Below are 57,671 nucleotides of genomic sequence, written 5' to 3'. Positions count from 1 at the left end.
GAGCTCAATGGACCGCTATCACCCCCCTTAGGCCGATTTAAGGGAGGAGTTCGGGGCTCCGATATGCGGACGGCCATGGGCAGGCGGCCCCTCCTCCGGTTATGGTCGCAGCGGCGCGACTGCCTTGACTTGAGCAAGGCCCGGAAAGCAAGGGGATGCAAGGTGGCGGACGCTGCTGGGACGGCGGGGCATGTGCTCATCGCCGCGGACAAGTTCAAGGGCTCACTCACGGCCGTGCAGGTCGCGGAGCGGGTGACGGCCGGGCTTCGCCGTGTCGCCCCGCAGGTGGAGGTCGAGGCCCTGCCGGTCGCCGACGGCGGCGACGGCACGGTGGCCGCGGCGGTCGCGGCCGGTTTCGAGCGCCGTGAGGTGCGGGTGACGGGGCCGCTCGGCGACGAGGTCACCGCGGCGTACGCGCTGCGGGACGGTACCGCGGTGGTGGAGATGGCGGAGGCGTCCGGCCTCCAGCTGCTGCCCGAGGGTGTCTTCGCACCGCTCACGTCCACGACGTACGGCTCCGGGGAACTGCTGCGGGCCGCGCTGGACGCGGGCGCGCGGACCATCGTCTTCGGTGTCGGGGGCAGTGCGACGACGGACGGCGGGGCCGGGATGCTGGCCGCGCTGGGCGCGGTCTTCCTGGACGCGGCAGGGGAGCCGGTGGCGCCGGGGGGCGGCCCGCTCGCCACGCTGGCCTCGGCGGATCTCTCCGGGCTCGACGAGCGCTTCGCCTCGGTCGACCTGGTCCTCGCCAGCGACGTGGACAATCCGCTGACGGGACCGAAGGGTGCTCCGGCGGTGTACGGCCCGCAGAAGGGGGCGTCCCCCGAGGACGTCGCCGAGCTGGACGCGGCGCTCGCGCACTTCGCGCAGGTGCTGGCCGAATCGGTGGGTTCCGCCGCCCTGAAGCACGCGGAGTCCCCGGGGGCGGGGGCGGCGGGCGGCATCGGCTTCGGGGCCCTGGTCGGGCTCGGCGCGAGCTTCCGCCCCGGGATCGAGGTCATGCTGGACGTCCTCGGCTTCGCGCCGGCGCTTGCGAGGGCTTCGCTGGTGATCACGGGGGAGGGGTCGCTGGACGAGCAGACCCTCCACGGGAAGGCTCCCGCGGGTGTCGCGGCGGCGGCTCGCGCGGCGGGTGTCGAGGTGGTGGCGGTCTGCGGCCGGCTGGCCCTTCCGGCCGAGGCCTTGGGCAAGGCGGGCATCCGGCGCGCCTACGCCCTCACTGACGTGGAGCCGGACGTCGCCCGTTGTATCGCCGAGGCGGGGCCCATTCTGGAGACGGTGGCGGAGGGGATCGCCCGCGATTTCCTGGGCTAGGGGGTTTTGCTGGGGCGCGGTGCGGCTTTTGCGCAGTTCCCCGCGCCCCTGAGGTGGTCCGTGCGGTGGTCGGGTACGGCTGGGGCCGGTGGGGGGTGCTCGCGCAGTTCCCCGCGCCCCTGATGGGGTCTGTGCGGTGGTCGGGTACGGCTGAGGCCGGTGGGGGGTGGCCGCGCAGTTCCCCGCGCCCCTGAGGTGGTCCGTGCGGTGGTCGGGTACGCCTGAGGCCGGTGGGGGTTAGCCGCGCGGTTCCCCGCGCCCCTGATGGGGTCTGTGCGGTGGTCGGGTACGCCTGGGGTCGGTGGGGGCTTGTCGCGCAGTTCCCCGCGCCCCTTACGGGGCCCGAGGTAGTTCGGCACACCTGGGGTCGGTGGGGGTTGGCCGCGCAGTTCCTCGCGCCCCTTGCGGGGCCCGAGGTGGTTCGGCACGCCCGGGGTCGGTGGGGGTTGGCCGCGCAGTTCCTCGCGCCCCTTAGGAGGGCCGGGGAGTTTCAGCCCGTCCGGCGTTTGAGGACGAGCTCGGCGGAGCCGGTGATTTTTGGCGCGCGCCCCCGGCCGGGCAGGGACACCGCTCTAGCCAGGCGCCAGCCGATACGCGTCGAGGGCCAGCGTCATCTCCATCAGGTCCCGTGGCCGTGCGAGCGATCGCGAGGTCAGTTGTTCCAGGCGCCGCAAGCGGTTGAAGACCGTGTTCCGGTGGCAGTAGAGCCGCCCCGCGGCCCGCCCCGCCGACCCCTCGCACAGCAGCCACGCGTCCAGCGTCTCGAGCAGCACCGCCCTGTCCGCCGGTTCCAGGGCCAGGACCTCCCCGAACACGTCCGACACAAGGCGCCCCGCCAGCTCCGGCTGACTCACCACGAGCGCCGTCGGCATCCGCTGGTCGAGCCGTACGATCCCGGTCGCGTCCGGCGGACACGTACGCAGCGCCAGCTCGGCGAGCCGCCGCGCATGGCCGAGTTCGGAGAGCCCCGCCACCACGGGGCTGATGCCGCCGGGCCCGGGGCACCGCCCGTCGAGCGCCGCGGTCAGCTCGTCCAGGCCCTCCTCCGCGCCGAGCGCCACCACCCCCACCTCCCGGTCCGTCCGCATCCGCCAGACGAAACGGAACCCGGCCCGCTGGATCTGCCGGTGGAACGCGGCCCGCCCGTCCCGCCGCTCGGCGCGCAGCACCACCACCGCGTACGGCCCGCGCTCCGGCAGATCGAGGCCCGCGGCCACCTGTGAGGCGAGGCCAGGTGCTGACTGCCCTTCCAGGAGGGCGTCCAGCAGCGCCTGCAGCTGCTCGTCGGTGCGCCGCCGCAGCTCCATCTCCGTGGCCCGGTAGGCGTCGGACGCGGCCGCCGCCTGCGCGTCGACCGCCGCCCACACCATCGTCGCCGACCGCATCAGGACGGCGAGCTTCTCCGGGTCCTGCCCCACGGAGCCTTCGAGCAGCGAGTCCCAGACCAGATAGCCCGCGTTGCGGTACGAGTGCACCACCAGGTCCAGCGGCAGCCCCTGCTGGGCCCGCCGCCTGCCCGCCTCCTCCGCGTACTCCAGATCGCGGCGCGGCGACGCGCGCGGCGCGGTGATCGTCTCGATGCCGATGCGCACCGCTTCCTCCGCCTCCCGCCACTGCTGGTCGTACGGCAGCACCCGCGCGTACACCGGGGAGTGCTCGAAGAGCTGCCGCAGATGTTCGTCCACCAGATCGGGGATGCGGGGCTTGAGCGCCACGCACGCCTCCTCGAGCACCTTCCAGTCGTGCCCCGTCCGAGGCCTGCGTCCGCTCATGGATTCCTACCCCCGTCACCGCTGCCCGCCGTGCCCTGGTGCTGGGGAGGATGCCACCGCCCGGCCACCCCTGGCAGGCCCCTGACACGGGGTGTTGTGCCCGTGCACAACCGGCGGCCGGTCCCGCTGGTCACCCGCAGCGATTCGGACACAGGTCGTGGACGGGCGGGCGCGGCGGTGCTGGGCTGAGCGCCACGCGGAGGGCCGAGCGGCACGGACGGCCGAGCGACACGAACAGGGCAGGCAGAGGACAGGGGGTCCCAGGTGGGTGGTTCCGGACTGGTCGTAGAGGACGCGTCGGTCGGATACGGACCGGTACGCGCACTGCGCCAGGTGTCGCTCGAAGTGCCGGACGGCGCCGTGGTCGCCGTGCTCGGCGGCAACGGCGCGGGCAAGTCGACGCTCCTGCGCGCCATTTCACGCACGCTCGCCTTTCACCGGGGAGCACTCACCACCGGCTCCATCCACTTCGGCGGACGGCGCATCGACCATCTGCACGCGGACCGGGTGGTCGCCGCCGGTGTGTCACAAGTGCCGGAAGGCAGAAGGGTGTTCGCCCGGATGACCGTCGCCGACAACCTCCGGTCGGGCGCGCTCGGGTCCACCGGAAGCCGGGCCGCGAAGGCCAGGGCCCTGGAGCGCGTCCACGAACTCTTCCCGGTGCTCGCCGAGCGCGCGGGCCAGCGGGCCGGGCTCCTGTCGGGCGGCGAGCAGCAGATGCTCGCGGTGGGCAGGGCGCTGATGGCCTCGCCGAAGCTGCTGCTCCTGGACGAACCCTCCCTGGGGCTCGCCCCGTTGATGGCGGCACGCATCGCCGACACCATCCAGGAGATCAACGGCCAGGGCACCGCGGTCCTCCTCGTCGAGCAGAACGCCGCGCTGGCCCTGCGCCTCGCCTCAAGCGCGTACGTCCTGGACGTGGGCGAAGTCGCGCTCGCGGGAGCGGCTGACGAGCTTGCCGCCTCCGACGAGGTGCGCCGCCGCTACCTCGGCGTCGTCGACGAGACCGCCGCGGCCGACGCGTCGCGCGGTGTCAGCGCGCTGCCGGTCCTCAACCGATGGGCGGGCCGACGATGACCGAGGACCACCCGGCAACGGACCCGACACCACCGGACGACGACGTACCCGCCCTGGAAGTGCGGGAGTTGACCGTCCGCTTCGCGGGACTCACCGCCCTCGACGCCGTGAGTTTCACCGTCAGGCCAGGCACGGTGCACGCCGTCATCGGCCCCAACGGCGCGGGGAAGTCCACCTGCTTCAACGTCCTGTCCGGCGTGTACCGCGCCACCGGCGGCAGCGTCCGCTTCGGTGAGCACGACCTGACGACGATGCCTCCGCACCGCATCGCCGACCTCGGCGTCGCGAGGATCTTCCAGAACCTCGCCCTGCCGCCGCGCGCGACCGTCGCCGACAGCCTGATGCTCGGCCGCCACCGGCTGACCCGCACCGGGTTCCTGGCCGCGGGCCTGCGCCTCCCGTCGGCGGCACGCGAGGAGCGAAGCCACCGCGAACGAGTGCGGGAGATCGCTGCGTTCGTCGGCATTGAACATCAACTGCACGCCCCGGCAGGCTCCTTGCCGTACGGGCAGCAGAAACTCGCCGAACTGGCACGGGCCTTGTGCATGGAGCCTCGACTGCTCCTGCTCGACGAGCCCGTCGCGGGCATGACCGCGGACGAGCGGCAACGCACGGCCGCCGTCATCGCGGGCGTCCGCGACAGCCTCGGAATCTCGATCGTCCTGGTGGAACACGACATGGGGGTGGTGATGCGGCTCGCGGACGCGGTGACCGTACTTGACTTCGGCCGGCGCATTGCGGACGGCGCCCCGGCGGCCGTACAGAACGACCCCGCGGTCGTGCGCGCCTACCTGGGGGAGGGGGCAACCTCGTGAACACCTTCGTCGAGCTTCTGCTCAACGGGCTCTCGATGGGGTCCGTGTACGCCCTCATCGCACTCGGCTTCGTCGTCATCTTCCGGGCCACCGAGGTCGTGAACTTCGCGCACGCCTCGCTGCTCCTGGCCGGCGGCTACTTCATCGCGTCCCTCCACGACGACATCGGCTTCTGGCCCGCGGTGCTGGTCGGCATCGCGGGGGCGGCCGTCGTCGGCGCCGCCATCGAGTTCCTCGTCATGCGGCGCTACCGCGGGTCGGATCACAGCGTCCTCGCCATCGTCACGATCGGCGTCGACATCCTGCTCACCACCGAACTCACCCGACGCCTCGGCACCGACGTGCTCGCCCTCGGCGACCCCTGGGGCGACTCGGTGCTCACCATCGGCTCGGTCTCCATCGCCCACACGCGCATCGCCGCGTTCGTCGCCGCCGCGCTCCTCATCACCACCTTCCTGCTCGCCTTCCGCTACACCTCCTGGGGTGTGGCGATGCGTGCCGCCGCCGAGAGCCCGGAGACCGCCGCCCTGATGGGCGTGCGCCTGGGGCGGGTCTCGCTCGGCGCGTGGGCGGTGGCGGGCGGCCTCGCCGCCGTGGCGGCGCTCTTCCTCACCGTCTTCCCGACGCCGGGGCTCGAACGGGCCACCTCCCTCGCGGCGCTGAAGGCGTTCCCCGCCGCGATCCTCGGCGGCCTCGACTCGACCACCGGCGCGCTCGTCGGCGGCCTGGTCGTCGGGGTCACCGAATCCCTCGCCACCGGGTACCAGAGCGAACTCACCTTCCTGGGGCGGGGTCTCGGCGACCTCGCGCCCTATCTCGTGATGACCGTCATCCTCCTCATCCGGCCCGCCGGACTCTTCGGCACGAAGGAGCTCGCCCGTGTCTGAAGTCCTGGCCCGTGGACGGGAGCTGCGCTCCCGAGGCCGTACGAGGCTGACCCGCCCCCGCATGTACCTGTGGATCGCGGGCGCCGTGATCCTGCTCGCACTGCCCTTCTACCTCGACCGCTTCTGGCTGCAGGCCGGTCTCTTCGCCATGGCCGCGGCGATCGGCGCGATCGGCCTGAACCTCCTCACCGGCGCGACCGGCCAGCTCTCCATGGGGCACGCCTTCTTCCTCGCGATCGGCGCGTACGGCTACTGCGTCTTCGCCGGGGACGGGGAGGACGGCCTGACCGGGCTGGGCCTGCCCACCTGGATCGCCGCCGCCCTGGCCGTCGTCGTCGCAGGGGTCGCGGGCGGGCTCTTCAGCCCCATCGCGGGACGTCTGCGCGGCGCCTACCTCGGCATCGCGACCCTCGCGCTGATCTTCATCGGACAGCATGTGCTCTTCAACGCGCATGACCTGACGGGCGGCTCCAACGGACGCGACGTGCCGCCCCTGAGCGTCTTCGGCATCACCTTCGACGACAGCGAGACCGTCGTGGCGGCCGTGCCGTTCGGGGCCTCGGAGAAGCTCTGGTACGCGGGCCTCGTCCTCCTCGTCGGCTGCGGGCTCTTCGCCCGCGGTGTGCTGCGCGGACGTCCCGGACGGGCCATGAACGCCATCCGCGACCACCGCATCGCCGCAGGCGTGATCGGGGTGCCGGTCGCCCGCTACCGCGCCGGCGTCTTCGTCCTCTCGTCGATGTACGCGGGCCTGGCGGGCGTCCTGCTCGCCCTGGTCTTCCAGCGCACCGTGCCGGACTACTTCGGCATGACGCTGTCCCTCGAATACCTCGCCATGATCGTCATCGGCGGCCTCGGCTCGGTCGCGGGCGCGGTGGCCGGTGCCGCCGTGGTGTCCCTGCTGCCGCAGCTCCTGACCCGGTACAGCGACGCGCTGCCCCTGGTCGCGGCCCCCGGCAGTGGCGGGATCACACCGGGCGAGGCATCCCGGTATCTGTACGGCGCCGCCGTCGTGGCGGTGGTGCTGTTCCTGCCCGGCGGCCTGGCCAGCATTGCCGCCCGGCGCTCCAGGCCGACGTCAGGCCACACTCCAGGGGAGGAACGATGAGTTCACGCAGGTTCAAGAGGGCCACCGCGACGGCGACGGCGGTCGCCGCACTGCTCGCGGTGGCGGGTTGCAGCTCCAAGGCGGGGGACGACGAAGGCGACAAGGAGGGTGCGGGCGGGGTCAAGTCCGGTGTCGGGGTCTCCGCCAAGACGATCGAACTCGGTGTGCTCACCGACATGACAGGCGTCTACGCGACCCTCGGCAAGAGCGTCACCCAGGCCCAGCAGCTCTACGTCAAGCAGACCAACGCCGACGGCGGCATCTGCGGCCGCAAGCTGAAGCTGACCGTCCGCGACCACGGCTACGACCCGCAGAAGGCGGTCGCCGCTTACACCGAGCTGGAGCCGGACGTCCTCGGCTTCGCCCAGTTCATCGGCTCCCCGTTCGTCGCCGCGGTCAAGCAGCGGATCGACAAGGACAAGGCGCTCGTGCTCCCGCAGGCCTGGTCGGCGAACCTCCTCGGCAACCCGTATGTGCGGGTCGTGGGCTCGACGTACGACCTGGAGACGATCAACGCGATCGACTTCCTGATGAAGGAGAAGGGCCTCAAGAAGGGCGACAAGCTCGGTCACGTCTACTTCGAGGGCGACTACGGCGAGAATGCCCTGGCGGGCTCGCAGTACATGGCGAAGAAGTCGGGCCTGACCGTCGTGGAGCAGAAGATCAAGGCGACCGACAACGACATGACGGCCCAGGTCGCGGCCCTGAAGAAGGCCGGGGTGAAGGCCGTGGTGATCAGTGCGGGTCCGCGGCAGGCGGCCTCGCTCGTGGGTGTCGCGGCGGCGGGCAAGTTCGACGTCCCGATCATCGGCAACAACTCGGCGTTCGCACCGCAGCTCCTGGGCACCCAGGCGGGCCCGGCCCTGGCGAAGAACTACTACGTGGCCTCACCGACCCTCCCGATCGGCGCGGACACCCCCGCGGCGAAGAAGCTCGTCAGTGACTACAAGGCGGCCTACCCCAAGGACTCCCTGGACAACGGCGTGACGGCCGGCTGGACCGCGGCGTCCATCTTCGGAGAGGCCCTCAAGAAGGCCTGCGAGAGCAAGGACCTCACCCGTGAGGGCGTCGACAAGGCTCTGCTGACCATCGACTCCTACGACACCGGCTTCGGCGTCACCCAGAACTTCAGCGACCCCAAGGCGCCCTCCTCGAAGGAGAGCGTGATCCTGCGCCCGGACAAGGGCGTGACGGGCGGCATGAAGGTGGCGAGGGAGCCGGGCGCGGCGACGGCGGCACAGAGCTACACGCCGGGAGGCTGAAATTTGAGCCTGTCCGGCGATTGAGGACGAGCCCGAAGGGCGACGAACGGCACGCGAAGGGGGCCCGAACCAAATGGTTCGGGCCCCCTTCGCACCGTTCAAGCGCCGCTACGGCAACTGCGCCGCCCGCGCCTCGCGCCGGTTGTCCCGGAAGTTGTTCACCCGGCGGGCCGTGGCGAACAGCGGGATGACCGCGCCGAGCACCAGCTGCAGCGCACAGCCGGTCTGCAGCAGCAGCTGCCCGCCCGGTGCCTCGAAGGCCCAGGCCGCGAGCAGCCCCATGGCCGCGACGATCCACGCGAGCATCGCCACCGCGAGGGGACCCCGCGGCTTGGGGTACTCGACCCGGCTGACCATGAGCCACGCCGTACCGATGATCGCCAGGAGCGTCGCCACGAAGGGCAGCTCCAGGAGCACGATCGAGACGACCGTGAGCGCGCCGAAGGGCGAGGGCATGCCCTGGAAGGTGCCGTCCTTCACGGTCACGCAGCTGAACCGCGCAAGCCGCAGCACCACCGCCAACAGCACGACGATCGCTCCGACCGCGGCCACTCTCTGGTGCGCGTCGTCGGCGACCATGCCGTAGACGAGCACGAAGTACGCGGGGGCCAGACCGAAGCTGATCAGGTCCGAGAGGTTGTCGAGCTCCGCGCCCATCGGCGAGGACCGCAGCTTGCGCGCCACGAGCCCGTCGAAGAGGTCGAAGACGGCCGCGCAGAGCATCAGGATCACGGCGGTGGCGGCGGAGTGCCGGGCCATGCCGCTTTCGTTGCTGCCCTGCAGGTGCGGGATGAGGATGCCGGTGGTGGTGAAGTACACCGCCATGAACCCGCACGTGGCGTTACCGAGGGTGAGGGTGTCCGCTATCGAGAGGCGGAGTGAGAGAGGCATCTCCTCGTCGGCCTCGTCCTCGGCCGCCTCGGGCACCCAGCCCGCTTGTGTCTCAGGATCAACCACGGTCAATTCGAGTCACCCCAGCCACGGTCTTCTGACCGACCTCGACGTCCGTCTCGACACCCTCGGGGAGGTAGATGTCGACGCGGGAGCCGAAGCGGATCAGGCCGATCCGTTCACCCTGCTCCACCTTCGTGCCCTGGGGCACGTAAGGAACGATGCGCCGCGCGACCGCGCCCGCGATCTGGATCATCTCGATGTCACCGAGCTCGGTGTCGAAGTGCCAGACAACGCGCTCGTTGTTCTCGCTCTCCTTGTTGAACGCCGGGACGAACCCGCCGGGGATGTGCTCCACGGACGTCACCGTGCCCGCGAGGGGCGCGCGGTTGACGTGGACGTTCAGCGGGCTCATGAAGATCGCGACACGGGTGCGTCCGTCCTTCCACGGCATGATGCTCTGCACCACACCGTCGGCCGGCGAGATGACCCGGCCCTGGGCGATGTCGCGCTCGGGGTCGCGGAAGAACCACAGCATGCCCGCCGCCAAGGCGGTGGCGGGCACGGCTACGGCCGCGGCGCCCTTGGAGCGACGCGCACGCACCAGGCTGAGTGCCGCGGTGGCGACAGTCGGCAGGAGCCACGGCGATGCTCCGCGCGCAAGGCGTACGCCAGCGAGGCTGTCGCGTGGTGCAGAGGTTTGGCTGTGGGGCATGGATGACCTTCGTAGCGGATGATGCCGCGCAGTGAACGGGGGACGGCGGCTTTTTCCGGATGGTATCGGTTGCGAGCCACAACTGGGCAAGCCAGGAAGCGGAGTCGACGGCCGAAGAGTGCTGACAGGGTGTGACCTTCTTCTCGAAGAAACCGCCCCAAAGCGGACATTCAGCCCTGGAATCGATACTCTTCGAGCAGTCGGCGTCCAATGATCATTTTCTGGATCTCGGCGGTACCTTCGCCGATCAGCAGCATGGGTGCCTCACGGTACAGACGCTCGATCTCGTACTCCTTCGAGAAGCCGTAACCGCCATGAATCCGGAACGCGTCCTCTACGACTTCTTTGCAGTATTCGGACGCGAGGTACTTCGCCATCCCTGCTTCGAGGTCGTTTCGCTCCCCGGAGTCCTTTTTGCGTGCTGCGTTCACCATCATCGCATGGGCGGCCTCGACCTTGGTAGCCATCTCGGCCAGCTTGAACTGGATCGCCTGATGCTGGGCGATCGCCTTGCCGAAAGTGTGACGTTGCTGGGCATAAGAGACGCCGAGCTCAAATGCACGCTGCGCGACACCGCAACCACGAGCCGCGACATTCACACGGCCCACTTCGACGCCGTCCATCATTTGGTAAAACCCTCGGCCGGTGGTCCCGCCGAGCACACGATTGGCTGGAATTCGCAGCCCATCCATGATGAGTTCGGTGGTGTCCACCCCCTTGTAACCCATTTTGTCGATCTTGCCCGGGATGGTGAGGCCGGGGCGGACCTCTCCGAAGCCGGGCTCCTTCTCGACGAGGAAGGTCGTCATCGACTTGTGGGGGGCCGTGCCCTCCGGGTGTCCTTCGTCACTCCGGCACAGAACGGCCACCAGCGTGGACGTGCCGCCGTTCGTGAGCCACATCTTCTGACCGTTGAGGACGTACTCGTCGCCGTCCTTGACGCCCTTGGACGTGATCGCGGACACATCGGAGCCGAGTGCGGGCTCCGACATGGAGAACGCGCCGCGCACCTCGCCGGCCGCCATGCGCGGCAGGAAGGTGTCCTTCTGCTCCTGCGTCCCGTGCTGCTTGAGCATGTAGGCGACGATGAAGTGGGTGTTGATGATGCCGGAGACCGACATCCAGCCACGCGCTATCTCCTCGACGCACAGGGCGTACGTGAGCAGCGACTCGCCCAGACCGCCGTACTCCTCGGGGATCATGAGCCCGAAGAGGCCCAACTCCTTGAGGCCGTCCACGATCTGCTGCGGGTACTCGTCACGGTGCTCGAGCTCCGTGGCGACCGGGATGATCTCCTTGTCGACGAAGTCCCGGACCGTGGACAGGATCTCCTGCTGGATGTCGGTGAGACCTGCGGTCTGCGCGAGTCGGCTCATGGCTACTTCTCCTGGCCCTTCTTGGGAATGTCCCGCAGCTCCGGGCGGCCGGGCTGCTCGCCGCCGCGCTCCTTGATGTACGTCTCGGTGGGGACCATCACCTTGCGGCGGAACACGCAGACCAGCGTGCCGTCCTGCTTGTAGCCCTTGGTCTCCACGTAGACGATCCCGCGGTCCGACTTGGACTTCGACGGCGTCTTGTCCAGGACCGTGGTCTCGCCGTAGATCGTGTCGCCGTGGAAGGTCGGCGCCACGTGCTTGAGCGACTCGACCTCCAGGTTGGCGATCGCCTTGCCCGAGACGTCCGGCACGGACATGCCCAGAAGCAGCGAGTAGATGTAGTTCCCGACGACGACGTTCTTGCCGAAGTCCGTCGTCTTCTCCGCATAGTTCGAGTCCATGTGGAGGGGGTGGTGGTTCATCGTCAGGAGGCAGAAGAGGTGGTCGTCGTACTCGGTGACCGTCTTTCCGGGCCAGTGCTTGTAGACGTCCCCGACGGTGAACTCTTCGTAGGTGCGGCCGAACTGCATCTCAGGCCTCCGGGATCTCGAACTTGGAGGTACGGGTCATGCCGGCCGCGCGCCCCTTGCCGGAGATGACGAGGGCCATCTTGCGGCTCGCCTCGTCGATCATCTCGTCGCCCAGCATCGCCGAGCCCTTCTTGCCGCCCGCCTCGGAGGTGCAGTAGTCGTACGCGTCCAGGATCAGCTCGGCGTGGTCGAAGTCCTCCTGGGAGGGCGAGAAGACCTCGTTGGCGGCGTCGACCTGGCCGGGGTGCAGGACCCACTTGCCGTCGAAGCCGAGCGCGGCGGCGCGGTTGGCGACCTCGCGGTAGCCGTCCACGTTCTTGATCTGGAGGTAGGGTCCGTCGATCGCCTGGAGGTTGTTGGCGCGGGCGGCCATCAGGATCTTCATCAGGATGAAGTGGTAGGCGTCCGCCGGGTAGCCGGGCGGCTGCTCGCCGACGACCAGGGACTTCATGTTGATCGACGCCATGAAGTCGGCCGGGCCGAAGATGATCGTCTCGACGCGCGGCGACGCCTGCGCGATCGCGTTGACGTTGTTCAGGCCCTGGGCGTTCTCGATCTGCGCCTCGATGCCGATCTTGCCGACCTCGAAGCCCATCGTCTTCTCGATCTGCGTCAGCAGGAAGTCCAGCGCCACGACCTGGTCCGCCGTCTGCACCTTCGGCAGCATGATGCAGTCGAGGTTCTGGCCCGCGCCCTCGACGACGGTGACGACGTCGCGGTACGTCCACTCGGTCGTCCAGTCGTTGACGCGCACGACGCGCGTCTTGCCCGTCCAGTCGCCCTCGTTCAGGAACTTCACGATGGTGTGCCGGGCCTCGGGCTTGGCCAGCGGCGCGCAGGCGTCCTCAAGGTCCAGGAAGACCTGGTCGGCGGGGAGGCCCTGGGCCTTCTCCAGGAAGCGCGGGTTCGAACCCGGTACCGCGAGACAGGAGCGACGGGGGCGAAGGCGGTTGATGGGCGCGGTCATGCGGGGACCTCCAGAGGGTCGAGCTTGTTCGCTTTCCGGATCTCGTCGACGATACGGCCGATGATCTCGGTGATGCCGAAGTCCTTGGGGGTGAACACGGCGGCCACACCCGCCGCCTTCAGGTCCTCGGCGTCGCTGTTGGGGATGATGCCGCCCGCGATGACGGGGATGTCGGGCGCGCCCGCCTCGCGCAGGCGCACCAGGACGTCCGGCACGAGCTGCGCGTGCGAGCCGGAGAGGATGGACAGGCCCACGGCGTGCACGTCCTCGGCGAGCGCGGCGTCCACGATCTGCTCGGGCGTGAGCCTGATGCCCTGGTAGACGACCTCGAAGCCGGCGTCACGCGCACGCACCGCGATCTGCTCGGCCCCGTTGGAGTGCCCGTCAAGGCCCGGCTTGCCGACCAGGAAGCGCAGCTTGCCGGTGCCGAGGTCGGCGGCGGTCTTGGCGACCTTGTCGCGGACGAGGGCCAGCGGCGTGCCGGCCTCCGCGGTGACGGCCACCGGAGCGCTGGAGACGCCCGTGGGCGCCCGGAACTCCCCGAAGACCTCCCGCAGGGCGAAGGACCACTCCCCGGTCGTCACACCGGCGCGTGCGCACTCCAGGGTGGCCTCCATGAGGTTGCCCGTGCCCGCTGCGACCTCCTTGAGCTTCTCCAGGGCCTTGCAGGGGCGCGGGTGGTTGAACGGCGGCTGGTAGCGGGTGTCGCGCCAGTGCTTGAGGGCGTTCACGACGCGGTTCTCGACCGCCGGGTCCACCGTCATGATCGCGGTGTCCAGGTCCGCGGTGAGCGGGTTGGGCTCGGTCGACTCGTAGGCGTTGACGCCGACGATCTTCTCCTCGCCCGACTCGATGCGTGCCCTGCGCTCGGCGTGCGAGGAGACCAGCTGCGACTTCAGGTAACCGGACTCGACGGCGGCCATCGCGCCGCCCATCTGCTCGATGCGGTCCATCTCGGCGAGCGACTCCTCGACGAGGGACTCCACCTTGGCCTCGATGACGTGGCTGCCCTCGAAGATGTCCTCGTACTCCAGGAGGTCGCTCTCCAGGGCGAGCACCTGCTGGATGCGCAGCGACCACTGCTGGTCCCACGGCCGCGGCAGGCCGAGGGCCTCGTTCCAGGCGGGCAGCTGCACGGCACGCGCGCGTGCGTCCTTGGAGAGCGTGACGGCCAGCATCTCCAGGACGATGCGCTGGACGTTGTTCTCGGGCTGCGCCTCGGTCAGACCGAGCGAGTTGACCTGCACGCCGTAGCGGAACCGGCGCTGCTTGGGGTTGGTGATGCCGTACCGCTCGCGGGTGATGCGGTCCCAGATGCGGCCGAACGCCCGCATCTTGCACATCTCCTCGACGAAACGGACGCCCGCGTTCACGAAGAAGGAGATACGGGCGACGACGTCACCGAACTTCTCCTCCGGCACCTGGCCGGAGTCGCGCACGGCGTCGAGCACGGCGACGGCGGTGGACATCGCGTACGCGATCTCCTGCACCGGAGTGGCCCCGGCCTCCTGCAGGTGGTAGCTGCAGATGTTGATCGGGTTCCACTTGGGGATGTGCGCCACCGTGTAGGTGATCATGTCGGTGGTCAGGCGGAGGGAGGGCCCCGGCGGGAAGACGTGCGTCCCGCGCGAGAGGTACTCCTTGACGATGTCGTTCTGCGTCGTCCCCTGGAGCTGCGTGATGTCCACGCCCTGCTCCTCCGCGACCACCTGATAGAGCGCCAGAAGCCACATGGCCGTGGCGTTGATCGTCATCGAGGTGTTCATCTGGTCCAGGGGGATGTCCTGGAACAGCCGCCGCATGTCGCCGACGTGCGAGACGGGGACGCCGACCCGGCCGACCTCACCGCGGGCGAGGATGTGGTCCGGGTCGTAGCCCGTCTGCGTGGGCAGGTCGAACGCGACCGAGAGGCCCGTCTGGCCCTTGGCGAGGTTGCGCCGGTACAGCTCGTTGGACGCCTCGGCCGTGGAGTGACCGGCATAGGTCCGCATGAGCCACGGCCGGTCCTTCTGACGCTCTGTCATGTGCGAACCCTCAGCCCTCAGACGTTCCGGAAGCGGTTGATCGCGTCGATGTGCTTGGCCCGCATCTCCGGGTCGCGCACGCCGAGGCCCTCCTGGGGCGCGAGGGCGAGGACGCCGACCTTGCCCTGGTGGAGGTTGCGGTGCACGTCGTAGGCGGCCTGTCCGGTGTCCTCGAGGGAGTAGACGCGGGAGAGGGTGGGGTGGATCTTGCCCTTGGCGATGAGGCGGTTGGCCTCCCAGGCCTCGCGGTAGTTCGCGAAGTGCGAGCCGATGATCCGCTTCAGGGACATCCACAGGTAGCGGTTGTCGTACTCGTGCATGTAGCCCGAGGTCGAGGCGCAGGTGGTGATCGTGCCGCCCTTGCGCGTGACGTAGACCGAGGCGCCGAAGGTCTCGCGGCCGGGGTGCTCGAAGACGATGTCGATGTCCTCGCCGCCGGTGAACTCGCGGATGCGCTTGCCGAAGCGCTTCCACTCCTTCGGGTCCTGGGTGCGCTCGTCCTTCCAGAACTTGTAGCCCTCGGCGTTGCGGTCGATGACCGCTTCGGCGCCCATGGCCTCGCAGATGGCGGCCTTCTCCGGGCTGGAGACGACACAGATCGGGTTGGCGCCGCCGGCCAGGGCGAACTGGGTGGCGTACGAGCCGAGCCCGCCGCTCGCGCCCCAGATCAGCACGTTGTCGCCCTGCTTCATGCCGGCGCCGTTGCGCGAGACCAGCTGGCGGTAGGCGGTGGAGTTCACCAGGCCGGGGGAAGCGGCCTCCTCCCAGCTCAGGTGGTCCGGCTTGGGCATGAGCTGGTTGGACTTGACCAGGGCGATCTCGGCGAGCCCGCCGAAGTTGGTCTCGAAGCCCCAGATGCGCTGCTCGGGGTCGAGCATCGTGTCGTTGTGGCCGTCCGAGGACTCCAGCTCGACGCTCAGGCAGTGCGCGACGACCTCGTCGCCCGGGTTCCAGGCGTTCACGCCGGGTCCGGTGCGCAGCACGACGCCCGCCAGGTCGGAGCCGATGATGTGGTACGGCAGGTCGTGGCGCTTGGTGAGCTCGCTCAGCCGGCCGTAGCGCTCCAGGAAGCTGAAGGTGGAGACCGGCTCGAAGATCGAGGTCCACACGGAGTTGTAGTTGACCGAGGAGGCCATGACGGCCACCAGGGCCTCGCCGGGGCCGAGTTCGGGGACCGGCACGTCGTCCAGGTGGATCGACTTGCGGGGGTCCTTGTCGCGGGACTCAAGGCCCGCGAACATCTCCGCCTCGTCCTTGTGCACGGTGATCGCGCGGTACGAGTCGGGGAGCGGAAGAGCGGCGAAGTCGGCGGGAGTGGAGTCCGGCGACTGGATCGCGTCCAGGATTTCCTTCACGGTGATGCCTCCGGCGAAGTGCGGGCCCCCTTTGAGGGGAGCACGCTCTTGAGGGTTACGTCGGGTGCTGCTGGTGCAGGTGGGGGTGTGCCGTCGGTTCGGCGAAGGTGATGCTCGGCAGCGCTTGGTGTGGCGCGGGAGGTTGCCTGTGACGCAGGCGTCCGGGCGCACGAGCCGTGGCTTGTGGGGACAGCCGGCGTACGAAGGTTCTCTGCACGCCGGCCGCCCGGACAACATCAACGTATGACACCGCGTGCCAGTCGGCAAGACACTGAGTGCCATCAATTTTTGATAGATGATCGATCAGTGCAGGTCAGAGGGTGTGACGGCATGACAGAAGGGGCGCTACCGGTGGGTAGCGCCCCTTCAAAAGGCGAGGGCAAAAGGGTGGAAACGGGGATCTAAGACTCCCGCAGAGCCTTCTCGATCGTCCGCATGATCTCGTCCAGCGGTGCGTCCGTCCGGGCCACGGTGACCAGCACATCGCCCCCGGTGCTCACCGAGGCCGCCGGAGCGGTGGTGCTGTCACGCCCCGCCCCGATGCCTGAACCGAAGGTCCTGCGGACGATGGCGAAGGCGTGGTCCAGCTGGGTCTCGACGTCGCCCTGGCCGCCCGCACGCAGCCAGCGGCGCAGGACGTGGTTGTGCGCCGTCACCACCGCCGACGCGGCCACCTCCGCCAGGAGCGGGTCGTCGTTCCCGTCGTGGTGGGCCTGCTCGTCGAAGTGGCCCAGGAGATAGCGCGTGAAGAGCCGCTCATAGCGGGCCACCGAGGCGATCTCCCGCTCGCGCAGCGTGGGCACCTCGCGCGTCAGGCGGTAGCGCTCGACCGACACGGCGGGCGACGCCGCGTACATCTTCATGACTTCCTTGATGCCCCGGCACACCGTGTCCAGCGGGTGCTCGTGCGGCGGCGCCGCGTTCAGGACCGCCTCCGCCCGGATCAACGTGTCGTCGTGGTCCGGGAAGATCGCCTCTTCCTTGGAGCGGAAGTGCCGGAAGAAGGTGCGGCGTGCGACACCGGCCTGCGCGGCGATCTCGTCGACCGTCGTCGCCTCGTACCCCTTGGACGCGAAGAGCTCCATCGCGGCGGCCGCCAGCTCCCGGCGCATCTTGAGCCGTTGGGCGGCGGCGCGGCTGCCCGCCGCGCTCTCCGGAGCGTCGGGCGTAGCGGGCGTACGTGAGGACTTGGCGGCCTTGGGCATGCCCCGAACGTACTGCATACGCGCAGCCGAGTGCTCCCGAGGGACGGGGCTGAGCGGCGGCGGGACGGGGCCGCCCGACGGTTCGAGCAGCCCGCCCCAGTCCGTGCGCGGTCTTCCGTCAGGCGTGCTCCCGTCCGCTTCCGGCCTACCGTCGGGCATATTCGCGGAAGCCGCGGCCGGTCTTGCGGCCGAGGCAGCCCGCGGCCACCAGGTGTTCGAGCAGGGGAGCGGGGGCCAGGCCCGGGTCGCGGAACTCGCGGTGCAGGACCTTCTCGATGGCGAGCGAGACATCCAGGCCGACGACGTCCAGGAGCTCGAAGGGGCCCATGGGGTAGCCGCCGCCGAGCTTCATCGCGGCGTCGATGTCGTCGAGCGTCGCGTAGTGCTCCTGGACCATCTTGACCGCGTTGTTGAGGTACGGGAACAGGAGCGCGTTCACGATGAAGCCGGCGCGGTCGCCGCAGTCCACCGGGTGCTTCTTGATCGTCGCGCAGACCTGGCGGACCGTCGCGTGCACGTCGTCGTCCGTCAGGACCGTGCGGACCACCTCGACCAGCTTCATCGCCGGGGCCGGGTTGAAGAAGTGCATGCCGATCACGTCACCGGGGCGCGAGGTGGCGCGGGCGCAGGCGACGACCGGCAGGGACGAGGTCGTGGTCGCCAGGATCGCGCCCGGCTTGCAGACCTTGTCGAACGCCGCGAACAGCTGCTGCTTGATCTCCAGGTCCTCGGCGACCGCCTCCAGGGCCAGATCGACGTCGGCGAACGCGTCGTACGTACCGGCAGGCGTGATGCGGTCCAGGGTCTTGGCGGCGGTCTCCGCCGTCATCCGCCCCTTGTCGACGGAGCGCGAAAGGGACTTGGCGATACGGGATTTGGCCTTCTCCGCCTTCTCCTCGCTGCGCGCGGCGAGCACCACGTCGTAACCGGCCTTGGCGAAGACCTCGGCGATCCCGGAGGCCATGGTGCCGGAGCCCGCGACACCGACCGAGCGGATGGTGCGCCCGCCGCCGTGGCGTCCGTCCTCCGGCGGGGTCAGCGCGTCCTGCACGACGACCGAACTGCCGGGCTCCTCATACGAGTAGAAGCCGCGCCCCGTCTTGCGTCCGGTCAGGCCCGCCTCGCTGAGCTGCTTGAGGATCGGGGCGGGCGCGTGCAGACGGTCCTGGGACTCCGAGTACATCGCGTCCAGGACCGTGCGGGCGGTGTCGACGCCGATCAGGTCGAGCAGCGCGAGGGGGCCCATGGGCAGCCCGCAGCCAAGACGCATCGCGGCGTCGATGTCCTCGCGGGACGCGTACTTCGCCTCGTACATCGCCGCGGCCTGGTTGAGGTAGCCGAACAGCAGGCCGTCGGCGACGAATCCCGGCCGGTCGCCGACCGCGACGGGCTCCTTGCCGAGTGCGTACGCCAGGTCGGTGACGGAGGCGACGGCCGCGGGCGCGGTCAGCACGGAAGACACGACCTCGACCAGCTTCATCGCCGGCGCCGGGTTGAAGAAGTGCAGGCCGAGCACGCGCTCGGGGCGCTGCGACTCGGCGGCGAGACGGGTCACGGACAGCGCGTTCGTGCCGGTCGCGATGATCGTCCCGGGGCGCACCACGCCGTCAAGCTCACGGATGATCTGCTGCTTGATCTCGTACGACTCCGGGGCGACCTCGATGACCAGGTCGGCGTCGGCCGCGGCCTGCAGGTCGGTGAAGGTGCGGACGCGGGCGAGCGCGTCACGCCGCTCGTCCTCGGTGAGGTGCTCACGGCGCACGGCCCGCGCGGTGGACGACTCGATGGCGGCGACGGCCTGGGCGCCCGCGGCCTCGCTGATGTCGATGCCGATGACCTCGCGTCCCGCGCGGGCCAGGACTTCGGCGATACCGGTGCCCATGGTGCCGAGACCGATCACGGCGACGGTGTTCAGGGGAGTGTCCATGCGTGGACTCCAGGAAGTGAGTGACGACTGAGGGGCGCACGGTGCGCGGCAACGGCGGCGCGGCGTACGGAGGGTGAGCTGCTGTGTCGTGACCGGGCGGCATAACGCACACGCCCGTGAGGAGTCGACCGGCTCTGTCCCGGAGCCATGCCGTACTGGGTGGAGCTGAGGTGCTCGAAGCACCGAACCGACAAACACTCGCTCGCACCGGCTGCGTCACCAGGCCGCTGCGAGGTTCAGTTACTGCTGACGGGGAGTGTGCCCCGCTCACATGAGATTAACCGGCGAGTAACGAGCGCGCCAGTCCCCAGGGTTTGTGATCTACATCGCGGATAGGCTCCCCGTCATGGACGTGGAGTTGCGCACGGTGACGGAACGCTTACGCCGCGAGGCAGGAGTCTCGGAGAGTTACGAGAGGCTGGTCGCGACCGGCGATGTGGAGGAACTGGCGGAGGTGCTCGCCGCGGCGGGTCAGCCACTGTGGGCACGGGAGCTCGCGGCGGTGCGGCTCGGCACCGCGGGGGACAACCGGGCCTTCGAGTCCCTCGTGCTGCTCCTCAACCACCGGGACCCCTCACGCTGCGCCGCCGCCGCGTACGCCCTGGCCAGGCTGGGCGATCCGCGTACGGCACGCGCGGCAGCCGCCCTGGCCACCAATGAGCTGCGTGTCGCCTACGCCCTGTACCCCGTGCGTCTGCTCACCGAGCTGCGCGCGCCCGAATCCGCGCCCGCCCTCATCACCACGCTGAAGCGCAGGCTCGCCCCGCACGACCCCTACGGGAAGATCGCACTGGCCTGCGTGGAGGGCCTCGGCGCACTGGGAGACCCCCGGGCACGCCCGGTCCTGACCCAGGCCTGCGGCTTCCCCCGCCTCGCCGCGGCAGCGTCCGCGGCCCTGGCCCGACTGCCGGACTAGGCCTGGCTCCTAGAGGACGGCGTACGCCTCGATCTCCATCAGGAACTGCGGCGAGACCAGTCCGGCGACCTGCACCGCGGAGGACGCCGGAAGGCGCGCCGGATCCATGTGGGCGTCCCGCGCGGCCCGGATCGCGGGCATGTACGCCATGTCCGTGACGTAGTACGTCAGCTTCACGACGTCCCGGAAGCTGCCGCCCGCGGCCACGAGGCAGTGCCACAGGTTGTCGAACACCTGCCGTGCCTGCGCCGCCGGGTCGTCCTCGCCGACCAGCTGCCCGTTCTTGTCCAGGGGCAGTTGACCGGCTATCGCCACGAAGCGTCCGGTCCCCATGACCACGTGGGTGTACTGGGCGGCGGGGAAGACGCCGTCGGGGGCGTTGATGTGGGTCAGTCGGCTCATGTGCCCATCGTGGACCATGGGTTCAGAGCAGCGTGAGCTGCGTGCCGCCGGGCGGGACGGGCGCGGGACCGGGCTCGGTGTCCGGGGTGCGGGGCGCGCGGAAGCGGCGGGGTGTGTCCGCGCGGGTGGGGCCTATGCCGAACTCCTCGGCCAGTTCGTGTACTTGGCGGGTGATGCGGCGCTGGTACCACTTGGGTGCGTAGGCGCCCTCCGCGTACAGCCGTTCGTAGCGCCGCACGAGATACGGGTGGTGCTGCTGCAGCCAGGCCATGAACCACTCGCGCGCCCCGGGCCGCAGATGCAGCACGAGCGGCGTCACGGACGTCGCCCCCGAGGCGGCGATGGCCCGCACGGTCGCCCGCAGTTGCTCGGAGCGGTCCCCGAGGAAGGGGATCACCGGCGCCATGAGCACCCCGCACCCGATGCCGTGATCGGTCAGCGTCCGCACGACGTCGAGGCGCCTCTCCGGGGCGGGCGTGCCCGGCTCCACTGTGCGCCACAGTTCCTGGTCGATGAAGCCCACCGAGACCGAGACGCCGACGTCCGTGACGTCGGCGGCCTGCCGCAGCAGGTCGAGGTCCCGCAGGATCAGCGTGCCCTTCGTGAGGATGGAGAAGGGGTTCGCGTGATCGCGCAGGGCGGCGATGATCCCGGGCATGAGCCCGTAACGCCCCTCCGCCCGCTGATAGCAGTCGACGTTCGTGCCCATCGCGATGTGCTCGCCGTGCCAGCGGGGCGAGGCGAGCCGGCGGCGGAGCAGGTCGGGGGCATTGACCTTGACCACGATCTGGCTGTCGAAGCCGAGCCCCGTGTCCAGGTCCAGATAGCTGTGCGTCTTGCGCGCGAAACAGTAGACGCACGCGTGCGTGCAGCCCCGGTACGGATTGACCGTCCACTCGAACGGCATGCGGGACGCCCCGGGCACCCGGTTCACGATCGTTCTGGCCCGGATCTCGTGGAAGGTGATCCCACGGAACTCAGGGGTGTCGAAGGTCCTCGTGGTGACCGCGTCCGCGCCGAACAGCGCGGCATCCGCGACACCCCGTGACGGCCCGTCGGCGAGGTTCTCCCAGCGCATGACGCCTCCTCGGTAGCACTGACCACAGAATAGAACACATGTTCCCTTGATCGTGTGAGGGGATACCTCGGCGACCCCGATTTGGGGGCCCGGTACGCAGGGTGGTTGGCTTCCGGGGATCACCCCTGAACAACCGAGTGCTGGAGGAAGTGCCATGGCGCAGGTCGAGGCGACCACGGAGCGGATCATCGCGGCGCAGCCGGAGGACGTCTTCGACGCGCTCGCCGACTACGAGGGCACGCGTCCGAAGATCCTGTCGGAGCACTTCAGCGAGTTCGAGGTGCGCGAGGGCGGCGACGGAGAGGGGACGCTCGTCCACTGGAAGCTGCAGGCCACCAGCAAGCGCATCCGGGACTGCCTCCTGGAGGTCAGCGAGCCGACCGACGGGGAGCTCGTCGAGAAGGACCGCAACTCCTCCATGGTCACCACCTGGCGGGTGACCCCGGCGGGGGAGGGCAAGGCGCGCGTGGTCGTCTCCACCGTGTGGAACGGCGCGGGCGGCATCGGCGGCTTCTTCGAGAAGACCTTCGCCCCCAAGGGGCTCGGGCGGATCTACGACGAGGTGCTCGGCAAGCTCGCCGCCGAGATCGAGAAGTAGTCCGAGAAGTAGGCCGAGAAGCGGAACGCTTCCTGACCGGACCTCAACTCCGGTAGCCCAACAGGGTTGTTGTCACGCTCACCGTTTCGAGTGGTTTTCTGCTCGGGTCAATTGTACGGCGTAGGGCTCCCACCGGCACATACGTGTGCCGGACCCCCGACAGGGGCGACTCGTCGCGCTTGCTCGCAGTTGTCGCGTAATGCGAGAAATGCGGCGCAGGCGCAGACGAGGGGAGCAGGACGTGGGCGGCACGACGCTGGTGAAGGGCGCCGAGCAGGGGGACTTGACGGTGGTGGCGGTGCCTGCGGGCATCGAGGAGCCGCCACCACCCCAAGGGCATGTGTCGGCGACGGCGGGACTCAGCCCCGGGCGTGTCCGGATGGTCTTCGTCGGACTCATGCTCGCGCTGCTGCTCGCCGCGCTCGAGCAGATGATCGTCGCCACCGCGCTCCCGAAGATCGTCGGTGAGCTGCACGGCCTGGACAAGATGTCCTGGGCGATCACGGCCTACCTGCTGACGTCCACGATCGGCCTGCCCATCTACGGCAAGCTCGGCGATCTCTTCGGACGCAAGGGCGTCTTCCAGTTCGCGATCGTCATTTTCATCATCGGCTCCGCGCTTGCCGGTTGGTCGCGCACGATGGACCAGCTCATCGCCTTCCGCGCCCTCCAGGGCGTCGGCGCGGGCGGCCTCATGATCGGCGTACAGGCGATCATCGCGGACATCGTCCCGCCCCGGGAACGCGGCCGCTACATGGGCCTGATCGGCGCCGCCTTCGGCCTCGCGTCGGTCGCCGGACCCCTGCTCGGCGGGTTCTTCACCGACCACGTCACCTGGCGCTGGTGCTTCTACTTCAACGTCCCCTTCGGGCTCGTCACCCTGCTCGTCGTCAGCTTCGGGCTCAAGCTCCCCAAGCGCGTGGTCAAGGCCCGACTCGACGTGCTGGGCGCCCTGTTGCTCGCCTCCGCCTCCACCTGCCTGGTGCTCCTGACCAGTTGGGGCGGCACCGAGTACGCGTGGGGCTCACGCGTCATCCTGGGCCTCGCGGCCGGAGCCGTCGCCTCGGTCGTGCTCTTCGTGGTCGCCGAACGCTTCGCCGCAGAACCGATCATCCCGCTGCGCCTGTTCCGCGACTCGGTCTTCAACATCACCGCTCTGGTGGGCATGGTCGTCGGCGTCGCCCTCTTCGGCGCGGCCAGCTATCTGCCGACGTTCCTGCAGATGGTCGACGGCGCGAGCGCCACCGAGTCCGGACTGCTCATGCTGCCGATGATGGGCGGCGTGGTCGGCGCCTCGATCCTCTCCGGCCAGCTCATCAGCCACACCGGGCGCTACAAGATCTACCCGGTCATCGGCGGCATCCTGTCCGTCATCGGCATGTGGCTGCTCTCCCGACTGGAGGCCGACACACCCCGGCTGCACTACAGCATCTGGATGGCCGTGCTCGGCGCGGGCGTCGGCCTCGTCATGCCGGTGCTCATCCTCGCGGTGCAGAACGCCGTACGCCCCTCCGACCTGGGCACCGCCACCAGCGCCAACAACTACTTCCGGCAGATCGGCGGCAGTGTCGGCGCCGCCATCTTCGGCACGCTCTTCGCCGACCGCCTCGCGGACTCCCTCGCCGACCGCATCCCGGCCGGGGCCGGCCTTCCGGACCCCGAGGCCATCACCCCGCAGCTCGTCCACGCGATGCCGGCCCCGCTGCGCGAGGGCTACATCCAGGCGTACGCCGACGCGATGCCCCGGATCTTCCTCTACCTGGTCCCGGTCCTCGTCCTCGGCATGCTGATCACCTTCTTCCTCAAGGAGACCCCCCTGTTGTCCAGCGCAGCGTCCCAGGACGCCCCCACCGCCGAAGCCACACCCGTCCCGCAGGCCCGTACCTCCTACGCCGCCGGTGTGCCCGTCTGCGGCACCGTGCAGCACCCGGACGGCACCGTCGTGCCCCGCGCCGCCCTGACCCTCATCGACGTCGGGGGCCGGCAGATCGGCCGCGGCGCGAGCGGTGACGACGGGCGGTACGCCCTCTCCACGCCGGGCTCGGGATCGTTCGTCCTGATCGCGGCCGCGGGCGGCCATCAGCCGCAGGCGGTCACCGTCACCGTCGGCGAGCGCCCAGTGGAGCTGGATGTGGTGCTAGGCGGCGCGGGTCGTCTGGCCGGCAGCGTGGTCACCGCCGACGGGACCCCGGTCAGGGACGCCGCGGTGACCCTCACCGACGTCCGCGGCGAGGTCGTGGCGACCACCCGCAGCGGGCGCGAAGGCGGCTATGTGATCACGGAGCTGGTGGCCGGCGAGTACACCCTGGCCGCCAGCGCACCCGCTTTCCGCCCGGCGGCCCTGCCCGTCAGCGTGCAGGCGTCCCGCGAGACGCGGCAGGACGTCGAGCTGGCCGGCGGCGCCGTCCTGCGCGGCACCGTGCGGGCCACCGGCGGCCGGCCCGTGGAGGACGCCCGCGTGACGCTGCTCGACGCGGCGGGCAACGTCGTGGACACCCTCACGACCGGTCAGGACGGCACCTTCCGGTTCATCGACCTGTCGTCCGGCGAGTACACGGTCATCGCCGCGGGCTACCCGCCGGTGGCGACCGTGCTCCAGGTCGCGGGCGGCGGACGTACGGAACGAGACCTCCAGCTGGGCCACGAGGATTAGGGCGGTTCGGCCGGATCTCCGGGGCGTCGCGGCGGGAGGAAGGGAAAATACCCGCCGGAGGCGCCCCCGTGGGGCCCAATTCCCTTATTGCACCGCATGGCAACCTGTGCCGGTCGTACGGTGGTTGGGGCGGCGCAGGCCTTCGCGGTGCCGCCGGAAGGAGCGTTGGCCATGGAATACGGCACCCCGGACGGGCCGGTGGCGCAGCATGCCGTGGCCGGCCGGATCCCACTCGCCGTGGTCGTCATCGACGGCGCGGGCCTCGTGTCGCACTGGAGCACCGGCGCGCGCAAGCTGTTCGGGTACACGAAAGAGGTGGCGGTCGGCAGCCCGGCGGGCGACCTGCTCCCGGTGGCGGGCGCGATCCCCGAAGGCCACGCGAACTACGGCGAGTACGACGGCCTGGGCCCCGACCTGGAGACCTCCCTCGACGGACGCATCTCGTACCCGGCCGCCGGACGCGCGCGCCTCTCCGTGCCCGGCGGCGAACGGAACCGGGTGGACGTCCTGTGGTGGGCGTACCCCCTCATCGGCCCCGGGCCGGAGCGGCTGCTCGTCCTCGCGGCGGACGCCGACCGGCTGGCCGACGAGGACGACCCCGAGCCGGGGCAGGTCGAGCGGATCGCGCCCGGCTTCGCCCTGCACACGGACTTCCCCGGAGCGGACGAGCTGGCCGACCGGCTGCCCGAGATCCTGCCCAGCATGAGCGTGGGCGAGAGCTCCCGCATCGTGGCGCAGATCCTCGAACTGGGCTATCCCGTCCTGGAGTTCAGCAAGCACGACCGCGTGCCCGTCACGCCCGACTGGGGCGTGCCGCGGCGTGCCGAACGCAAGGCGCGCAGGCTGCGCGCCCAGCAGGCCGCCGCCGACGGCAGCACGCCCGAGCCCGGCACCCGCGACGAGGGCGAGGACCTCGAGTACGCGGCGGTGCGCGAACACCTGGAGTTCCTGAACGAGGTCAGCGGCCGCATCGGCTCCTCGCTCGACCTCTCGCGCACCATCATCGAGGTCAGCCGCGCCGTCGTGCCCCGGTTCACCGACGTCGCGGGCACCTATCTGCGCGAACAGGTCGTCGCGGGCGAAGGCTTCCCCGAGGGGCCGCCCGACGAGACAACGATGTGGCACCGGGTCGCCGTGGAGCACACGGACGAGCCGGGCCGCTGGGACGACGTCGTGCCCGTCGGCGAATCCATGCCCTTCCCGTCGCACACCCCGTTCTTCCAGTGCATGACCTCCGGCGATCCGGTCCTCGTGCCGCGCATCACCGAGGAGATGGGCAACGCCATCGCCTCGCAGTTCGAGAAGCGCGACATCCGCCCGCTGATCAACCACCGCTCGATGCTCGTCGTACCGCTGAAGGCCCGCAACGTGGTGCTCGGGTTCATGATCCTGCTGCGCCACCAGGAGCGGCCCGTCTTCAACGACATGGACCGCGTCACCGGCGCCGAACTCGCCGCCCGCGCAGGCCTCGTGCTCGACAACGCCCGCATGTACACCTACCAGGAGAGCGTCGCCGACACCCTCCAGGACAGCATGCTGCCGCACATCGAGCCGCGCATGACCGGCTGCGACATCGCCACGCGCTACCTGCCGGGCACGCTCCTCGGCCGGGTCGGCGGCGACTGGTTCGACTCCGTGAAGCTGCCCGGCTCGCGCACCGCGCTCGTCGTCGGCGACGTGATGGGCCACGGCCTCAACTCGGCCGCGATGATGGGCCAGTTGCGTACGGCCGTCCAGACCATGGCCGCCCTGGACCTGCCGCCCGCCCAGCTCCTGCGCAACCTCGACGACCTGGCCCAGCGGCTCGGCGAGCACTACCTCGCGACCTGCCTGTACGCGGTCTACGACCCCATCGGCAGCGCGCTGCACCTCGCCAACGCGGGCCACATCCCGCCCGTGCTCGTGCGCGCCGAGGACGGCCGCAGCGAACTCCTCGAGCTGCCGACGGGAGCGCCCATCGGCGTGGGCGGCGTGCCCTTCGAGGCGGTCACCGTACGTGTGGCGCCCGGCGACCGGCTCCTGATGTGCACCGACGGCCTCGTCGAGGTCCGCGGCGAGGACATCGGCGTCGGCCTCGCCACGCTCACCGAGTCCGCGGCCCACCCGGCCGCCTCCATGGACGCCGCCTGCGACACCATCATCCGCGCGCTCAACACCCGCGGCGGACGCAAGGACGACGTGGCCCTCCTGATGGCACGCCTGAACGGCGTCGCGGACGAGGACGTCGCGACCTGGGGGCTCGCACTCGACCCGAGCGAGGTGAGCAGGGCCCGCGACCTGGTCCGCGAACAGCTGCGCGGCTGGTCCCGCGACGCCCTCGCCGAGACCGCCGAGCTCCTGGTCAGCGAGCTCGTCACCAACGCCGTACGGCACTCGCGGGGCGGCCGTGTCGAGCTCCGCTTGGTCCGCTCCGGGGCCACGCTGATCTGCGAGGTCGAGGACGACGACCACACCCTGCCCACGTTGCTGAACGCGGGCCCCGGCGACGAGTTCGGGCGCGGACTGCGGATCGTCAGCGTGCTCGCCAAGGAGTGGGGGACCAGCCGTACGGCATCCGGCAAGACCGTGTGGTTCGAGCTGGGGCCGCCGCGCAATTGATGGCGCCGGTGACTTGTCCGTACACCCCGGGCGCGATAGACCGATCTTGCCGTCGGCTTCGGCGGTCGTCGTCGCAATCCTGGGGAGCTGGGCATGAGCGTCACGAGTCGGTACAGGGAGGCGTGGGAGGGGTTCTGGAGAGACGCCCCCGTCGAGGAGGGGGCCGTCTTCTGGGACGCCGAACCCGTGCTCACCGTCGGCATCCACCTCGCCCTCTTCGAACCGCACCTGGTGGCCGCGGGACTGCCCCTACTGGACCTCGGCTGCGGCAACGGCACCCAGACGCGTTTCCTCGCCGACCGCTACACGCGCGTTCTGGGCGCCGACCTGTCCGCCGCCGCGCTGCGTCACGCACGGGCCGCCGACCCGGCGGGACAGGTGGAGTTCCGGCAGGTCGACGCCGCGGAGAAGGCGGAGGCGGAACAACTGCACGCGGAGATCGGCGACGCGAACATCTACATGCGCGGCGTGCTCCACCAGTGCGACCCTGACGACCGCCAGCCCCTCGTCGACGGCATCGCGACGCTGCTCGGCGAGCGCGGCAGAGCGTTCGTGGTGGAACTCGCCGAAGCCGCGGGCCCGATCCTGCGAGGCCTCGCCCAGAGCCCCGAGGGCCCGCCGCCGAAGCTGGCGCCGGTCTTCGCGCACGGGATCGCGCCGGGCGAGGTCGCGGACGCCGCGGTGCCGGAGTACGTCACCGCGGCGGGCCTTACGGTGCTCGCGAAGGGTGAACTCCCGCTGACCACCACCGAGTTCATCCCGGACGGGACGCGGATCGAGCTGCCGTCGCGGTGGTTGGTGGTGGGGCGGGCGGGGTGAACCTGTAAGCGGGGCGGGGAGTGTCAGAGGGGCGGGACGGGCAGCGCGGCGACCACCGGGTGATCGCGGTCGAGAGGCCCGAGCTGGGACGCACCGCCCGGGGAGCCGAGCTCGGCGAAGAACTCCAGGTCCGTCTTCCGGTAGTCCTGCCACTCGTCGGGAGTGTCGTCCTCGAAGAAGATGGCCTCGACCGGGCAGACGGGTTCGCAGGCACCGCAGTCGACGCATTCGTCGGGCTGGATGTACATCTTCCGCGCGCCCTCATAGATGCAGTCGACGGGACATTCGTCGACGCAGGCCTTGTCCTTGAGGTCGACGCAGGGCTGGGCGATGACGTACGTCATGAGGATCGCTCCACGGTCCAGGTGTCGTTGCCGGTGAGGAGGGTGGTGAGGTCGCCTTTGCCGTTGTGTTCGATGGCGGTGTCGAGCTGGTCGGCCATGAGGGTGTCGTAGACGGGGCGTTGGGTGTTGCGGAAGACGCCGATGGGGGTGTGGTGGAGGGTGTCGGGGTCGGCGAGGCGGGAGAGCGCGAAGGCTTGGGTGGGGGAGGTGGTGTGTGCGTCGTGGATGAGGATGTGTGACTCGGTCTCAGGTGTGACCGGGACTACTTTGAGGTCGCCGGTCGCGGGGTCGCGTATGACGCCTTTGGCGCGGTCGGCGCCGAAGCGGATGGGCTGCCCGTGTTCCAGGCGGATGACGGCTTCCTGGGCCTGTTGCTTGTCCTTGAGGATCTCGAAGGCGCCGTCGTTGAAGATGTTGCAGTTCTGGTAGATCTCCACCAGTGCGGTGCCGGGGTGTTCGGCGGCCTCGCGCAGTACGGAGGTGAGGTGTTTGCGGTCGGAGTCCACGGTCCGTGCCACGAAGCTGGCCTCCGCGCCGATGGCGAGGGAGACGGGGTTGAAGGGCGCGTCCAGGGAGCCCATCGGCGTCGACTTGGTGATCTTGCCGACTTCGGAGGTCGGGGAGTACTGGCCTTTGGTGAGGCCGTAGATCCGGTTGTTGAACAGCAGGATCTTCAGGTTGACGTTGCGGCGCAGGGCGTGGATGAGGTGGTTGCCGCCGATGGACAGGGCGTCGCCGTCCCCGGTGACCACCCAGACGCTCAGGTCCCGCCGCGAGGTGGCGAGTCCGGTGGCGATGGCGGGGGCGCGGCCGTGGATGGAGTGCATGCCGTAGGTGTTCATGTAGTACGGGAAGCGTGAGCTGCAGCCGATGCCGGAGACGAAGACGATGTTCTCCTTGGCCAGGCCGAGCTCGGGCATGAAGCCCTGCACGGCGGCCAGGACGGCGTAGTCACCGCAGCCGGGGCACCAGCGCACCTCCTGATCGGACTTGAAGTCCTTGGCGGTCTGGGGCTGGTCGGTCTTGGGGATGAGGGTGAGGGCCTCAGTGGGCATGGCGGGCGGCCTCCTTGAGGGCGGTGGCGAGCTGCTCGGCCTTGAACGGCATCCCGTTGACCTGCGTGTGGGAGACGACGTCGACCAGATGGGTCCCGCGGATCAGCAGGGCGAGCTGGCCCAGGTTCATCTCCGGGACGACGACCTTGTCGTAACGCTTGAGGACCTCGCCCAGGTTGTGCGGGAAGGGGTTGAGGTGGCGCAGGTGGGCCTGGGCGACGGGTGTTCCCGCGCGGCGCAGACGCCGGACGGCGGCGGTGATGGGCCCATAGGTCGAGCCCCAGCCAAGGACCAGCAGGCGCGCATCGCCGCCGGGGTCGTCGACTTCGAGGTCGGGCACCTGGATGCCGTCGATCTTGGCCTGGCGGGTGCGGACCATGAAGTCGTGGTTGGCCGGGTCGTAGGAGATGTTGCCGGTGCCGTCCTGCTTCTCGATGCCGCCGATGCGGTGCTCCAGACCGGGCGTGCCGGGGATCGCCCAAGGGCGCGCAAGAGTCTCCGGGTCGCGCTTGTAGGGCCAGAAGACCTCGGTGCCGTCCTCCAGGACGTGATTGGGGCCTTGTGGGAACTGCACCAGCATCTCGGGCAGTTCGTCGACCTGTGGCACCCGCCAGGGTTCCGACCCGTTGGCCAGGTAGCCGTCGCTCAGCAAGAACACGGGGGTGCGGTAGGTGACCGCGATGCGGGCCGCTTCAAGTGCCGCGTCGAAGCAGTCCGCCGGCGTCTTCGGTGCCACGATCGGCACCGGCGCCTCGCCGTTGCGCCCGTACATGGCCTGCAGCAGGTCGGCCTGCTCGGTCTTGGTCGGCAGTCCGGTCGAGGGGCCGCCGCGCTGGATGTCCACGATCAGCAGCGGCAGTTCCAGCGACACCGCCAGGCCGATCGTCTCCGACTTCAGCGCCACACCGGGGCCGGAGTTGGAGGTGACAGCCAGCGACCCGCCGAACGCGGCGCCCAATGCGGCGCCGATCGCGGCGATCTCGTCCTCGGCCTGGAAGGTCCGCACACCGAAGTTCTTGTGCCTGCTCAGCTCGTGCAGGATGTCCGAGGCCGGAGTGATCGGATACGAGCCCAGGAACAGGGGCAGCCCCGTCTGGCGTCCCGCCGCGATCAGCCCGTACGAGAGGGCGAGGTTGCCGGAGATGTTGCGGTAGGTGCCGGCCGGGAAGGCTTCGGCCGCCGGGGCGACCTCGTAGGAGACCGCGAAGTCCTCGGTCGTCTCGCCGAAGTTCCAACCCGCTCTGAATGCGGCGATGTTGGCCTCGGCGATGGCGGGCTTCTTGGCGAACTTGGCGCGCAGAAACTTCTCCGTGCCCTCGGTCGGCCGGTGGTACATCCACGACAGCAGACCCAGCGCGAACATGTTCTTGCACCGGTCCGCGTCCTTGCGGGACAGATCGTGCGACTTCAGCGCCTCGACCGTCAGCGTCGTCAGCGGGACCGGGTGCACCCGGTACGCGTCGAGCTCGTTCCCGTCGAGGGGGTTTGAGGCGAAGCCGACCTTCTGGAGCGCGCGCGGCGTGAACTCGTCGGTGTTGACGATGATCTCGGCCCCGCGGGGAACATCCGCAAGGTTCGCCTTCAGAGCGGCCGGGTTCATCGCGACCAGGACGTTCGGCGCGTCACCCGGCGTGAGGATGTCGTGGTCGGCGAAGTGGAGCTGGAAGCTGGACACTCCGAGCAGCGTGCCCGCGGGCGCGCGGATCTCGGCGGGAAAGTTCGGCAGCGTGGACAGGTCGTTGCCGAAGGATGCCGTCTCCGAGGTGAACAGATCCCCGGTGAGCTGCATGCCGTCGCCGGAGTCACCCGAGAAACGGATGATGACTCGATCGAGCCGCTCTGTCTGCTTCGTCACCGGCACAAGTCCTCTCTTGCTGGGGGCGGTTGGGCGGTCGAGCGGCTGTCCGACCGCCGCCCGGGCCGAGCCTAGAAGCGGCGTCAGAATATTTCAATAGGCGTTGAATTCATCCGGGGTGCCGGTGCCGGACGGCTGGACCGCTGAACTCACTATATGTAGACTTCATCGGCAGTTGAATTGATTCCGTGCGGGCTCGTGAGCGAGAGGGGCTGCCGCCGTGGGGGACGACAAGGGTGTGCCGAGCACGCGCGAGGCCATCATGCGGTCCGCCGCGGACCTCTTCGCCGAACAAGGTTTTCGCAGGGCCTCGTTGCGCTCCATAGCCGCGAACGCGGGCTGCGATCCCGCCCTGATCGGGCACTACTTCCCCTCCAAGGAGGATCTGTTCACCGCCGTGGTCGCGGAGACGGTCCGGCCGGCCGAGGTGCTCCGCGAAGCCGTCGGGCGGCGTGATCCGGACGCCGCGGAGTGGCTGCTCCGCAATGCCGTGGCCGACTGGGACGACCAGGTCCAGCGCACGCGCATTCTCGGCGTCCTGCGGTCCGCGCTCGACCTGTCCGCCGCCGAGTCGCGGCTGCGGCAGTCGCTCGTGCCCGAGGGTGTCGCCGAGGACGAGGACGGCGAGATGAGGCTGGCTCTGATCAGCAGCCTGTTCGTGGGTGTCGTGATGGCACGTCATCTGGAGCTGCTTCCGGCCGAGTTGGCCAAGGACGGCGGCTCCGACGAACTCGTGCGCACGCTCATGCCGGTCGTCGCCAGCTATCTCTCGGCCGGACGCTGAGCCGGCCCGGCCGTCGCAAGGGTCCGCGGCAACCGTAGGCGGCCCGACTCTTAAGCCTTTGCATTCATAAACGCAAAGGCTCGCTTCTGCATGCCCTGGACCGGGTGGTCCGCTCCTCGTGGACACAGTGCAACTCCCTGCCGCAACAGCGTGACTACCCCTCAAACCTGTCCGCCTGTACGGCAGTGGAGCGGAGTCCGGATGTCCGGAAGCGAGCCATCAGGGTTGCGTGAGGAAATTCAATGCTCGTAGACTTCATTGGACAGTGAATAATCCAGCAGGCCGCAGTCAGTGGGCCCGAGGAGGGAACATGGAAGCAATGAGTACCGATGTGAAGGCGGGGAAACCGCCGGGTACTTCGTCCGGATCAGGGCCCGCCGGACACTCCGCACGCTGGGTGGTCCTCGCGGTCACGCTCTCCGCGATCTTCATGCAGATGCTGGACACCACGATCACGATGGTCGCCCTGCCGTCGCTGCAGAGTGACCTGGGCGCCACCTTCGCCGAGATCCAACTGGTCGTCGCCGTCTATTCGTTGGCCTTCGCCTGTGCGTTGGTGACCGGTGGCAGGCTCGGCGACATCTACGGCCGACGGAAGATCTTCCTCATCGGCATGCTGGGCTTCACCGCCGCCTCCGTGCTGTGCGGCGCCGCCCCCACGTCGACGTTCCTGATCGGGTCCCGGGTGCTGCAGGGCCTGTTCTCGGGCCTGATGTTCCCCCAGGTCCTCTCGATCATCCAGGTCACCTTCTCGACGCGTGAGCGGCCCAAGGCCCTGGCCATGTACGGCGCTTCGATCGGTCTCGGCACCGTTCTCGGGCCCGTGCTCGGCGGCTGGCTGATCGACATGGACATCCTCGGCAGCGACTGGCGCGCGATCTTCTACGTCAACCTGCCCGTCGGCCTGGTGGCGCTCGCGCTCGGCATGGCCAAGATCCCCGAGTCCAAGGCGGAGGGCGCCCAGCGTCTCGACGTGGTGGGCGCGACGATCCTCTCCGCCGGACTCTTCAGCCTGATCCTGCCGCTGGTGATCGGCCGCGAGCACGACTGGCCGACCTGGAGCCTGGCACTGCTCGGTCTCAGCCCGCTGATCCTGATCGGATTCGCGCTCTACGAGGCCAAGTTGTCGAACCGGCCCGACAAGTCGCCGCTCATTCCGATGCGGCTCTTCAAGGAGCGGTCGTTCTCCGTCGGGCTGCTGATCAGCATCGTGTTCTTCGCCGGCATCCCGTCCTTCTTCATGACGTTCTTCATGAGCCTGCAGGTCGGGTTCGACTACACGCCGATCTCGGCGGGTCTGGTGAGCCTCGGCTTCGCCGTCCTCATCGCGGCCGGGTCGGCGCGCTCCACGGCCGTGGTCAAGAAGCTCGGCACCAAGACGCTCGCCCTCGGCACCGGTCTCCTGCTCGTCGGCATGACCGGGGTGATCGCGACCGTCCACTGGGCCGGATCGGACCTGCACGGCTACCAGCTGATCCCCTCGCTGATGGTGGCCGGCATGGGCGGCGGCTTCTTCCTCGCCCCGTGCACCGGCATCATCCTGGCCGGCATCCGCTCCCGCGAGGCGGGCTCGGCGTCCGGCATGCTCGCCACCGTGCAGCAGGTCGGCATCGCGATCGGCATCGCCGTCGCGGGCATCCTCTTCTACGGATTCCTGGGCAACAACGCCGATGACTCCAGCCGCTCCGCGGTGTCTGAGTTGCGGGGGGACCTCACGTCCGCGGGCGTCGTGGACGAGCAGCAGGACAAGGCGGTCGCGGGGTTCCAGACCTGCTTCCACGACCGCATGAACCAGAAGGACCTGACCGAGACGCCCGAGAGCTGCGCGGCCATCGAGAAGGAGATGGCGAACAACCCGGCCCCGCAGGAGGTCAAGGACAAGGTGCGGGCCGCGGTCCTGGAGAAGGCGGTGCCCGAGGCTCGCAAGACCAACTTCAGCGAGAGCTTCGAGCAGGTCGTCTACTGGCAGATCGGCTGCTTCGGCCTCTCCTGCCTGCTCGTCCTCGCCCTGCCGAGGATCCGCCCGGAGGACGTCACGGACGTGCCGGGAGGCGCGTGACACCGCCCTGAGGAACCGGATCCGGGTCCGGGGGCGCGGGGCCAGAACCCCGCGCCCCCGGATTGCCGAGTCCCCGTCTGCGAAAGGAAGCCGCGGTGGACACCGTCGTGCCGGTTCTTGCACTCGGCGTCGTCTCGGCCCTCGCCTACGCCGCCGCTGCCGTCGTGCAGCGGCGGGTGGCGGCGCGGGGCCCCGGTCGGCTCTTCCGTACGGGGGCCTGGTGGGCCTCCGTCCTGTTCAACCTGTCCGGCGCGGCGCTCCACGTGGGGGCGCTGCGCCACGGACCGCTCATCACCGTCCAGACCCTCGGCGTCCTCACGCTCGTCGCGGCGCCGCTCCTGTCCGCCGCCGTCGCGCGCACGAGGATGACCCCGGCCCAGTGGGCCGGAACGGCGCTGACGGTGACGGGGGTCGCCGGGCTGCTCGCCCTCACCGGATCGTCCGCCGCGAGCCGGACCCTGCGTACGCCGGAAGTGCTCGGCGTCATCGCCGCCACCGCCGTGGCCCTCGGCCTCGCGACAGCGGCCGCGGCCGTGGTCCGCGGTCCGGTCGGCAGGGGGCTCTGGTACGCGGCTGCCGCCGGGATCGCCTTCGCGACCGCTTCGGCCCTGGCGCAGACCGCCGTCCTGAAACTCTCCGGCGACGACACCGCCGGGCTGCCGCTCTGGGCGACCGTGGTCGTCGTGGCGGTCACCGCCGGCCTGGGGGCGGCCGGCCTGATGCTCAGTCAACTGGCGTTCAGGGACGCCCTTGACGCACCGCTGGCCACCGTCACGCTGGTCAACCCGGTCTTCGCCTCCCTCATCGGGACCGTCGTCCTGGGGGAGCGCGGGGTGTCAGGTCCCGCCGGGCTGCTGGCCGTGCTCGCCGCCGCGCTCGTGGCGGGCCGGGGCGTGCTCGTCCTGGCACGGTCCGAGGCGGCCGTGCAGACGCGGGAGGCGGCCGCCCGCACGGCGGAGGCCGCGATGACACCGACGGATCTAGCCCTGCGCCAGCTTGTCGAAGTGCACGTCGAGCGCGGGCACGAACCACGTGAGCAGATCCTCGAAGTCGACCGAGGCCAGCGGCTCCACCTTGAGGATGTAGCGCAGCATCGCGAGACCCGCGAGCTGCGCGGACACCAGTGAGGTGAACACCTCGGTGCGCTCGGTCACTTCGGGCACCATCCGCAGCACGAAGTTCCCCATGCTGGACTCGATGCGCTCCCTGAACGTCCTCGACGTCGACTCGTCCGCCAGGCCCGTCCGGTAGATGGCGACCATCGCGGGCCGCGTCGACTCGTCCTCCCAGAACGACAGGAACGTACGGGCGACCCACTCGGCACGGTCCTCGGGAGCGGGCTGCGCGCCGTCGTCCGTCAGGGCGTCGAAGAGCGAGGACACGCTCAGGCGGGAGTTGACCGCGGCGTGGAAGACGCCCTCCTTCGTGCTGAAGAAGTGGTGGACCAGGGCCGGATCGACGCCGGCCTCGCCCGCGATCGCACGGATCGTGGTGCCCGAGTAGCCCTTGGCCGCGAAGAGGTCGAGGGCGGCGGTGAGGATCTGCTCCTTGGTGCTGTTCTCCCCGGGGCGCCGGCCGCTGCGGGCCGACAGAGGGCGCCCTCCGCGCGTGGCGCTCCGGCGGCGCGAGGCGGCCCCCTGCGCGTAAGGGATCCCGTTTCCGGCGTTCATAGGGGGCCCTCCGTCATGCGTCCACGGCTCGCGGCGATCAAGTTCCCACCCCTTCACGCACGGCCTTCTTGTCGTTGAAAGCATCCCGGCACCCCGCCGGAGTGTCCAGAACGCGTCCACTTTCGGGCGGAGTCGTTGGCCAGAACGCACCAACGGGCCGCCCCGCGAAGGGACGGCCCGCCGACTGCTATTCGGTGACGCTGGGCTGGATCGTCGCCCCCTTGGTGAGCACCCTGCGTACCAGGTGCGGGGCCTTGCGCTTGGCCCACAGGAGAACCTTGACCCGCTTGAGCGGAGTGAAGTTGTAGTAGCGGTCGGAGGGGTCCCCGAAACCGAACAGCGGCGGGATGAATGACGCACTCCGCATCTGGCCGAAAATCTGCTCGGCCGCGGCGCCCGCGCTGACGCGCTCGTCGGCGACCTGGCGCAGCAGCCGGTACGTGTCGTCGAAGAGGACCCCGAAGCCCGGATAGGCGGGGAACCACATGCCGTTGCCCCGGTAGCCCTCGAGCTCCGCCCACTGGTCGGCGGCGCCGGGCCTGGCGAGCGCGTCGTTGCGGGCCCGCTTCAGGGAGAGCGCGGCGAACATGGAGTGCAGCAGCCAGACGCGGCAGAAGGCGTTCCACAGCCGGAAGTCCGTGGTGGCGGTGAGCGCCGTCTGCAGCAGGCGGTCGCTGTGCTCGGTCAGTGAGGCCTGGAAGGCCTCGAGGCCCCGGAAGCGCTCGACGGACCAGTCCCCGGCCTCTTGGGCGGCGAGGATGTGCACCGCCGCCTCGTGGACCAGCTCGGCGGTGAGCGTGACGTCGCGGGACAGCGTGAAGTCGCAGCGGACCGCCGAGCGGTCGAGGACGACGAATCCGTCGCCCGCGGTGGCCGAGGCGCCGTACTGCCACTGCTCGCCGCCGGACCACGGGCGCACGGTCGTGGCCTGCGCGAACTGCCATTCCAGGTCCGGGAACTGCCGTATCAGGTCCTTGAAGTCCGCCTCCGGCGACGCCGACCGCTGCGGCCACCGCTTGGCGTCCAGGCTCACCGACACACTGGTCAGGGCCTGCTCGCCGCCGCGCTCCTCGCCGAAGGGGATCAGCTGCAGCCAGCCGCCGGGGAAGATCACCTGCGTGGTGCCCCCGGTCCAGGGCGTGCCGCCGTCGCCGGGGTCCACCCGCCGCTCAAGGGGCCGTACGCCGCGCAGCTGGGCCGTCAGGACGCGCGAGGAGTGGCGCAGCGGACGCAGGGCGGTGCCCAGACGGCGCAGCATCGGGGCGTCGGGACCCGACATGTCGACGACGAAGGCGGCCCGTACGGAGCGCCCGTCGGCGAGCTCGACGGTGAAGTCGCCGGGGCCGCCGCGCACATCGGCCAGCGGCGCCCGGCTCGGCGGGACCTTGCTGCCGTACGACACGGCGAGCTGGTGCACCCAGGCGTCGACGTCGGGCCGGTACAGATGGGATTCGCCGTGCTCGCTCGGCACGTTGAACTGGAGCTTCTGGCGCGGGCGCACCGGCTGGCCGGGGCGCGCGTAGACGAAGCCGATGCTCTTCTTGACCCCGGACGTCCGGCGGATCTCCGGCGGCAGCTCCCCGAAGTGGCCGAGCGCGGAGAGCTCGGGGACGTCGAAGCGGCGTGCGAGCAGCTCGAAGACCTCCGCCGTGTACGGGACCGTGCTCTCGCCGGCGGGAGCGGTCGCGTCGTGCGGCGCGTCCACCAGGACGACGTCCACGCCGGCGCGGGCCAGGACGGCGGCCAGCATGCCGCCGCCCAGGTGCGCGCCGAGCACGGCGACCGTGTGCACCGGGCCCGGTTCGGGCGCGGAATCGTCGAACGGCTCGTCGGGGAGCGCCGACTCCGACGGCCCCACCGCGTCGGCGCCCTCGCACCACGCCGGGTCCGAGGGCAGCCCCCCGTCCGCCGGGAGCTGTGCCCCGGCGCGCGTTTCCTCGTGTCGGTCAGACATGTTCCCGTCCTCCTGGGTCGGCCGTCGTCAGCTCTTGTGGAACCGGGAGCGCAGGAATCCGCCGAGGGCACTGGCCAGAATGGGGCCGGTGTCGGCTGCGGCCGGGCCGCGTTTGGCCCAGAGCATGGTGCGGATCATGCGCGCCGGGTTGGGGTTGTAGAAGCGGTTCGCGGGGTCGTGCAGGCCGAAGGGGGGCGGGGCATAACTGTCGTCCTGGAGCAGGTCGAAGAGTTCACCGGTGGCGTGGTCGGGGGTCATCAGGCCCGCCTCGACGTCCCGGCAGGCCGACCAGGCGGCGTCGGTGATCTTGTTGAAGCCGACGCTCGCAGGGAACAGCGCCCCGGGGTGCGGCTGCGCCTCCAGCTCGCGCCAGACCATCGGGTCCCGGCCGCGCTGGAAGCGTACGAGCGCGTCCTGGGCGTTGAGGGTGCCGAGCACCGTGCCCAGGGCCCACATGCGAAACGTGGCGTTCCACATGCCGTAGTCCCGGAAGGACGTGAAGGAGGACGCCACCACGTCGTCATGGGCGCGGACCAGGCCCTGCTGCAGCGTCTCGATGTGGCTGAACCGCTCGGCGGAGAAGTCGTCGTCCTTCGCGGCCTCGATGAGCCGCCAGGCGAGGGAGTTCACGATGTCCGTCGTGTTGGTCAGGCCGCGCGAGTACAGGGCGTCCACGAAGCCCGCCGCGTGCGAGGTCAGGCAGAAGCGGTCGCCGACGACCTGGTGCGAGGAGTACTGGAGCCGGCCGGTGGACACCCAGGGGCGGGCCGCCCTGGCGTTCCTGAACTGCGGGGCGATGTCGGGGAAGCGGTCGAGGAACTGCGCGAACTCCACGTCGGGCGCCAGGTCGGTCTTGGGGTGGCGGCGCGGGTCCAGGGTCAGGCCGACGCTGCAGAGGCGGTTCGTGGCGCCGCGGTGGTTGTCGAAGGGGATGACCCAGACCCAGCCGCCGTCGAAGACGTGATGCAGGGTGCCTTGGTGCCAGGGGCTCGGGTTGTCGTGCTTGCGGCCCGCGGGGCTGGTGTCGAAGGGGGTCACGCCCACCATGTGCGTGAAGAGCGTCCGGGAGTGCGTGCGCTGCTGGGGCACCTCGTCCCGCAGCCCGAACTTCTTCGCGAGCGGCGAGTTGTGACCGCCCGCGTCCACCACGTACCTGGCCCGGATGTCGGGCCCGTCGGAGACGGCGAGGGTGGCGCCGGAGCCGTCGATGTCGACGTCCGTGACCCGCGTGTTCAGCCGCGGCACCGCGCCATAACGCACCGCCACGTTGAACATGTAGGCGTCGACGTCCTGGCGGAACATGTGCGACTCGGTGGAGAGCGCCACCGGGATCACGAACTGGTTGATCTCCCGCGGGTCCTGGGGCTCGCCCTCGCGGTGGTAGACGAAGCCGAAGTTCTTCTTCTGGCCGGAGTTCGAGGAGACCTTCGAGCGCATCGTGGAGAAGTGGCTCAGGTGCGCGATCTCCGGCACCTGATAGCGCGCGGCCAGGATGCGCAGCATCACCGAGGTGTACGGGATGGTCGACTCGCCGACGGCGAAGCGCGGGTGGGCCCCGGCGTCCACCAGGACGGTCTTGACCCCGTTGCGGGCGAGGATGGCGGCCAGGATCGACCCGGCGATACCGGCGCCCAGGATGGCGACGTCGTGGTCGGCCTTGCCGGGCGAGTCGGACACGGGCAGCGGTTGCATGATGCTCGTCCCTTCAGGGGCTGTGCGGGCTTCACGGGCTGTGCGGGCTTCGGACGGCGGGGGTTCGGGGTGCGCGTCGGTCATGCGGTGGCCGCCTGACGCGGCGCGGCCGGCAAGCCGGCGGCGGGGTACTTCTCCTCGATCAGCTCGTGCAGGAAGGAACCCCAGTCGATGCCGGGGCAGGCGAAGAAGTCGCGGCTGTTGATCTCCAGGCCGAGGTCGTCCCTGCAGCGGCTGATCAGCTCCATCACCATCAGGCTGTCCAGGCCCATGTCGGCGAGGCGGGTGTCCGCGGTCAGCGTGTCGAGCTCCATCCGCAAGATCCCGGAGAGCTGCACGCGTACGTACTCGTTGATCTCCGCGAGCCGCTCGTCGCGGGGCAGGCCGAGCAGCCGTGCCGTCAGCGATCCCGGCTCGGCCCCGGCGGAGGCGCCGGCGGCGGGCGCGGAACGGATGCCGCTCAGGATCGGCCGCTCGCGCCGCGCCTCCATCAGGTCGCGGAACAGCGCCCAGTCCGCCGAGCACACCGTGCGGTTGGCGACCCCGTCGGCCATCGCCTCGCCCAGCAGCTCAAGGGCGTGGGCGGGGTTGAGCTGGTGCAGGCCGATGGAGCGCAGGAAGGCCATCACGGAGTCGTCGGCGAGCCCGGACTGGGCGCCCCAGGGGCCCCAGCTGACGGTTGTCGCGTTCTGGCCCCGCAGTTTCCGGTAGTACGCGAAGGAGTCGAGGAAGGCGTTGGCCGCCGAGTACCCGGCCAGGTGCTGCGAGCCCCACACCGACGCGATGGAGGAGAAGGAGACGAACAGATCCAGGTTCTGGTCGATGGTGGCGTCGTGCAGCGCCCAGGTGCCCGCCGCCTTCGCGTGCATGACCCGGTCGTACGTCTCGGGGTCGCTCTCCCGCAGGAATTGCGGCTCGGAGAGCCCGGCCGCGTGCACCACGCCCCGCAACGGGCGTCCAGCGAGCCCCAGTTGATCCGTCAGTGAGCGCAGCGCCGTCTCGTCGGCGACGTCCAGGGCCACCACGCGTACGTCGGCGCCCAGGGCCTCGATGCGGCGGACCCCGCCGATCTTGGCCGCCGTCGCGTCGTCGAGCTCCGGGGCGTCCCAGGCCGAGCGGTCCGGCAGCCCGCCGCGCCCGACGAGGACGACGGTGCCCGCGCCGAGGCTCGCGAGCCATTCGCCGACCAGCAGGCCGAGGCTGCCGAGGCCGCCGGTGACGAGATAGCTGCCGAGGTCGCTCAGCTGCGGGACGGGCCGCTCGGCGGCGGACTCCGCGACGGGCGCCGGGACCAGGCGGGGCACGAGCAGCGCCCCCGCCCGGCGTGCCGTCAGATCCTCCGCGGTCTCCGTCGCGAGCAGGGCCGCGATCTGCCCGGCCTCGTCCGGTGAGCCCGCCGGGTCCAGGTCCAGGAGGCCGCCCCAGAGCTCGGGGTGCTCCAGGGCCGCCACCTTGCCGAGGCCCCACAACGGGCCCGCGGGCAGGCAGATCTCGGACTGGCCGGAACCCGTGAACTGGGCGCCCCGGGTCACCACCCACACCCGCGTGGCGGACTCCTCCGTCGCCAGCTGCTTCACGGCGGCGAGGAACACGTGCTCGGCCTGCTCGCGGGCCTGCCGGATCGCGGAGGAGTCGTATCCGGTCACCGGCAGGTCGAGACCGCTGAGGAGGACGAGATGGTCGTACGTCCCCTGCGACGGGAGCGCGGCACGGACCGCGTCCACGGACGCCTCCGCATGCGTCACCAGGGCGCCGCGCAGGGCGAGTTGGGTGGTGGTGGCCTCGACGATGCCGCTGCGCACGCTGTCCGCGCCGCCGCCCACCAGAAGCACGCGCTGTCCGCGCAGCTCCCGCTCGCCGGTCACCGTCGCCGGGTCCTCGGGCTGCCAGGTCTGCTCCCAGACGGTGTCCTCGCGCGGGCTGCGCGGCAGGTCGTCCAGGTCCGCCGAGGACGAGCGCAGATGGACGTGCCGCATCATGATCAGCGGACTGCCGTCGGCGCCCAGGATCTCCAGGCCGCCGCGGAGCTCGCCGTCCTGCGCCTCGGGGTCCGCGGGGTCGAGCCAGCCGTGGATGTAGCGGCGTACGCCGACGGGCTGTGCCTTGGGCGCCTTGGCGTCGGCGGCCTCCCCGACGCGCGCGGACTGCCGGAGCAGCCCGATCGTCAGGTCCAGGAGCGCACCCCTCGGCAGCTCCTCCGCGGCCGAGTTGACCTCGGCGAGCACCTCGCCGGGGCCCTGATACACCTCGTTCAGGACCGGTTCCGCCCAGACGGGGACGGTGACGTCGGCCGGGGCGACCGGCAGGCACCGCGCCCGCACCGCGGCCAGGTCACCGCCGCCGGGACGGGCGTCCGGCGTACGGCGGGCCAGGACGCCACGGGCGTGCAGCCGCCAGCTGCCGGACTCGACGGAGTCGCCGCCCTGCAGCGAGAAGCAGAGGAAGAGCGAGCGCCCCTCGTCGTCCTGCGGCAGGACGTAGACGCGCACCTGGCCGGGCCGGTGCTCGGCGTCGAGCAGCAGCGGCTCGCCCACCACGAAGCGTTCCACGACACGGGGCTGCGCGCCGGGCAGCTTCGCGGCGCCGGCCAGCGCCCAGTTGCAGAAACCGCCCGCCGAGACCGAGCGGCGGCCGTCCTGCCCCGTGTGGATGAACACGGAGGGCAGTGCGTCGAGTTCGGGGGAGAAGGTGGGCTGTCCCGAGAGCAGGTGCCCGTCGAAGAAGGCGCCTGGGGAGTCGTCCGGTGCGGCGGCGGGCGACCCGCCGCCCGTGCCCTCCTCCTTGAACCAGTACCGCTCCCGCTGCCAGGGATAGCTGGGCAGGGCGGAGCGGCGCGGCTCCTCGGCGCGGTGCACGGCGGCCCAGTCGACCGGCACTCCCCGGTGGTGCAGGGCGCCCAGGGCCTGGGCGACGATGTGGCCGTCCTCCCGGTCCCGGCGCAGGGACGGGATCCAGCAGACGCCGTCCTCCGGCAGGCTGCGGGCTCCGAGCCCCAACAGGACGGGCGCCGGACCGAGTTCGAGGAACGTACGGCAGCCCGTCTCGTGGAGCGCCGTGATGCCCTCGGCGAACCGGACCGGCGCCATGACGTGCTCGGACCAGTACTCGGGGCGCAGTTGCTCGGGGCCCCACTCCTTGCCTGTGACGTTCGAGATGATCGGGTACTTGGGCTGATGGAACGTCAGGGTCTCGGTGACGGCGCGGAACTCCTCCAGCATGGGCGCCATCAACGGCGAGTGGAAGGCGTGCGAGACCGCGAGCGGGCGGTGCTTGACGCCCTGCGCGGCGAGCAGCGCGACGACCTCGCCGACCTCCGCCACCGGGCCCGAAAGCACCACATCGGTGGGGCCGTTGACCGCCGCCACGGAGACATCGCCGGCCCGCCCCGCCTCGGCGATCGCGGCACGCACCGTCTCCTCGTCGCAGACCAGCGTCTCCATCACCCCGCCCGCGGGCAGCGCCTCCATCAGGCGGGCGCGGGCCGTGATGAGCCGGGCCGCGTCCTCCAGGGAGTGGACGCCCGCGACGCAGGCCGCGGTGATCTCGCCCAGGCTGTGCCCGATGAGCGCGCTCGGCCGCACACCCCACGACTCCCACATCCGGGCCAGGGCGTACTCGACGGCGAACAGGGCGGGCTGCGTGAAACCCGTCCGGTTGATCCGCTCGGCGTCCCCGCCGCTTCCCTCGAGGACCGAGCCGAGCGGCTCCGCCAGATGCGGGTCGAGCGCGGCCACGCACTCGGCGAGGGCCTCGGCGAACACCGGCTCGCCCGCCGCCAGTTCGGACGCCATCCCGGCGTACTGCGAACCCTGCCCGGTGAACAGCCAGCCCAGGCGGCGCGCCTTCGCACCGGTCGGCGCGTGCACCGTGACCTGCTCGGACCGCTCGCCCGCGGCGAACGCGGCAAGACCGGCCGCCAGTTGCTCACGGGTGCCGGAGACGCTGAGCCCGTGCTTCATGCGGGCCCGGCCGATGTGCGTGGTGTAGCAGATGTCCGCCAAAGCGCGCGGATCGGCGTCCCGCACCCTGGCCTCGTACGACGTCGCCATCGCCCGCAGTGCCGGGAGGCTGTTGGCGCTCAGCGTCAGCAGACCGGTGTCGCGGGTGGTGCCGCCGCGCGGCGCGGGCTTGGGCGCCTCGCCGATCACGGTGTGCGCGTTGGTGCCGCTCGCGCCGAAGCTGCTCACTCCGGCCAGGCGCGGTCCCTGCGGCCAGCGGGTCTCCTCGGTGGTGACCTTCAGGTGCAGGTCGGACCAGGGGACCTGCGGGTTGGGGTTGTTGAGGTGCAGGTGGCGGGGCAGCGTGTCGTGCTTCAGGGCAAGGACGACCTTGAGGATCCCGGCGGCGCCGGCGGCGGGCTCCAGGTGGCCGATGTTGGTCTTCACCGAGCCGACGAGCAACGGCCGGTCGGCCGGGCGGTCCGTACGCGTGATGGCGTCGAGGGCCTTCAGCTCGATCGGGTCGCCCAGCGGGGTCCCGGTGCCGTGCGCCTCGACATAACCGAGCTCGGCGGGGGCGGCCCCCGCGTCCTTCAGGGCGGAGCTGATGACGCTCTGCTGCGCCGACGGATTGGGCACGGTCAGGCCGCTGCTGCGCCCGTCGTGTTCGGTGGCGACACCGCGGACGACGGCCAGGATGCGGTCGCCCGCGGCCTCCGCCTCGCTCAGCCGCTTCAGCACGAACAGGGCGCCGCCCTCACCGCGCGCATAGCCGTTGGCCGACGCGTCGAAGGTCTTGCAGCGCCCGTCGGGAGACAGCGCGCGCAACTTGCTGACCAGCACGAAGCCGTACGGCGACAGCATCAGGTTCACCCCGCCGACCAGCGCCATGTCGCAGGCGCCGGACCGCAGCGAGAGGCACGCCTGCTCCAGGGCGACCAGGGAGGAGGAGCAGGCCGTGTCGATGACCATGCTGGGGCCCTGCAGCCCGAAGGTGTAGGAGATGCGGCCGGCGAGGAAGCTGGGTTCGCCGATCAGCTGGTAGGCGTCGACGTCCGCGATGGCGCCCTCCTGCTGGCGCATGCGCACGTAGTCGCTGGTGCTCGCGCCGAGGAAGACGCCGACCTGCTGGCCCTCCAGCTCGGTCGGCGGCAGGCAGGCGTCCTCCATGGCCTCCCAGGCCAGTTCGAGGACCAGGCGCTGCTGGGGGTCCATGCCCGCGGCCTCGCGGGGCGAGATGCCGAAGACGGTCGGGTCGAAGGTGTCCACGGGACCGTCGAGGAAGTTGCCCGCCAGGGTGTAGGCGGTGCCCGGGTGGTCCGGGTCGGGGTGGTAGAAACCGGCGACCGGATGCCGCTCCTCGGGGAACTCGGACGTCGCGTCACGGCCCTCGGCGAGGGACTCCCAGAACTCCTCGGGCGTGTCGCCGCCCGGCAGCCTGCAGGAGAGACCGATCACCGCGAGGGGCTGGGGCTGCTGGAGCTCCTGGACCCGGGCGCGGAGGCTGCGGATCGTGCCGAGCGACTCCTTCAGGCGTCCGCGCAGGACGTCCTGGCTCGGCTGGGCCGGCTTGTCCGCGGGCCGGTTCGGCTCCTGTGCGGAGCGGTTCGGCTTCTCTGCGGGGGTGTTCGTCATCAGTTCTCCTCGAACCCAAGGGCTGTGCCGGAGATCTCGGCCTCCAGCTGGCGAAGCAGTTCGTCGTCGTCGAGTTCGTCCATGCCGTCCGGGTCACCGGCTTCGCCGGGCCCGGCGCCGTCCGCGTCGGCGGCCTGCGTGGCCGCGTCCGGGGCGTCGGCGGGGTAGCCGAGGCGGTCGAGCAGATGGGCGGTGAGCGCGAGCGCGGTGGGGTGCTCGAAGGCGACCGTCGACGACAGGTCGGTCTTCAGCCCCCGTGAGAGCCGCAGCCGCAGTGTGAGGGACATGACCGAGTCCAGGCCGAGATCGAAGAAGCCCTGCTCGGCCTGGAGGTCGTCCTCCGGGAGCCCGAGGACCGCGGCGACCTGGGTGCAGACCCAGTCGAGCATCCGGTCGCGGCGCAGCGCCGGGTCGAGCTCACCGAGCCCGGCCACGAACTCCGTGCCGCCGTCCCGCTTTGCCGACCCGAGCACCGGGGCGAAGAGCCGCTGGTGCGGTGAGTCCGCGAGCGCGGCCCTGAAGAGTTCCCAGTCGACGTCGGCCACCGACACGTGCACGGCGCTCTCGCGGGCGAGCAGGCCGAGGGCGCCGACCAGATCCTCTTCCTGGAGGGGCGCGATCCCACTGCTCTTCAGCAGTAAAATCGTCCGTTCGTCGAGGAGTTCGCTGCCCGCGAGGGGCATGAGCTCCAGATGGGAAACGGGCAGGCCGCTCGCCCGGCGCCGGGCGGCGAGCGCCCGCAGGGCCCAGTCGGCCGGCGCGGCCGCGCCGGTGACGGCGCCGCCCCAGGTGCCGGGCACCGAGCCGAGCAGGACGAAGAGGCCGAGCGGATCCTTGGCCGTCAGCTCGTGCAGCAGCTCCGCGGTGGTGGAGCGCCGCAGTTCCGCGAGGACGGCGGCGTCCGTGGTCTCGTCCAGGAGCGTCGCGATGCCGGGGGAGTCCGCGCAGACGACTCCGGCGATACCGGCGTCGGCACGCAACTGGCCGACCAGCGCCGTGAGTTCGCCGCGGGTGGTGCCGGGGGTGCGGCGGATCTCCACGCCCTGGGCGCGCCAGGCCTCGATGCGGATCTCGTCCCAGGGCAGGGGCTCCGCCGACTCCGGTTCGGTGTCCGCGAGCGCGATGCGCCGGGCCCCCGCCCCGATCAGCCAGTCCACGACGGGCGCCGCGAGCTCGCGGCGCGCCCCGGTCACCAGGTGCCAGCGGTCGGCGGTGAGCGGCGCGTGGCCGGACGTCTCGGGCGGCCTGCACTGCGTCAACTCCCCCACCTGGAGCGAGGAGTGCTCGACGCGAAGGTGTTCGTCGCCCGGCGCGCAGAGCAGCCGGGCCACCAGCGTGCGCAGCTCCTCCGCGCTGCCGTGCGTGAGGTCCACGTGCCCGCCCCACGCGTCGGGGCGCATCATCGCCAGGGTCCGGCCGAGTCCCGCGTGCGCGCCCTGGGCGGCGACGGGGAACCCGGTGTGCCCCGCGGCGACGAGCGCGTGCCGGGTGACGAGCCACAGCCTCGGCGCGGTGCCTTCGAGGCCGGCCAGCGTGGCGGCGAGCGCGGTGGTGGCACGCCAGGTGTCCGGACGGGCGTCCAGGTCCTCCAGGGGCCAGAGGTCGCAGACGGCGGTGGTGCCCGCGTCGGCCTCCGCCCAGACATCCGTCCCGGTGAACAGCCGTCGCCACGCGTCCCGGTCGTTCGGGTCGAGGGATACGTCGGCGGGGCTCGCGTGGCCTTCGTGCGCGAGCTGCGACGACCGTACGCGGACCACCTCGGCTCCCGCGTCCCGCAGCCCCTTTGCCACCGCGCCCGCCAGGTGTTCGGTGTCGCCGCAGACCAGCCAGCGGGTGGCGGGTGCGGGGCTCTGCGCGTCGTGGTCGGTGGGGCGCAGCGGGGCGGGGCGCCAGGCCATGCGGTATAGGAGGCTCTCCAGGCGGTCCCGGGCGGCGTCCGCGGGGACGAGATCGCGGGGCGCCGCCAGGCGCAGGCCCGCCAGCTCCACCACGGCGCGGCCCGCGGGGTCGAGCACCGTCACGTCCGCCTCGCGCAGCCCGTCGGCGCAGAGCCGCACCGGGCCGCGGCAGACCCGTACCGTGCCGTCGGCGGCGGCCTTGACGCGGACCAGGCCGATCGCAGCGGGCAGCGGGTCGGCCTCGGCAGCTTCGGTTCCGGCTCCGGCTCCGGCGCCTTCGGCGACCAGCCGCAGGGCGAGGCGCAGCAGGTCGGCCGGCAGCCTCCGCCGGGACGCCCCGTCGGGCAGCTCCACGGAGATCTCGGCGGCGCCCGCGGCGGAGTCCGCCGACAGGATCCGCAGCCCCGGGAACGCCTCGGCGAGGCTCGCCCGCAGGGGTTCGTCCACCGCGAGCCCGCACGGCGCGGCCATCTGCGTGGCGCTCACGCCCCCGGTGTCCGTCGACGCCGTCAGGGCGGCGTCGGAGGGCGCGTCGTCGACCAGGGAGCGCAGCGCCACCGAGGCCTGCCGGGTGTCGACCACGGCCTGCAGCTCCGCCCGGCTCTCGGCGTCGGTGCGGGGGGCCGGGCCGAACCGTACGCCGGCGAGTGCCGGTATCGGAGCGCCCGTCGAGGCGGCGCAGTCCAGCGCGGCCTCCAGGAGCGCGGGCGCGGCCACCGTGCCGGAAGCGGTGATCTGCCAGGGCGCGCGCACCCCGTCGACCGACACCGGCAGGAGCGCGGTCCAGGAGGCGTTCGCCGGACGGACCGGGGTGCCGACCAGGGCCCCCGTACCTCCGGCACGTTCCTTGGGCTGCTGGGGCAGCCAGTGTTCCTTGCGCTGCCACGGATAGGCGGGCAGCTCCACGATCCGCCGGCCGGGTCCGGCGAACGCCGCCCAGTCGACCGGGACGCCCTGCGCGTGCAGCGCGCCCAGGCTCTTGAGCAGGGCGCCCACCTCGTTCTCGTCGCGCACCAGCGAGGGCAGCACGACCGGAGCCTGGACTCCGGCGGCGGTCAGGGACTCCTCGGCCCCCGACACGAGCACCGGATGCGGCGAGATCTCGACGAACACCCGGTCCTCCGGGTCCTCGACGGCGCTCACCGCGTCCTGGAAGAGCACGGTGTCACGCAGGTTGCGGCCCCAGTACTCGGCGGTCAGCGACGAGCCGTCCACCTCGCCGCCCGCCACGGCGGAGTAGATCGGGATACGGGCTTCGGCGGGCACGAGGGCGGCGAGGCCCGTCACCAGACGCTCGCGCAAGGGCTCCACGAGCGGGGAGTGCGGGGCGACCGGCACCTTGATGCGGCGCACGAAGATGTTCGCGTCGCTCAGCTCGGCGGCGAGCTCATCGAGGGCTCCGTCGTCACCGGCGACGACCGTGGTCCGCGGACCGTTGATCGTCGCGATGCTCAACTGGTCCTCGTACAGGGCCAGATACGGCGCGAGCTCGTGGCGCGGCAGACCCACCGCGATCGAGCCGCCCGTCCCCACGACCGTGTCGAGCAGCCGCGAGCGCAGGCAGAGGATCTCCGTGGCCTGGGCGAGCGTCAGCGCGCCCGCGGCCCAGGCCGCGGCGACCTCGCCCATGCTGTGGCCGACGACCGCCTCGGGCACCACGCCCCAGCTGCGCCACAGCTCGACCAGGCCGACCTGCACGGCGAAGATCAGCTCCTGCGGGATGCCCTCGTCGAAGGGCCTGCTGCCGGGTTCACCGCGCAGCGAGGCCAGCGGCGACCAGGCGATCCACTTGCGCATCTCCTCCTCCACGGCGAGCACCGCGTCACTGAACACCGGTTCGTTGTCCAGGAGTTGGCGCCCCATCCCGGCCCACTGCGAGCCGAAGCCGGAGAAGACGAACACGCAGGAGCGTGCTGCCTCCGCCGTGCCCGTGAGCAGGCCCGGGTCCTCCTCGCCCGCCGCGAGCGCGGCCAGCGCGGCGCGGACGTCGGTGAGGCTCCGCCCGACGGCCACCGCGCGGTGGTCGAGGCGGCTGCGGCGTACGGACGCGGTGTACGCGAGGTCCGCGAGCTCCCTCTCGTCGGTCCCCTCGGTCCGGGCGAGGAAGGCCTCGGCGGCCGGGGCGAGCGCGGAGGGCTGCGCGGCGGAGAGCGGGACGGCGAAGCGGGCCGGGGCGGGGGCCGGGGGAGCGGGGGCGGCCGCGGGCGGCTCCGCCACCAGGATGTGGGCATTGGTGCCGGTGAAGCCGAAGGAGCTGACGCCCGCGACGCGGGGCCGGCCGGGGGCCGACGGCCACTGCTCGGCGCCGCCCGCGACTTCGAGGCCCAGCTTCTCCCAGGCGACCTGTGTGGTCGGCCGGGTGGTGACGCCGATGTGCGGGGCGATGCGGCCGTGGTGCACGGAGAGCACGGCCTTGATGAGCCCCGCCATTCCGGCGGCGGCCTCCAGATGGCCGATGTTGGGCTTGGCCGAGCCGACCAGGAGCGGCGCGGCCTCGGGCTCCTGTGCCGTGGAGTGCCCCGGACGCAGCGCCTGGGCGAGCGCCCGCAGTTCGATCGGGTCGCCGAGCGGTGTGCCGGTGCCGTGCGCCTCCGCGTAGCCGACCGCGCTGCCCGGCAACCCGGCCTGGTCCAGGGCCTGTTGGATGAGCGCCTGCTGGGCCGTGCCGTTGGGCACCGTCAGACCGCTGCTCGCGCCGTCCTGGTTGACGGCGCTGCCCGGCAGCACGGCGTAGACGCGGTCGCCGTCGGCGACGGCCTTGGAGAGCCGCTTGAGCACGACCGCCCCGGAGCCCTCGCCGCGCAGATAACCGTCGGCGGCCTCGTCGAAGGTGTGGCAGTGGCCGGTGGGCGAGAGGGCGCCGCCGGCCGAGACGGAGACGGGGATCACCGGGCTGAGGATCACGTTCACGCCGCCCGCCACCGCGAGGTCGCTCTCGCCCTGGCGCAGGCTCTGCGCGGCCAGGTGCACGGCGGTCAGCGACGAGGAGCAGGCGGTGTCCACCGCGAGGCTCGGACCGGTCAGGCCGAGGAAGTACGAGAGCCTGCCGGACGCCCCGGCGAAGGAGTTGCCGGTCCCGTAGTAGAGGTCGACGTCCTGGAGGTGGCTGCTGACGTGCTGGGCGTGGTCGGAGCTGTTCATCCCGACGAACACGCCGGTCGCCGAGCCGCGCAGCCGGTCCCTGGTGGCTCCGGCGTCCTCAAGGGCCTCGTAGGCGACTTCGAGGAAGAGCCGGTGCTGGGGGTCGAGGCTGCGTGCCTCGCGGGGCGAGACCCGGAAGAAGGCGGCGTCGAAGCCGCGTACGTCGTCGAGATAACCGCCCCGCAGGGAGGTCATCGTGCCGGGCGTCCACGCCCCGTCGGAGAGGAAGGCCTTGCCGTCCCAGCGGTCCGAGGGCACGTCACGGATGACCTCGCGCCCGTCGACGAGCAGCTGCCAGTAGTCGCGCACGGTGGGGCTGCCGGGGAAGCGGCAGCTCATGCCGACGACGGCTATGGGGTCGTCGGCGGGCGCGGCGGTGGTAGCCGCGGGTTGCGGTCCGGCGGGTGCGGCCGTCGGCGCCGGGAGCTGCTCCTTGTCCGGGGCCTGCGCCTTAGCGAGGACCTCCGGGAGCAGGAAGTCCACCAGCTCGTCCAGGCACGGACGCTCGAACGGCGTGGACAGGGCGATCTCCAGGCCGAGCGTGATGCCGAGCCGGTCGACGAACTCGACGATGGAGAGCGAGTCGAGGCCGAGGTCGGCGAAGCCGCGGCGGGGCGAGATGCGGCGGGTCGGGTCCTGGCCGAGGATCTCCGCCAGGACGGCCGACGTCTGGCGCATCAGCTCGCGCCGGTCGCGTGCCGTCCCCGGCGCGCCGTGTGCCGACTCCGTGCCGGCCGCCGTCGCCTCCGCTGGCCCACGCGGGGTGACGGCGGACGGCACGGCCTCCCGGACCGGCCCGTCGGGGGTCGGGACCGTGACCGGGGAGTCACCGGCGGGGAGGGGGATCCCCGCCGGCATCAAGGGGGCGCCGGTGGTGGCACCGGCGCCGATCCGGAGCTCCTGCGCCGGGCCCAGCGGACGCCCTTCGGGGTCGATCAGCTGGACGGCGAGCCTGGCGGACGACGCCTGAGCGGCGCCGGGGGTTACCGCTCCGGACTGCGCGCCACGCGTGACCTCGGGCAGCCAGAAGGACTCGTGCTGCCACGGGTGGCGGGGAAGCTCGGCCGGGCGGCCGGGCAGCAGGCCCTCCCAGTCGATGTCGGCGCCCGCGCAGTGCAGGTGGGCGAGGGCGCCGAGCAGCGTCGCGGGCCCGTCGGCGTCCCTGCGCAGCGAGGCCACGGCGACGCCGTGCCGGCGCGTGGTGGTGAGCGCCTCGGTCAGCGGGCGTACCAGCGTCGGGTGGGGGCCGATCTCGATGAAGTCGGCGCCCCGGTCGTTCAGGAGGTGGCGCACGGCGGGCCAGAACCGTACGGGGTTCAGGACGTTCGCCGCCCAGTACGCGGCGTCGAGTGCGGCGGGGCGCTCGTCGGGCGTGACGGTCGAGACGAACGATTCGGGTGTCGGAACGGCGGTGAACTCGGCCAACTCCACGGCCAGTTCGTCGGCGTACAGCTTCATCGCCGGGCTGTGGAAGGCGTAGTCACCGGGGACGAAGCGCGCGGTGACCGACCGTTCGCGCAGGAGTTCCGAGAGCGCCGTCAGGTCCTCCTCGGACCCGGCGAGCACGGTCGCGTTCGGTCCGTTGACCGTCGCGACGGTGACCGGGCGCCCGGTGCCCGCGACCGTGTCGACGGCCTGGACCTCGGGCAGACCCACCGCGAGCATGCGACCCGTGCCCGCGGCGCCGGCCATGATGCGCCCGCGCCGGATCGCGAGGTCGAGGGCGGTGGGCAGGTCGATGGCGCCGGACCAGCAGGCCGCCGAGATCTCACCGAGGCTGTGGCCGATGACCTTGTCGGGGCGCACGCCCCGCTCGCGCCAGACCTCGGCGACCGCCAGTTGCAGGGCGACCACGGCGGGCTGGGCGAGCTCGGTGGCCGTGAGGTCGGCCTCGCCGAACAGTTCCCGCAGTCCGGGGAGGCTCGCGGCGCGGATCACCTCGTCGCAGCGCTCCAGGCAGCGGGCCGCGGCGGGCTCCCGCTCCCAGAGGTCGAGGCCCATGCCCCGCCACTGCGAGCCCTGCCCGGAGAAGACGAAGACGGTGCGGTGGCGTCGGCGGGGCTCGGCGACACCGGTCAGGGTGCGCTCGTCGGGCGTGCCCTGGGCCAGGTCCGCCAGCGAGGCCCGCAGTTCGTCCAGGCCGGCGCCGATCACCGTGGCGCGGGTCTCGTGGTGCGTGCGCCGGACGGCCGCCGTGTGCAGGACGTCCGCCAGGGGCTGTTCACCGTCGAGGGTGGTCAGCAGGTCCCTGGCGCGCTCGTGCAGGGCGTCGTCGGTGGAGCCGGACAGGAGGAGCACCTTCGGCGAGGGGCCTGCGCTCTCCTCGCGGGGCTCGGCGGGGGCCGGCTCGGGTGCGGCGGACAGCAGGATGTGGGCGTTGGTGCCGCTCAGGCCGAACGCGCTCACGCCGAGCAACTGGTCGCCCGGACCGTCGAGTTGACGTGCTTCGGCGGATATCTGCAACGGGCCGTCCGCCCAGGGGATCGCCGGGTTCGGCGTGCCGAAGTGCAGCTGCGGCGGCACGAGCCTGTGCCGTGCGGTCAGGACGGTCTTGATGAGCGCGGCCACCCCGGCGGCCGCGTCCGTGTGCCCGAAGTTGGCCTTGTGCGAGCCGATGTGCAGCTTGCGGGCGGGATCACGGCCGGGTCCGAACACCTCCGACAGGGCGTACGCCTCGATCGGGTCGCCGAGCGGTGTGCCGGTGCCGTGCGTCTCCACGTACGTGACGTCGTCCGGCGCGGCGTCGGCGCGGCTCAGGGCGTCCCGCAGCAGGGCCGCCTGGGCGGAGGCGTTGGGCACGGTCAGGCCGGCGCTGCGGCCGTCGTGGTTGAAGGCGCTGCCCCGGATGACGCCGAGTACCCGGTCACCGTCGGCGAGCGCGTCGTCGAGCCGCTTCAGGACGACGACTCCGCAGCCCTCGCCCCGGACGATTCCGTCGGCGTCGGCCGCGAAGGGCTTGCAGCGGCCGGTGGGGGACAGGGCCTGCACCTTGCTCATGAAGATGGAGAGCTCGGGTGCGGCGAGGACGTTGACGCCGCCCGCGAGCGCGGTGTCGGCCTCGCCGCTGGCCAGGCTGCGGCACGCCAGGTGCACCGCGACCAGGGACGACGAACAGGCGGTGTTCACGGCGAGCGCGGGCCCGTGCAGTCCCAGGGTGTAGGCGACCCGTCCCGGCGCGAAGCTGAACTCCTTGCCGCTCGCGTAGTAGGGGTCGATGCCCCGCACGCCCCGCGTCTTGGAGTGCAGGAGCGTGTAGTCCATGCCGAGCATGCCGAAGAAGACACCGGTGCGGGACCCGGCGAGCTGTGGCTTGGTCAGGCCCGCGTGCTCCAGGGCCTCCCAGGACACTTCGAGCAGGAGCCGCTGCTGCGGGTCCATCTCGCGGGCCTCGCGGAAGGAGATGCCGAAGAAGTCCGCGTCGAACTGGTCGAGGCCCGGCAGGACGCCCGCGTAGCGGCAGTAGCCGGTGCCGGGCTCCGCCCCGTCCTCGCTGATGAACTCGGGGCCCCAGCGCTCCGCGGGGATCTCGCCGATCACGTCGACGCCGTCCCGCAGGACGTGCCAGAAGGATGCGAGGTCGACCACTCCGCCCGGGTAACGGCACCCGATGCCGACAAGGGCTATGGCCGGATCGGTGACTGGTCCGCTGCGGACGGGCATGGGTCCCCCTCAAAAGAGTGCGACGGGAGTGCGTCGGGAGTGCGACGAGTGGGTGAGGAACGAGGTCCGGGTGGCGCGAGTGGTGTCCGCGCCACCCGGTGTGCGGCGGAAGTGCGGTCTAGAACTTCGCGGCCGCCGTGGGTGCCTTGAGCTCCCCGAGATACTTGTGCCAGAGGTGGTTGGGATCGTTCTCCACCGCCGTGACGATCTCCCGCATGGCGGCGAGCGCCTTGGGCTCCCCGTCGTACACATCGCCCTGGAGCATCTTCAGCACGTCCAGGCGGTAGCGGGGGTCCTGGACGAACGCCGTGAACAGGATGTTCAGGCGGTAGTAGATGGAGATGAACTCGTACCAGTTGTGCACGGCGCTGCGCAGGGTGTCGACGTACGTGTCGAAGCGCTTCCTGCGGAAGTCGCCCGCCTCGTGCGCCGCGATGATGTCGTTGGCCGCCAGGCGCGCGCTGTTGAGGGCCACGCTGACACCGCTGGAGAAGATCGGGTCGACGAAGCGGGCCGCGTCACCGATCATGATGAGCGAGTCGTCGGCGATCTGCGTCAGCGCGTAGCTGTAGTCGCCCTCGGACTTGAACTCCTTGACGCGCTGGGCGTTCTTGAGCGCGTCGCACAGCGCGGGACGCGAACCGACGGTGTCCCAGAAGAAGGTCTCCAGGTCGTCCTTGGCCTCCTTGAAGCGGGACTTCTGGGTGACGACGCCGACCGAGGTGATGGTGTCGGTGATCGGGATCTGCCAGACCCAGGTGTCGGTCAGCGGCAGGAAGTGGATGAAGATGTAGTCCGACTGCTCCTTGTTGACCGCGAGCGCCTTGCGGTCGAAGTTGTCGAACCAGGTGTGCACCGCGTACTGGTTGAATACCGGGTCGGGCACCTTGACCTTGAGCTGGCTGCCCATCATGGTGCGCCGGCCGCTCGCGTCGACGACCATGCGGACGGGCACGCCGATCGGCTGGTTGCCGACCTTCGCCTGGATGATGGGGCGGTCCTGCTCGGAGAAGTCGACGCGGTTGACGCGCACCCCGTGGTAGACCTTCGCGCCCAGGCTCTCCGCGTGCTGCAGGAGGATCTGGTCGAACTTCCCGCGGTCGACGTGGAAGGTGTAGTCGCGGTCGACGCCCGCCTGGTCGCGCTCGCTGAAGAGCACCTCGGCGGCGCGGAAGTCGTGGTCGAGGCCCTGGAAGCCCATGTGGTCGATGTCGCGGTCCTCGGCCGAGGTCCAGGCGGCGCCGTACTTCTTGGGGAAGCCCGCCGCCTCGACCGCGTCTATCGCGCCGGTCTCGATGAGGACCGGCGTGGTGGCCGGCACCAGCGACTCACCGACGTGCTCGCGCGGGAAGGTCTCGGACTCGAAGACCACGACGGAGAGGCCCGCCTTGGCGAGGTAGGAGGCGGCGGTCGCGCCGGCCGGACCGCCGCCGATGATGCCGATGTCGTAGTCGTAGTTTGCGGACAACTTGAGCTCCTCTTCAGGGGTTCGGTCGGTGTGCTGCGCCGTGGTCGCGGTCAGTGCACGGGAGAGCGAAGGGACAGCAGCAGGTCGGTGATGCTGTCGAGGTTCTGGAAGTTGGTCCCGGTCAGCTCGGTCGGCGGGATGTTCGTGCCCAGCTCGTCCCGGATGAAGGTGAGCAGCTGGGCGGTGTTGATCGAGGTGAGAATCCCCCACTCGAGCAGCGGGGTGTCCGGAGCTATGCCCTTGGGGTCCGGCTCGGACAGAAGCCGTTCCTGGATGAACTCGGTGAGCCGGCCGATCAGTTCGTCACGGTCACTGGCCACGCCGTACCTCCTGAAGATGCTGATGACGGGCGGGACGCTCCGCTGCCGGGGAGGCACTTGGAGCCGCCGGGGGAAACCCTGAGGAGAGAGTTCAACACTCGGGGAGTTCAACGCCCGGTGATTTCATTTCCTGATGAACTCTACTAGTGTTGAGCTCATCGTCAAGGGCCCAACACAAAGCAGTGGTCGCGTAGTTGGAGGCGCCATGAGCGGGGAACAGCACGGTCCACCCACCGGAGAAGCGCACGTCTGGGCGGTGCGCGAGCCGCCACCGGGCCCGGGGCGCAAGGCGGTGGTCGAACGCTGCCTCGCGCTGCTCACCCCCGCGGAGCTCAGCCGCTACGAACGCGTCGTGCCGCCCCAGCAGGCCCTGCACGCCTGCGCCCACGCCGCACTGCGCACCGTCACCGCCGCCTACACCGGGCTGCGCGCACCCCAAGTCGCCTTCACCACAGGAGAGTTCGGAAAGCCCTACGTGGCATCGGACCCAGGCCTGCGGGTCAGCCTCGCGCACACGAACGGCATGGCCCTCGTCGCGGTGACCCGCGACGGCCCCGTGGGCGTCGACGTCGAGCGCATCACCGCCCTGCACGACCCGGCCGGCATGCGAGGCCAGGTGCTCTCGCCCTGGGAGGCGGCGCGCTGGCCCCAGAGCGCCGAAGACGCCGCGCAGAGCGGCCTGTTCACCCACTGGACCTGCAAGGAAGCCGTCCTCAAGGCGATCGGCAGCGGCCTCGCGGGCGACCTGACGTCCATCCAGGTGGCCCCCGGGGCGCGGCGCTCCGGGCCCGTCCCCGTCCACGCGCTGCCCGCCCAGGCCGCGACCCGCACCTGGGCCCTGCAACTTATAGACCTGGGCCCCGAGTTCAGGGCCGCCGTGGCCGTGGCGGACGGCGGCAGCCTCGTGCGCGCCTTCCACATGTCGCCCGGCAGCGCCCCCAGCGTCCCGCCGGCCCTGCCCGCACCCCTCCCGCCGCTGCTCCCCGAAGTCGCCGGGGCCCCCGAGGTCCCCGGCCGCCAGACCGTTCCCGACCGTGGAGGTCCGTCATGCAGCTGAGCAGCCCCCGATCGCCCGAACCCCGGTCACCGGCGCCCTCGACCGCACCGCCGGCCCTGATCTGCCTGCCCCACGCGGGAGGCGCCGCCCGCGTCTTCGCGAGCCTGCGGGCGGCCCTTCCGCACGTCGACTCCACCCTGCTCGAGCTCCCCGGCCACGGCACCCGGATGCGCGAGGCGCCGCGGGACGACTTCGGTGCCGTACTCGACGACCTGGTCCGCACCTCCGCCTCGCACACCGGCGGCCGCTACGTCCTGCTCGGACACAGCATGGGCGCGGCCTTCGCCTACGAACTGGCCCGCTACTGGGCCGCGTTGGGCAGGCCGCCCGTGGCCGTCGTCCTGGCGGGACGCAACGGCCCCACCGCCCGGCGCATCCTGCCCGACATCCACCCGCTGGGGGCGCAGGAGTTCCTGGACGCCGTCCGCAAGCTCGGCGGGACCCCGCCGCAGGTGTTCGCCAACCCCGAGCTGGTGAAGCTGTTCATCCCCATGCTCCGGGCCGACTTCACCATGTCGGAGACGTACGAGGCACTGCCCGGCGCCCCGCTCGACTGCCCCCTGTGGGTGTGCGCGGGCCGCGACGACCCGATGGTCGACGACGCGGGGCTGCACGACTGGGAGAACCACGGCGCCGGCGAAGTGCGCACAGAGTGGCTGCCCGGCGCCCACTTCATCCTCGACACACCGGAGTTCCACGCGTACGTCGCCAAGGTCTTCGCCGCCCTGCCACCGCGCTGAGCGAACGCCCGAACGCCGTCGGCCGAACCCCAGCAACCGGGGCGGCCCGACGGGGTCGGGGCGGCGCGCGGGGGAGGACGCCCCCCCCCGCCGCGGCCGCGCCGGGAGAAGC

General features: G+C 71.1%; 37 protein-coding genes. 15 read left to right on the top strand and 22 right to left on the bottom strand.

Going from position 1 to position 57,671, the window contains the following annotated elements:
• Positions 1–162: 162 nt before the first annotated feature.
• Positions 163–1,314, top strand: a complete 1,152-nt coding sequence (locus tag AB0I66_RS21215; RefSeq protein WP_363209456.1) for a glycerate kinase — start codon at positions 163–165, stop codon at positions 1,312–1,314.
• A gap of 572 nt (positions 1,315–1,886) precedes the next feature.
• On the opposite strand, the gene AB0I66_RS21210 is transcribed toward AB0I66_RS21215, so the two are convergent.
• Positions 1,887–3,086 (bottom strand): helix-turn-helix domain-containing protein, encoded by a 1,200-nt coding sequence (locus AB0I66_RS21210; protein ID WP_363209455.1) that lies wholly within the window; start codon positions 3,084–3,086, stop codon positions 1,887–1,889.
• A 264-nt stretch (positions 3,087–3,350) separates the two neighbouring features.
• On the opposite strand from AB0I66_RS21210, the gene AB0I66_RS21205 reads away from it, so the two are divergent.
• From AB0I66_RS21205 to AB0I66_RS21185, 5 genes are all read left to right on the top strand, one after another.
• Positions 3,351–4,163 (top strand): ABC transporter ATP-binding protein, encoded by an 813-nt coding sequence (locus AB0I66_RS21205; RefSeq protein ID WP_363209454.1) that lies wholly within the window; start codon positions 3,351–3,353, stop codon positions 4,161–4,163.
• The gene (locus AB0I66_RS21200; protein ID WP_363209453.1) at positions 4,160–4,978 is read left to right on the top strand and encodes an ABC transporter ATP-binding protein; all 819 of its coding nucleotides are present in this window, start codon (positions 4,160–4,162) and stop codon (positions 4,976–4,978) included. The genes AB0I66_RS21205 and AB0I66_RS21200 overlap by 4 nt, the downstream gene beginning before the upstream one ends.
• Positions 4,975–5,865: a branched-chain amino acid ABC transporter permease gene (locus AB0I66_RS21195; RefSeq protein WP_363209452.1), complete on the top strand. Its 891-nt coding sequence runs from the start codon at positions 4,975–4,977 to the stop codon at positions 5,863–5,865. The genes AB0I66_RS21200 and AB0I66_RS21195 overlap by 4 nt, the downstream gene beginning before the upstream one ends.
• Positions 5,866–5,926: 61 nt before the next feature.
• The gene (locus AB0I66_RS21190; protein WP_363210032.1) at positions 5,927–6,973 is read left to right on the top strand and encodes a branched-chain amino acid ABC transporter permease; all 1,047 of its coding nucleotides are present in this window, start codon (positions 5,927–5,929) and stop codon (positions 6,971–6,973) included.
• On the top strand, positions 6,970–8,235 hold the full coding sequence (locus AB0I66_RS21185) for an ABC transporter substrate-binding protein (protein ID WP_363209451.1): 1,266 nt from the start codon (positions 6,970–6,972) through the stop codon (positions 8,233–8,235). The genes AB0I66_RS21190 and AB0I66_RS21185 overlap by 4 nt, the downstream gene beginning before the upstream one ends.
• Before the next feature lie 108 nt (positions 8,236–8,343).
• Here the strand turns inward: AB0I66_RS21185 and pssA are convergent, their stop codons facing one another.
• The 9 genes from pssA to AB0I66_RS21140 all read right to left on the bottom strand — a co-directional run bounded on the left by pssA (position 8,344) and on the right by AB0I66_RS21140 (position 19,225).
• Positions 8,344–9,198, bottom strand: coding sequence for a CDP-diacylglycerol--serine O-phosphatidyltransferase (gene pssA / locus AB0I66_RS21180; protein ID WP_249586749.1), 855 nt, complete (start codon positions 9,196–9,198; stop codon positions 8,344–8,346).
• The gene (locus tag AB0I66_RS21175; RefSeq protein WP_363209450.1) at positions 9,185–9,841 is read right to left on the bottom strand and encodes a phosphatidylserine decarboxylase; all 657 of its coding nucleotides are present in this window, start codon (positions 9,839–9,841) and stop codon (positions 9,185–9,187) included. The genes pssA and AB0I66_RS21175 overlap by 14 nt, the downstream gene beginning before the upstream one ends.
• Positions 9,842–10,011: 170 nt before the next feature.
• A complete protein-coding gene (locus tag AB0I66_RS21170; RefSeq protein ID WP_160508249.1) occupies positions 10,012–11,217 on the bottom strand; it encodes an acyl-CoA dehydrogenase family protein in 1,206 nt (401 codons plus the stop codon).
• Positions 11,218–11,219: 2 nt separating this feature from the next.
• The gene (locus AB0I66_RS21165) at positions 11,220–11,747 is read right to left on the bottom strand and encodes a MaoC family dehydratase (RefSeq protein WP_363209449.1); all 528 of its coding nucleotides are present in this window, start codon (positions 11,745–11,747) and stop codon (positions 11,220–11,222) included.
• Between the two features lies 1 nt (position 11,748).
• Complete coding sequence (locus tag AB0I66_RS21160) at positions 11,749–12,714, bottom strand: CoA ester lyase (protein WP_363209448.1); 966 nt, start codon at positions 12,712–12,714, stop codon at positions 11,749–11,751.
• Positions 12,711–14,738 carry a methylmalonyl-CoA mutase family protein gene (locus AB0I66_RS21155; RefSeq protein ID WP_363209447.1) on the bottom strand — a complete coding sequence of 676 codons (2,028 nt, stop codon included), beginning with the start codon at positions 14,736–14,738 and terminating at the stop codon, positions 12,711–12,713. Before AB0I66_RS21155 ends, AB0I66_RS21160 begins: the two co-directional genes overlap by 4 nt.
• Before the next feature lie 17 nt (positions 14,739–14,755).
• Positions 14,756–16,093 (bottom strand): crotonyl-CoA carboxylase/reductase, encoded by a 1,338-nt coding sequence (gene ccrA / locus AB0I66_RS21150; RefSeq protein WP_363209446.1) that lies wholly within the window; start codon positions 16,091–16,093, stop codon positions 14,756–14,758.
• A gap of 401 nt (positions 16,094–16,494) precedes the next feature.
• Positions 16,495–17,298 carry a TetR family transcriptional regulator gene (locus AB0I66_RS21145; protein WP_363209445.1) on the bottom strand — a complete coding sequence of 268 codons (804 nt, stop codon included), beginning with the start codon at positions 17,296–17,298 and terminating at the stop codon, positions 16,495–16,497.
• Positions 17,299–17,443: 145 nt separating this feature from the next.
• Complete coding sequence (locus tag AB0I66_RS21140) at positions 17,444–19,225, bottom strand: 3-hydroxyacyl-CoA dehydrogenase family protein (RefSeq protein ID WP_363209444.1); 1,782 nt, start codon at positions 19,223–19,225, stop codon at positions 17,444–17,446.
• Between the two features lie 346 nt (positions 19,226–19,571).
• On the opposite strand from AB0I66_RS21140, the gene AB0I66_RS21135 reads away from it, so the two are divergent.
• A complete protein-coding gene (locus AB0I66_RS21135) occupies positions 19,572–20,141 on the top strand; it encodes an adenylosuccinate lyase (RefSeq protein ID WP_363209443.1) in 570 nt (189 codons plus the stop codon).
• Positions 20,142–20,150: 9 nt separating this feature from the next.
• Here AB0I66_RS21135 and AB0I66_RS21130 read toward each other — a convergent pair whose 3' ends face one another.
• Positions 20,151–20,543, bottom strand: coding sequence for a RidA family protein (locus tag AB0I66_RS21130; protein ID WP_363209442.1), 393 nt, complete (start codon positions 20,541–20,543; stop codon positions 20,151–20,153).
• A 22-nt stretch (positions 20,544–20,565) separates the two neighbouring features.
• The gene (locus AB0I66_RS21125; RefSeq protein ID WP_363209441.1) at positions 20,566–21,621 is read right to left on the bottom strand and encodes an Rv2578c family radical SAM protein; all 1,056 of its coding nucleotides are present in this window, start codon (positions 21,619–21,621) and stop codon (positions 20,566–20,568) included.
• A 154-nt stretch (positions 21,622–21,775) separates the two neighbouring features.
• Here AB0I66_RS21125 and AB0I66_RS21120 point away from each other — a divergent pair, with 154 nt between their 5' ends.
• The 4 genes from AB0I66_RS21120 to AB0I66_RS21105 all read left to right on the top strand — a co-directional run bounded on the left by AB0I66_RS21120 (position 21,776) and on the right by AB0I66_RS21105 (position 28,289).
• A complete protein-coding gene (locus AB0I66_RS21120; protein WP_363209440.1) occupies positions 21,776–22,219 on the top strand; it encodes an SRPBCC family protein in 444 nt (147 codons plus the stop codon).
• Between the two features lie 310 nt (positions 22,220–22,529).
• The gene (locus AB0I66_RS21115) at positions 22,530–24,872 is read left to right on the top strand and encodes an MFS transporter (RefSeq protein WP_363210031.1); all 2,343 of its coding nucleotides are present in this window, start codon (positions 22,530–22,532) and stop codon (positions 24,870–24,872) included.
• 171 nt (positions 24,873–25,043) lie between these two features.
• Positions 25,044–27,470, top strand: a complete 2,427-nt coding sequence (locus AB0I66_RS21110; protein ID WP_363209439.1) for a SpoIIE family protein phosphatase — start codon at positions 25,044–25,046, stop codon at positions 27,468–27,470.
• A 93-nt stretch (positions 27,471–27,563) separates the two neighbouring features.
• On the top strand, positions 27,564–28,289 hold the full coding sequence (locus AB0I66_RS21105) for a class I SAM-dependent methyltransferase (RefSeq protein WP_363209438.1): 726 nt from the start codon (positions 27,564–27,566) through the stop codon (positions 28,287–28,289).
• Positions 28,290–28,312: 23 nt separating this feature from the next.
• Here AB0I66_RS21105 and fdxA read toward each other — a convergent pair whose 3' ends face one another.
• From fdxA to AB0I66_RS21090, 3 genes are read right to left on the bottom strand one after another with little or no spacing between them, the layout of a single operon-like run.
• Positions 28,313–28,633, bottom strand: coding sequence for a ferredoxin (gene fdxA / locus AB0I66_RS21100; RefSeq protein WP_363209437.1), 321 nt, complete (start codon positions 28,631–28,633; stop codon positions 28,313–28,315).
• Positions 28,630–29,688 (bottom strand): 2-oxoacid:ferredoxin oxidoreductase subunit beta, encoded by a 1,059-nt coding sequence (locus AB0I66_RS21095; protein WP_363209436.1) that lies wholly within the window; start codon positions 29,686–29,688, stop codon positions 28,630–28,632. Before AB0I66_RS21095 ends, fdxA begins: the two co-directional genes overlap by 4 nt.
• Positions 29,678–31,549, bottom strand: a complete 1,872-nt coding sequence (locus AB0I66_RS21090) for a 2-oxoacid:acceptor oxidoreductase subunit alpha (protein WP_363209435.1) — start codon at positions 31,547–31,549, stop codon at positions 29,678–29,680. The genes AB0I66_RS21095 and AB0I66_RS21090 overlap by 11 nt, the downstream gene beginning before the upstream one ends.
• A 214-nt stretch (positions 31,550–31,763) precedes the next feature.
• Between AB0I66_RS21090 and AB0I66_RS21085 the strand changes: the two genes are divergently transcribed.
• Together AB0I66_RS21085 and AB0I66_RS21080 are read left to right on the top strand one after the other, a co-directional pair.
• On the top strand, positions 31,764–32,327 hold the full coding sequence (locus AB0I66_RS21085; protein WP_363209434.1) for a TetR/AcrR family transcriptional regulator: 564 nt from the start codon (positions 31,764–31,766) through the stop codon (positions 32,325–32,327).
• Positions 32,328–32,637: 310 nt separating this feature from the next.
• The gene (locus tag AB0I66_RS21080; RefSeq protein ID WP_363209433.1) at positions 32,638–34,386 is read left to right on the top strand and encodes an MFS transporter; all 1,749 of its coding nucleotides are present in this window, start codon (positions 32,638–32,640) and stop codon (positions 34,384–34,386) included.
• Between the two features lie 980 nt (positions 34,387–35,366).
• Here the strand turns inward: AB0I66_RS21080 and AB0I66_RS21075 are convergent.
• From AB0I66_RS21075 to AB0I66_RS21045, 7 genes are all read right to left on the bottom strand, one after another.
• On the bottom strand, positions 35,367–36,056 hold the full coding sequence (locus tag AB0I66_RS21075) for a TetR family transcriptional regulator (RefSeq protein WP_363209432.1): 690 nt from the start codon (positions 36,054–36,056) through the stop codon (positions 35,367–35,369).
• Positions 36,057–36,243: 187 nt separating this feature from the next.
• The gene (locus tag AB0I66_RS21070) at positions 36,244–38,010 is read right to left on the bottom strand and encodes a hypothetical protein (protein ID WP_363209431.1); all 1,767 of its coding nucleotides are present in this window, start codon (positions 38,008–38,010) and stop codon (positions 36,244–36,246) included.
• 27 nt (positions 38,011–38,037) lie between these two features.
• Complete coding sequence (locus AB0I66_RS21065) at positions 38,038–39,702, bottom strand: NAD(P)/FAD-dependent oxidoreductase (protein ID WP_363209430.1); 1,665 nt, start codon at positions 39,700–39,702, stop codon at positions 38,038–38,040.
• 80 nt (positions 39,703–39,782) lie between these two features.
• Complete coding sequence (locus AB0I66_RS21060; RefSeq protein ID WP_363209429.1) at positions 39,783–45,275, bottom strand: SDR family NAD(P)-dependent oxidoreductase; 5,493 nt, start codon at positions 45,273–45,275, stop codon at positions 39,783–39,785.
• The gene (locus AB0I66_RS21055) at positions 45,275–53,974 is read right to left on the bottom strand and encodes a beta-ketoacyl synthase N-terminal-like domain-containing protein (RefSeq protein WP_363209428.1); all 8,700 of its coding nucleotides are present in this window, start codon (positions 53,972–53,974) and stop codon (positions 45,275–45,277) included. Before AB0I66_RS21055 ends, AB0I66_RS21060 begins: the two co-directional genes overlap by 1 nt.
• Positions 53,975–54,092: 118 nt before the next feature.
• Positions 54,093–55,442: an NAD(P)/FAD-dependent oxidoreductase gene (locus AB0I66_RS21050; RefSeq protein ID WP_363209427.1), complete on the bottom strand. Its 1,350-nt coding sequence runs from the start codon at positions 55,440–55,442 to the stop codon at positions 54,093–54,095.
• 50 nt (positions 55,443–55,492) lie between these two features.
• Entirely contained in the window at positions 55,493–55,762 is a 270-nt protein-coding gene (locus AB0I66_RS21045; protein ID WP_363209426.1) for an acyl carrier protein, read from the bottom strand.
• Positions 55,763–55,967: 205 nt separating this feature from the next.
• Here AB0I66_RS21045 and AB0I66_RS21040 point away from each other — a divergent pair, with 205 nt between their 5' ends.
• Positions 55,968–56,819, top strand: a complete 852-nt coding sequence (locus AB0I66_RS21040; protein ID WP_363209425.1) for a 4'-phosphopantetheinyl transferase superfamily protein — start codon at positions 55,968–55,970, stop codon at positions 56,817–56,819.
• Complete coding sequence (locus AB0I66_RS21035; RefSeq protein ID WP_363209424.1) at positions 56,810–57,559, top strand: alpha/beta fold hydrolase; 750 nt, start codon at positions 56,810–56,812, stop codon at positions 57,557–57,559. The genes AB0I66_RS21040 and AB0I66_RS21035 overlap by 10 nt, the downstream gene beginning before the upstream one ends.
• Positions 57,560–57,671: the final 112 nt, after the last annotated feature.

Source organism: Streptomyces sp. NPDC050439, assembly GCF_040655335.1.
Lineage (GTDB): Bacteria > Actinomycetota > Actinomycetes > Streptomycetales > Streptomycetaceae > Streptomyces.
The sequence above is the reverse complement of the archived record's forward strand: the minus strand, read 5'-3'. Positions and strand labels throughout refer to the sequence as shown.

What these genes read in the sequence shown, in the direction of transcription:
- AB0I66_RS21185 (WP_363209451.1), top strand. Translation starts at nt 6,970, where the DNA reads ATGAGTTCACGCAGGTTCAAGAGGGCCACCGCGACGGCGACGGCGGTC.
- AB0I66_RS21105 (WP_363209438.1), top strand. Translation starts at nt 27,564, where the DNA reads ATGAGCGTCACGAGTCGGTACAGGGAGGCGTGGGAGGGGTTCTGGAGA.
- AB0I66_RS21055 (WP_363209428.1), bottom strand. Translation starts at nt 53,974, where the DNA reads ATGCCCGTCCGCAGCGGACCAGTCACCGATCCGGCCATAGCCCTTGTC.
- AB0I66_RS21060 (WP_363209429.1), bottom strand. Translation starts at nt 45,275, where the DNA reads ATGACGAACACCCCCGCAGAGAAGCCGAACCGCTCCGCACAGGAGCCG.
- AB0I66_RS21130 (WP_363209442.1), bottom strand. Translation starts at nt 20,543, where the DNA reads ATGAGCCGACTGACCCACATCAACGCCCCCGACGGCGTCTTCCCCGCC.
- AB0I66_RS21155 (WP_363209447.1), bottom strand. Translation starts at nt 14,738, where the DNA reads ATGACAGAGCGTCAGAAGGACCGGCCGTGGCTCATGCGGACCTATGCC.
- AB0I66_RS21095 (WP_363209436.1), bottom strand. Translation starts at nt 29,688, where the DNA reads ATGCCCACTGAGGCCCTCACCCTCATCCCCAAGACCGACCAGCCCCAG.
- AB0I66_RS21140 (WP_363209444.1), bottom strand. Translation starts at nt 19,225, where the DNA reads ATGGACACTCCCCTGAACACCGTCGCCGTGATCGGTCTCGGCACCATG.
- AB0I66_RS21035 (WP_363209424.1), top strand. Translation starts at nt 56,810, where the DNA reads ATGCAGCTGAGCAGCCCCCGATCGCCCGAACCCCGGTCACCGGCGCCC.
- AB0I66_RS21160 (WP_363209448.1), bottom strand. Translation starts at nt 12,714, where the DNA reads ATGACCGCGCCCATCAACCGCCTTCGCCCCCGTCGCTCCTGTCTCGCG.
- AB0I66_RS21065 (WP_363209430.1), bottom strand. Translation starts at nt 39,702, where the DNA reads ATGCAACCGCTGCCCGTGTCCGACTCGCCCGGCAAGGCCGACCACGAC.
- AB0I66_RS21120 (WP_363209440.1), top strand. Translation starts at nt 21,776, where the DNA reads ATGGCGCAGGTCGAGGCGACCACGGAGCGGATCATCGCGGCGCAGCCG.
- AB0I66_RS21070 (WP_363209431.1), bottom strand. Translation starts at nt 38,010, where the DNA reads ATGTCTGACCGACACGAGGAAACGCGCGCCGGGGCACAGCTCCCGGCG.
- AB0I66_RS21125 (WP_363209441.1), bottom strand. Translation starts at nt 21,621, where the DNA reads ATGCGCTGGGAGAACCTCGCCGACGGGCCGTCACGGGGTGTCGCGGAT.
- AB0I66_RS21210 (WP_363209455.1), bottom strand. Translation starts at nt 3,086, where the DNA reads ATGAGCGGACGCAGGCCTCGGACGGGGCACGACTGGAAGGTGCTCGAG.
- AB0I66_RS21190 (WP_363210032.1), top strand. Translation starts at nt 5,927, where the DNA reads ATGTACCTGTGGATCGCGGGCGCCGTGATCCTGCTCGCACTGCCCTTC.
- AB0I66_RS21080 (WP_363209433.1), top strand. Translation starts at nt 32,638, where the DNA reads ATGGAAGCAATGAGTACCGATGTGAAGGCGGGGAAACCGCCGGGTACT.
- AB0I66_RS21175 (WP_363209450.1), bottom strand. Translation starts at nt 9,841, where the DNA reads ATGCCCCACAGCCAAACCTCTGCACCACGCGACAGCCTCGCTGGCGTA.
- AB0I66_RS21135 (WP_363209443.1), top strand. Translation starts at nt 19,572, where the DNA reads ATGGACGTGGAGTTGCGCACGGTGACGGAACGCTTACGCCGCGAGGCA.
- fdxA (WP_363209437.1), bottom strand. Translation starts at nt 28,633, where the DNA reads ATGACGTACGTCATCGCCCAGCCCTGCGTCGACCTCAAGGACAAGGCC.
- AB0I66_RS21075 (WP_363209432.1), bottom strand. Translation starts at nt 36,056, where the DNA reads ATGAACGCCGGAAACGGGATCCCTTACGCGCAGGGGGCCGCCTCGCGC.
- AB0I66_RS21110 (WP_363209439.1), top strand. Translation starts at nt 25,044, where the DNA reads ATGGAATACGGCACCCCGGACGGGCCGGTGGCGCAGCATGCCGTGGCC.
- AB0I66_RS21145 (WP_363209445.1), bottom strand. Translation starts at nt 17,298, where the DNA reads ATGCCCAAGGCCGCCAAGTCCTCACGTACGCCCGCTACGCCCGACGCT.
- AB0I66_RS21040 (WP_363209425.1), top strand. Translation starts at nt 55,968, where the DNA reads ATGAGCGGGGAACAGCACGGTCCACCCACCGGAGAAGCGCACGTCTGG.
- AB0I66_RS21170 (WP_160508249.1), bottom strand. Translation starts at nt 11,217, where the DNA reads ATGAGCCGACTCGCGCAGACCGCAGGTCTCACCGACATCCAGCAGGAG.
- AB0I66_RS21165 (WP_363209449.1), bottom strand. Translation starts at nt 11,747, where the DNA reads ATGCAGTTCGGCCGCACCTACGAAGAGTTCACCGTCGGGGACGTCTAC.
- AB0I66_RS21200 (WP_363209453.1), top strand. Translation starts at nt 4,160, where the DNA reads ATGACCGAGGACCACCCGGCAACGGACCCGACACCACCGGACGACGAC.